A 54637-nucleotide genomic window follows, 5' to 3' on the forward strand; every position below is an offset into this window, starting at 1 on the left:
GCGCCAACCAGAAGTGTTTTGTGACGACGCGCCAAATCTCCCCCCTTGAGGGGGAGTTGTCGCCGCTGGCGACTGAGGGGGTCGCCGATCCACGCGAGACGACCCCCTCTGGCCTGCCGGCCATCTCCCCCTCAAGGGGGGAGATCAGCCAATCGCCTCTCTCCAACCGCTTCATCCTGACCGCCAATATCGAGGCCAAGGATGGCGGCAAGGAGATCGCCCACGGCAACGGCAAGGTGGTGCGCGCGCGCCTGTCCGACGCACTCTATTTCTGGAAAACCGACCAGGGCGACCTGCCGGATCTTGACCAGCTGCAGGCATCGGCGGAAAAGTTCGGACTCGACCTGAGCAAGCCACTCGACCAGCGCATGGCCCGCCTCGACCACCTCGGCGTCACCTTCCACGCCAAGCTCGGCACGCAAGGCGAGCGGGTGGAGCGGATTGCCAGGTTGGCCGAAGAACTGGCACCAATCGTGGCGCAGTCGATCTCCCCCCTTGAGGGGGAGATGGCCGGTAGGCCAGTGGGGGTCGCCTCGGCTGCCGCGACGCGACCTGACGTTTCGAAGCAAGAGGAAGTTGGCGCTCCACGCGAGACGACCTCCTCTGTCGCCTTCGGCGACATCTCCCCCTCAAGGGGGGAGATTCCCGCGCTCGCACGCCGCGCTGCCGTGCTCGCCAAGGCCGACCTCACCACCGAAGTGGTTGGCGAATTCCCGGAACTGCAAGGCGCCATGGGCCGCAAATACGCGCTGCTGCAGGGCGAGCATCCTTCCGTCGCCGCCGCGATCGAGGAACACTACAAGCCGCAGGGACCGTCAGATCGTGTTCCCACCGATCCGGTTTCGATCGCAGTAGCGCTCGCCGACAAGCTGGATACGCTGGTTGGATTCTGGGCGATTGATGAAAAGCCGACGGGATCGAAAGATCCGTATGCGCTGCGGAGAGCTGCGCTGGGTATGGTGCGACTGGTGTTGGAGAATGGGTTAACTCTCCGCCTTTTCGATCTGATCGACACTGCGGCACAAAGCTACGCCGAACACGAGACAATGCTTGCACGCGAAATTGCGCGACGCGATTTGTCCCCTAGCGAACTTCGTGAATGGCTTGAGCACAAAGGCGAAATTTGGCCGCGCGTTATGAACTCTGAAACGGGAATTACGGTGCAAATAGCGGGGATATTAGTACCTTTCCCCTTTTCAACATTCTCGCGATCGCTGTGCCAACAGCTATTTGAAACCGGTGCATTCGAAAATGAGAAGCCTAGCCGCGACGCAGATCGCGACCTCCTGTCCTTCTTCCACGACCGCCTGAAGGTCTATCTCCGCGATCAAGGCGCTCGCCACGATCTCATCGATGCCGTTCTGGCGAGTGGCGGAAGCGCGCCAATCTCCCCCCTTGAGGGGGAGATGTCGGCGCAGCCGACAGAGGGGGGCGCTGTCCCGCCGACCTCTCGGCGCGAGGCACCCCCCTCTGCCCTGCCGGGCATCTCCCCCTCAAGGGGGGAGATTGGCCAATCACAAAACGACGATCTCTTGCAAATCGTACGCCGCGTCGAAGCGCTCGGCTCATTCCTTGATACCGAGGACGGCAGGAACCTGCTTGCCGGTACCAAGCGCGCGGCCAACATTCTCACCGCCGAGGAAAAGAAGAAAACGACGATCGCCGACCATGTTGAGCCGGCTCTGTTCCGGGAGAACGCAGAAAAAATACTGTTTGCCGCGGTGAATCAGGCCGAGAGGCAAGCCGGCGAAGCAATTCAAAACGAAGACTTTTCCGCCGCCATGCTGGCGCTTAGCGTGTTGCGCGAGCCGGTTGATTCATTCTTTGAGAAAGTCCTCGTAAACGATGAGGACCAGGCGGTGCGCGCCAATCGCCTGGCATTGCTCGCCCGCATCCGCGCGGCGACCGACCGGGTCGCGGACTTCTCGAAGATAGCCGGCTGACATCCGCGAAAAAATCATCGCTTACCGGCCATTCGAGCCGGCTTACAGTCATATGCCGATGATCTCAGCGTGGCAAAAGAGACGTGTTTCCAACCCACGGAGGCTTCCCATGAATGCCGCTCACGACATCGAAGTGACAGAAGAGACCGAGACGCCTGAACCCACCTCCGAAACGACGCTCGACGAGGCCGCTGCCGCCGCCATCGAGGCTGCCGATCTGTCGGATGACGAGGACGGCGACGATGAAGACACCGACAAGGAAGCTACTGAAGACGATAAGTCGGCTACCCTCTCGGACGACGACGACGATGAAGACGAAGAGGAAGACGACGAGGACAGCGTGAAGGCCGAAAGCGCCGCCGGCGAAAAAGACGCTGACGACGACGAATCGGACGACGCCGACGATACGGACGAAGAAGAAGCGGCCTGAGACTTCACGCCGCTTCAGTCAGTAAACCAGGGCGGCGCTTTCGCGCGGCCCTGGTTTCCGGCGCTGCTCAGGCGCTATTTCGGCTGGTCGGGAGTTGCTAGCGGCGCTGGCTGCGGCGCTGCGGGCTCGGGGGTTTTGCTGGCGACCTTTGGGTCGGCTTTGCTATCCGCGGCGGGCGCGGCAGCGGTGGCCGGCGCGGCTTTGGGTGCGGGCGTTGCAAAGGCATCGCCGACGATACCGCCGCGAATGATCATCGGGCTTCCGGTGAAGCCATGACTCGGCTGGCTCGGGATTGCCGCGACCTTTTCATCGGTGACGTTTTCATTGACGTCAGGCAGCTTCTCGCCGAGCGCGACGATCGACGGTGTTTTCGCCCGCTCGAGCGCGCTGGCACTTACCACCGACGGCGTCGCCGTCGTCTGCCCGAGAATAACGAGCGACGAGGCCTGTGCCGTGCCGGCCATAAACGCCAGACCAAGCGCTCCAAGGATACGCATCGAAAGCATGACAATTCCCCTTGCCCAACAAGACGGCACCCTAGCCGAGGGCAATTGATGCCGGCTTGCGGGGAAACATAGCATTTTAACGATTTGCGATTCGCCAACGCCGGGCTTGCTCGCCCGGCGTCACCGTATTAGGCAGCCGCATCCGTGAGGTGACGACAGTGGCTGAAATTCGTGCCGTCGGCGAGGCGATGGAAAGGGCGTTGGCGCTGCTCGAGAGCGGCGATGTCGTCGCCATCCCGACCGAGACCGTCTATGGGCTGGCCGGCGACGCGACCAATGGCGTTGCCGTGGCTCGTATCTTCGAAGCCAAGGGCCGACCTCGCTTCAACCCGCTGATCGCCCATATAGCCGATCCGGCGATGGCCGAGCGTATCGCGCTGTTTGATCCGCTATCGAAAAAATTGGCGCAGGTATTCTGGCCCGGGCCGCTGACCTTGGTGCTGCCGCAACGGCCCGGCAACGGCATTCATCCGCTGGTCACCGCCGGCCTGGACACCATCGCGCTGCGCATGCCGAAAGGCTTTGGCGGCGAGCTGATCGCCAGGTTCGGCCGCGCGCTTGCGGCGCCCAGCGCCAATTCCTCGGGCAGGATCAGCGCCACGACGGCCGAAGCCGTGGCCGCCGACCTCGGTCCCAGGATCAAGCTTGTGGTCGATGGCGGCGCGACGCCGGTCGGGCTGGAATCGACCATCCTCAAGGTCGAAGCCGGAAAGCTGCGGCTGCTGCGGCCGGGCGGCATTGCCGCCGAAGAGATCGAAGCGGTCGCCGGGGTGAAGTTGCTGCGCGGCGCCACGCGCATCGAGGCCCCCGGCATGCTCGCCGCGCACTATGCACCAGGTGCGGCGGTGCGGCTCAATGCTGCGGAGGTCGCACCGGGCGAAGCCTTGCTGGCCTTCGGCCGCAGCCGTGCCGAAGGCTGGCGCGATGCAGCCGCGCTGCGCAATTTGTCGGAGAGCGGCGACCTGCGCGAGGCAGCAAGCAATCTCTTCGCTCATCTGCAGGATCTCGATCGCAGCGGCGCCAAAACCATCGCCGTCGAGCCGATCCCGTTCGAAGGGCTGGGCGAGGCGATCAACGACCGGCTTTCGCGCGCCGCCGCGCCGCGTGACAAGATCGCCCCTCGTGACAAGATGGATTGGGCACCATAGTTTCCACCCATGAACGACATTTCCCCCGACCTCGACCCCGCCGTCGTCGCGCGCTTTGCGGCAATCGTCGGTGACAAATATGCGCTGCGCGATCAGCAGGACATCGCGCCTTACCTCGCTGAGCGGCGCGGACTTTGGCACGGCAGGACGGCTCTGGTGCTGAGGCCGGGGACCGTCGAGGAGGTCAGCAGCATCATGCGGCTGGCGAGCGAAACGGGCACGCCGATTGTGCCGCAAAGCGGCAACACCGGGCTGGTCGGCGCCCAGGTGCCGGACGCGTCCGGCCGCGAGATCGTGCTGTCGCTGTCGCGGCTAAACCGCATCCGCGAGATCGACACACTGTCCAACACGGTGACGGTCGAAACCGGCGTCATCCTGCAGACGCTGCAGGAAGCGGCCGATGCCGCCGACCGGCTGTTTCCGCTGTCGCTTGCCGCGCAAGGCTCCTGCCAGATCGGCGGCAATCTCTCTTCCAACGCCGGCGGCACCGGCGTGCTTGCTTACGGCAATGCGCGCGAGCTGTGCCTCGGCGTCGAAGTGGTGCTGCCGACCGGCGAAGTGTTCGACGATCTGCGCAAGCTGAAAAAGGACAATACCGGCTATGATCTGAAGCACCTGTTCGTCGGCGCGGAAGGCACGCTCGGCATCATCACCGCCGCCGTGCTCAAGCTTTTCCCCAAGCCCAAGGGGCGCGAGGTGGCGTTTGCAGGCCTGTCATCGCCGGAGGCGGCACTGTCGCTGTTCAGTCTGGCGATGGACCGTGCCGGGGCAGCGCTCACCGCCTTCGAGCTGATCGGCCAGAGGCCCTACGACTTCACGCTACGCCACGCACAAGGCGTAGTGCGGCCGCTGGCCGGCGATTGGCCGTGGTATGTGCTGATGCAGATCTCGTCGGGCCGCTCGGCCGACGATGCACGGGCGCTGATCGAGGAGGTGCTGGAGGCAGGCCTCGAGCAAGGGATCGTCAGCGATGCGGTGATCGCGTCAAGCATCGCCCAGGGCGATGCGTTCTGGAATTTCCGCGAAGTGCTGCCCGAGGCGCAGAAACCCGAAGGTGCCTCGATCAAGCACGACATCTCGGTGCCGGTGGCGTCGATCCCGCCATTCATCGAAAAGGCCGCCGGCGCCGTGCAATCGGTCAGTCCCGGCGCACGCGTCGTCTGCTTCGGCCACATGGGCGACGGCAATCTGCACTACAACATCTCCCGGCCGGTCGACGGCGACGACGAGGTGTTTCTCGGCCTTTACCACGTCATGAACAAGGCCGTGCACGACGTCGTGCGCTCGTTTCATGGCTCGATCTCCGCCGAGCACGGCATCGGCCAGTTGAAGCGAGACGAATTGATCGCGACGGCGCCGCCGACGGCGATCGAGCTGATGCGCAGGGTGAAGGCCGCCTTCGACCCGGCCGGCATCATGAATCCCGGTAAGGTTATCTGATCCTTTCGCCGGCCTGCGCCGGTTCGCATTCCGATAACCATCCGCCCCGGATCAGCAAAATTTAACCGACTTTCTTAAGCGCGAGGATAAGAAGCTCGCGCTAATGTTTCTCCACAACGAGGCTGGGAAAACCGGCCCGGAGAACCGGAAACACCGGCTCTCAGGAGAAACAGGAAAGGCACGATATGAACACTGGACTGAAGCCAGTCTGGGCCGGGCGCAATATGCGTCTCGACCCATTCCGCCTGCCGCAGGTGGTGAGCTACGCCACGCGCGACGACTATGGCGACGTCACCTTCACCATCGACCAGCGCGGCGCGGTTATCCGCCGCACGCTGGAGATGAGCGGCGTGCCGGCGATCATCGCTCTGCCCGCCAACGCGTTTCGCGGCGTCGCCGCCCGCGCAATGGAGGATCCGGATGGCAATGTCACAGTGACGCTCGAGCTTCTGCACAACGACCCGATGCTGTCGGTGCCGCTGCTGGTCGCCGACGATCTCGACGACGTCGCCGCCGACTGGCGCGCCTGGGCCGACGCCTACCGCCTGCCGATGCTGCTGATCGAGGCCGACGGCATTGCCCGCACGCTGGAAGAATCGCTCGGCGCCGCCATCAAGGCGCTGCCGGCGCAGGACCGCCGCAAGGGCCGCGTCTCGACCATGCGCCGCCCGTGCTTCCTCGCCCGCCGCCGCGCCGGCGACCTCGGCCTCAGGCTGGTCATCGGCGGCGAGGAGCTCATTTCGCGGGAGTAGGTTGAAATCTGCTTGCAAGGTTGGCGCTGCCCCTCATCCGGCTGCCGCCACCTTCTCCCCGTAAGTGACGGGGAGAAGGGACACTGGCCGCAATTTCGGCGCCCTTTCTGCAACGTGGAAATTGGCGAAATCCTTTGTGAAGGCCCCTTCTCCCCGTCACTATACGGGGAGAAGTGCCCGGCAGGGCGATGAGGGGCAGCGCGAAGCATCGAAAAAAGGCGGCTTCTACTGACTGCCCCCACAATGACTTCCGCTAAACCAGCGGCTTCAGCGCCACCCAAGCCGCGCCGCCGATCAGGCCGAGGAAGATCAGCCAGCCGACCTGGTTGTTCGATCTGAACAGCCTTAGGCACTGGTCCGGATCGTCGATGTCGAGCACCCCGATCTGCCGTGCCATATGCGCGCCGGCGGCGATCAGCCCGGCCAGTGCAGGAACCGGTGCCTGCGCCGAAGCAACGGCGATGGCGAAGCAGACCAGCGCTCCGCCATAAAGCCCGGCCAGCCAGGCCTTGGTATTGTCGCCGAACAGGCGCGCCGTCGAGCGCACGCCGACGATGGCGTCGTCTTCCTTGTCCTGATGCGCATAGATCGTGTCGTAGCCGATCACCCACAGGATCGAGCCGATATAGAGCATGATTGCCGGTCCATCGAGATCGCCGAACTCGACCGCCCATCCCATCAGAGCTCCCCAGGAAAAGGCAAGGCCAAGAACGAGTTGCGGCCAATTGGTGTACCGCTTCATGAATGGGTAGACGGCGACGATGACCAGCGAGCCGATGCCGAGCGAGATGGCGAAGCTGTTGAACTGCAAAAGCACGGCAAGGCCGACCAGTGCCTGTACGACAACAAACATCCAGGCCTGCCGGCGCGTGACCTTGCCGGCCGGCAGCGGCCGCGAGCGCGTGCGTTCCACCTGGTTGTCGATGTCCTCGTCGACCAAATCATTGTAGGTGCAGCCGGCACCGCGCATGGCGAACGCACCGAGAAAAAACAGCAGCAGGTACCTCGGCGACGGCAGCAGCGAGAACAGCGGATCCGTCGGACGCGGATAGGCGCTCGCGGCAAGTGCAGCCGACCACCAGCATGGCCACAGCAGCAATTGCCAGCCGATCGGCCGGTCCCACCGGGCAAGCTGCGCATAAGGCCACAATCGCCGCGGCAGCGCGCGATAGACCCAGTGGCCGCTCGGCGCATCGGCGACGCGGCCCTGGGCCGCTTTCGACTGGACGGTTTCCATTTTGCTGGAGTGGCAGCAGCGGCGAATGCCGTCAAGCGTCAAGCAGGGCCGGACCCGCTCGCGGCGCGCAATCGCCGCTTCGGCAGCCAAATGCCTTGACCCGTCGCGCGCGGCGCAATAGCGCAGTCCTGGTCGTGGAATGGCAAGGAATCTGGGCATGCGTGTTTTGCTGATCGGCTCCGGCGGACGAGAACATGCGCTGGCCTGGAAGATCGCGGCGTCGCCGCTGCTGACCAAACTCTACGCGGCGCCCGGCAATCCGGGCATCGGCCGCGAAGCCGAGCTGGTGAGGCTCGATATTGCGGATCACGCAGCGGTGGTCCGGTTTTGCCGCGGGAAAGAAATAGATCTTGTCGTGGTCGGGCCGGAAGGGCCGCTGGTCGCCGGCATTGCCGACGACCTGCGCGCCCAAGGCATCCGCGTCTTCGGCCCGTCAAAGGCAGCGGCGCGGCTGGAAGGCTCGAAGGGTTTTACCAAAGACCTCTGCGCCAGATACGGCATCCCGACCGCCGCCTATGGCCGCTTCGGCGATCTGGCTTCGGCCAGGGCCTATGTCGAGAAGACGGGCGCGCCGATCGTCATCAAGGCCGACGGCCTCGCCGCCGGCAAGGGCGTCACCGTCGCCATGACGCTTGACCAGGCGCTGGCCGCGCTCGAGGCCTGTTTCGACGGCTCCTTCGGCCAGGCCGGGGCGGAAGTGGTGGTCGAGGAGTTTCTCGTCGGCGAAGAAGCAAGTTTCTTTTGTCTCTGCGACGGCACCACCGCGCTGCCCTTCGGCACCGCGCAGGACCATAAGCGCCTCAGTGACGGCGACACCGGCCCGAACACCGGCGGCATGGGCGCCTATTCGCCGGCCCCGGTGATGACGCCGGAGATGATCGACCGAACCATGCGCGAGATCGTCGAGCCGACCATGCGCGGCATGGCCGAAACAGGCGCGCCGTTTTCCGGCGTGCTGTTCGCCGGGCTGATGATCACTGACAACGGGCCGAAGCTGATCGAATACAACACCCGTTTCGGTGATCCGGAATGCCAGGTGCTGATGATGCGGCTGAAGGACGATCTGCTCGTCCTGCTCAACGCCGCCGCCGACGGCCAGTTGGCGCATACTTCGGTGCGCTGGCACGACGAGGCGGCGCTCACCGTGGTGATGGCAGCCAGGGGCTATCCCGGCACGCCGGAAAAGGGCTCGGTCATCCGCGGCGTCGAGGCGGCGGCAGGTGAGGGCGTCGAGATATTTCATGCCGGCACCGCCATCAACGGCGGCGCACTCGTCGCCAATGGCGGTCGCGTGCTCAACGTCACGGCGACCGGCCGCACCGTCGGCGAGGCGCAGAAGAAGGCTTACGCAGCGCTCGACCGGATCGACTGGCCGCAAGGCTTTTGCCGCCGCGACATTGGCTGGCTGGCCGTGGCGCGCGAGCAGGCGAACTGACGCTTCAGGCGGCCCTCGACCTCAGCGCAGGCCGCGGTCGAATCCGGTCGAGACGCTGCTGACCGCATCGGCGGTGGGGGCAATTCCAGACATCGATGCCAGGCGCTCTTCGTTTCGCGTCCAGGCAACATATTCGGCAATCCCGCGCGGAAGGCTCGGCGCCGCCTTCGCCGCAGGCATTTGAAAGCCGCTGCTGAACCTGGCCAAGCGCGTCCTAAATACCGCGACCAGTTGCTCGAGGCTCGCGGGTGCTGCCACGGTGGCGTAGGTCATGGCAGTGCCGGCGAGCCCGGCCTCGCGTGAGAGCGGCACCGGTATCGAGGCGAGGTAATCCGGCTGCACGTCGATCAGGCCGCCGAACGGCCACTGCGCGCGCAATTCCGTCGCGTTCATCGGCGCGACGCTGACGTCGATATCGTTGGGTGTGCCCGCGACCCGGTAAGGACAGCGGAACCGGCCGCAATTGGCTCGCGCCGAAAACTGCCAGAGCGCATAGCCCTGCCAGTTGCCCATCGGAAAATGCACATCGATGTCTGGCTTGTAGCGCGCATACCACAGCGGCAGCCGGGACAGGAGCGGGTATTTATACTTGTTGCCGGCGATATGCCGGGCTGTCGTGCCGTTGGTGTAGAGCACCGGAAAGCGGCCAACCCGACGATGCACATGGCGCACGAATTCCTCGGCATCCTCGAGCGACATCCATTGGGTGGGATCATCGTCCTCGATGTCGAGGGCAAGCAGGTCATCCGGCCCGGGTTTCACGAAATTGATGAAATTATTGGCCTGCCCCACGGGGTTGCCGGGGCGGGCGAGATGATAGGCGCCCCATTTCAGGCCCAGCGCCTTAGCCACCACCTTGCGCGTCTGGAACAGTTCCTGTGCCATCGCATGGCGCTTCCAAAGCGTCTTGCACAGCCGCATCTCGGTCTCGTCGCCGAAACAGAAATAGGGTGGCGGCATTCCGTCGGATGCCTTGTTGATGAAGCCGACAAGTCGCTTGTCGGCGGCTAGCCGGGTCCAGTCGATGGAATTGTATTCGTAGGCGTCGACGACCAGCGCCCGGTCCGCATCCTTCCACGGTTCGGAGAAATCCGAGGCCTTTGCCGGCGTCAGCACCAGGGTCATCGCGGCGACAAGGAGAAGCGCTGAGCGGATAAGAGGGTGCGCCGGCGTTTTCAAACAGCAGGTCCTTGCTGGCCAAAGTCCAATCCTGAGCCGCCATGGTTAAGGAAATGCTTCGGCTGCCGAGGGGGCGAGTTGGAGCGCAGGCGAAGCGACCCTTGGTGCTCCTCTAGAGGAAAGCGAAGGTTGCGATTGTCAGGCAAATAGTTTCAACGCTGTTGCTATGGGCAGGAACAGTGATAGCGGGCGGCTCTGAAATGAGGTGAAGCCATGTTTGCGATAAAACGCGACCGCCTGGTCATCCTTTGCATCGACAATCAACGCGAAGGCTGCCGGGGCAGCGCCAACGCTGCGTCGTAGCGCATCCACGATCAGCGCCGACCCGATCCGCCGCCCCTGGTATCGGGCATCGACGGCCAGCCTGCCGACCAATATCGCAGGCAGGACCGGGTAGCGTGGTAGATGTCTTGTCTGTTCGTCAGGCAAGGACGCGATTGGTATGCTCGACGCCGCCAAACTGTAATATCCGGCGATCGCGCCGCCATCGCGATCCACGGCAACGAAGCAATTGCCGACTCGGCGTTTGACATCTTGGCTGGCTTGCTCCCGGATGTAGCGGTCGAGCGCCGGTACCCCGCAGCTGAAAGCCTTGCGATCATGCGATCCGCCGAGCGGTTCGATGATGACGGCGAAAGTCACCGGGTTTCGACGACCAGCCGTTTGTGGGCGTCGGCAGCTTTGCGCAGTGCTTCATTGGGCTCGGGCGGATTGAGAATCGCCTCCATCATGGCGCGCTGATCCTCGACGGAAATACGCATGATGGTGGTGTTCTCGATGGTACGCTGAGCCGCCTCCTGAGCGGCAGCGACCACGAAGTCGCTGACGCTACGGCCCTGGATTTCGGCGGCGCGTTTCACCACGTCCAGCATGTCCGGCGAAATACGAGCTTCGAGACGAGCGGTACGGGTCTGTTGGTTTGGCATTATCGTCATCCTTGATGCTGAGCTTGTACGGGAATTAGCCGTACAGATCAAGTGCGTGGTCCGACTTTGCGTAATTTTACAGGCGAGGCAGCAACTGCAAAATCCCCGTGACAAAGGTTGACGTTTACGTAAAAAGATGATGGGCAGGGAATTCCAAAAGCAGATGGTTTTGCATCGGCACGGGTCTTAAGTTGACCCGCTGGACTGAGGAGGAGCGAGCGCCATGTATCGGGCACCGGTCGAGGAAATCGCCTTCACCCTGAAGCATGTCGCCGGCTTGAAGCCGGCGCTCGATGCCGGCGCCTTTGGCGAACTCGGCGAGGACCTCGTCGACGCCATTCTGGCCGAGGCCGGCCGCTTCGCCAGCGAGGAGGTGGCGCCGCTCTACACAGTCGGCGACCAGCACGGCGCGGTGCTCAACGGCGCTGCCGTCACTACCCCGCCCGGCTGGAAGGAACTTTATCGCCGCTGGATCGGCGGCGGCTGGAATGCGCTGTCCGCGCCGGAAGCGTATGGCGGCCAGGCGTTGCCGGCCATGCTCGGCGTCACCGCGCTCGAAATGTGGAACTCCGCCTCGATGGCGTTCGGCATCGCCCCGACGCTGACGATGGCCGCGGTCGAAGCACTCGACAAGCATGGCTCGCAGGCACTCAAGGCCAGATATCTGGAAAAACTGGTCTCCGGCGAATGGATGGGCACCATGAACCTGACCGAGCCGCAGGCAGGCTCGGACCTGAATGCCTTGCGAACGCGCGCCGACCCGGCCGGCTACGGCACCTACCGCATCTTCGGGCAAAAGATATTCATCACCTATGGCGAGCACGATTTCACCGACAACATCATCCATCTGGTGCTGGCGCGGCTGCCGGACGCGCCGGCCGGCACGCGCGGCCTGTCGCTGTTCCTGGTGCCGAAATTCCTCGTCGGCGACGATGGCGCGCTGGGCGCACGCAACGACGTCTTCTGCTCCGGGCTGGAGCACAAATTGGGCATCCACGCTTCGCCGACCTGCACCATGATCTATGGCGATGGCTTCGAAGGCAGCACGCCCGGCGCGATCGGCTGGCTGGTCGGCGAGGAGAACAAGGGCCTCGCCTGCATGTTCACCATGATGAACAATGCGCGCCTTGCCGTCGGCATACAGGGCGTCGCGGTCGCCGAGGCGGCGACGCAGAAGGCGCTCGCCTATGCAAACGACCGCCGGCAGGGCAAGGCGGCGAGCTATCGCGGTGCCGGCATGGCGCCGATCGTGCATCACCCCGACATCCAGCGCAGTCTTCTGACCATGAAGGCGCTGACCCAGATTGCCCGTGCCATCTGCTATTCCTGCGCCCACGCCATCGATCTCGCGTCGCAGAGCGAGGATGCAAAGCACTGGCAGGAGCGCGCCAATCTTTTGACGCCGCTGGCCAAGGCATTTTCCACCGATGTCGGCGTCGAGGTCGCCTCGCTCGGGCTGCAGGTGCATGGCGGCATGGGGTTCATCGAGGAGACAGGGGCCGCAGCACTTTATCGCGACGCGCGCATCGCGCCCATTTACGAAGGCACCAATGGCATCCAGGCGATCGATCTGGTGACGCGCAAGCTGCCGCTCGGCGGCGGCCGGCATGTGCATGGCTATATCGCCGAACTCAAGGCCGTCGCCGATGCGGTGCGAGCGTCGAACCTTGAGGGCTTCGGCCGCACCGCCGATCACCTCGACCAGGCGCTCGACGACCTGTCACAGGCGAGCCGTTTCCTGCAAGACCTGCAAGCAGAAGGCCGTTCGGACGATGCGCTGGCCGGCGCCACACCCTATCTCAGGCTGATCTCGCTTGCCGCTGGTGGGACCTATCTGGCACGCGGCGCGCTTGCCGACCAAAGCCGCATCGCGCTGTGCCGTTTCTTCGCCGAGAACCTGCTTGGCGAAGTGGGCGCGCTGAAGGAGCGCGTCATCGGCGGCGCCGACAGCCTTGCCGTTGCCGCCAAGGCGCTGATTTCAGCCTGACGTTCGCAACGCCCGAAATTCACAAAGGCTCGAAATTCGCAAAGGACCAATCCGTGACAGACCAAATCCTCGTCGAACGCCAGGGCGCCATCCAGATCATCCGTATCAACCGTCCGGACAAGAAGAACGCCCTGACCCGCGCCATGTACGCGACGATGTCCGCGGCTCTTGCCGGCGGCGACGCCGATCCGGCGGTCCGCGTCCATGTCTTTCTCGGCGTGCCCGGCGCCTTCTCGTCCGGCAACGACCTTGCCGATTTCATGGTCGTCGCCTCCGGCGGCGAAGGCGGTACCGAGGTCTGGGATTTCCTGATGGCCTTGGCCAAGGTGGAAAAGCCGATGGTTTCCGGCGTCGACGGCATTGCGGTCGGCATCGGCACCACGCTCAACCTGCATTGCGACCTGACCTTCGCCACGCCGCGCACAATATTCCGGACGCCCTTCGTCGATCTCGGCCTTGTGCCGGAGGCCGGTTCGAGCCTGCTCGCGCCGCAGATCCTCGGCCGCCAAGGCGCCTTCGCGCTGCTTGGCCTCGGCGAGGGCTTTTCGGCCGGGCGGGCGAAGGCCGCCGGGCTGATCTACGAGGTGGTCGAGGAGGGGGAACTCGAAGCATCGGTATTGGCGGCGGCGGGCCAGATCGCCGCCAAGCCGCCGCAAGCGCTGAAGATCGCGCGCGACCTGATGCGCGGCTCGCGCGACGCCCTTGTCGAGCGCATCGGCCAGGAAAGCGAGCATTTCCGCGAGCGGCTCAAATCCGACGAGGCCCGCGCAGCCTTGACGGCCTTCATGACCAGGAAGAAGGCCTAGACCCTCTGGCCTTGCCTCGCATCGTGGACCCGCCGGCAGCAACCGGCGGGTTTCTTGCCATGATCTCTTTGTCACATCGCCATTTTTTTACATTCGGCCTGGGCCTTTGCCGAAGACGTGTCGATCATGAATGTCTTGCCTTTGGCGTCGGTCATCAACATCATGCAATGCTTGATCGGTTTCGCCATTTTCATCATTTCGGCGCTCATCTTCGCGTCGGGCATCATGGTGCCCATATGCCCATCGGGCATGATCGCCATGACCTCCCCACCCTTCATCACCGTCATTGTTCCCATCGCGTCCTCCGCAAAGGCTTGCGAAGCGAAAAGGCCGGCAAGACCGGCTATCGTGACCAACTTGAGTGAATGCATTGCGTCCTCCTGAATTTGCGCCAGCGGCGCGTTGAGCCCTTTCCTGGTTCGTTGCGGCAAGCTGGAACGTTTCACGCACACGAGATCGTGATAGTGGGAAGCACAAGGTCTCTGTAGCCCGGGAGTTCTGGCGGGGTCGGCGCAGGCGGTATGGCCTGACCTGGGTGCCAAGCGACTTACAAGGCCCGGGGCCACCGCTGGGCGGCGTGCATGACGGTGAGGATTTCGACAATCTCGCCGTCGACGCGATAAGGGATGATATACCTACGGATAAAGCCTCACCTTGTCCCAGCCGCCCTCGGCGTTGCGCGAAAAGACGACACGGTCGTGCAGCCGGAACGGACGGTCGTGCCAGAACTCGATGGTCTGCGGCACGATGCGGAAGCCCGACCAGTGTTTTGGCCGCGGAATGTCGCCGATCGCGTGGCGCGCCGTATATTCGGCAACAGCCTTTTCCAGCGCGAAGCGGCTTTCCAGCGGCCGCGACTGTTTGGAGGCCCAGGCGCCGATGCGGCTGCCGCGCGGGCGGGTCGCGTAATAGGCATCGGCTTCGGCGTCTGTGACGATCTCCACCGGGCCGCGCGCCCGCACCTGCCGGCGCAGAGATTTCCAGTGGAAGCACATCGCTGCTTTCATGCTGCCAAGAATCTCACGACCCTTGGCGCTCTCGAAATTCGTGTAGAAGACGAAGCCGCCCTCATCGAACCCCTTGAGCAGCACCATGCGCACGTTCGGCATGCCCTCGGCATCGACCGTCGCCAGCGCCACGCTGTTGGGGTCGTTGATCTCGCTCTTCGTCGCGTCGTCGAGCCACGCCGCAAAAAGCCGGAACGGCTCCGCCGCTTCGGTAAAGTCACTGCTTGTTAACCCGGTTTCGCTCATAGTTTTCCCAAATTTGTCGCCGGCTGGGGAGATTGCCGATTGTCGCGTATCGCGCAAGCTTTTGACAGTGGGCAATGGAGCGTTATCGCTTCGGCCAGCGCCAAAGCCATGATCGTGATAGTCATCCTGCCGCTTGCCGCCTGTGGCGGTGGCGGCTTCAGCCTGGAACAGGCGGAGGTCGACCGCTCGGTTCTGACCTCGAGCACGCCGGCCTCGGTCACGCCGCTCGATCAGGACCGCGCCTCCGACCAGGCCACGATCCGCAACGCCGTGTCCTCCGCCGACGTCGAGCAACTGGCCGGGCAGGCCGTTCCCTGGGCGAATGCTGACACCGGCTCACGCGGCTCCATCACCGAGCTCGCGGAATTCAGGGCTAACGGCGAGACATGCCGTCGCTTCACAGCGTCGCGCGAAAGCTTCGACGGCGTCGTGCTGTTCAAGGGCGAAGTATGCCTGGCCGGCGGCAGCGCCTGGCGAATGCAGGACTTCAAGGCGCTCTGATTTTCCGCCGGTGATATAGTGGTAACCCACTGGAATTTCTTCCTATGCAAGCGCATATAGGAGGCGATCATGGTTTCACTCCTTCTCCAGGGCAGTAAGTATGCGCGACCCCTATGAGGTGCTGGGCGTTGCCAAGAACGCATCGGCCAAGGACATAAAATCGGCGTACCGGAAGCTCGCCAAGAAGTATCATCCGGACCAGAACCCGGATCCCAAGGCAAAGGAGCGTTTTGCCACCGCCAACCAGGCTTACGAGATCGTCGGCGACGAGAAGAACCGGGCGGCTTTCGATCGCGGTGAGATCGACGCCGAAGGCAAACCGCGGTTCCAGGGGTTCGAAGGCGCGACTGGCGGCGCCGATCCTTTCGCCGGTTTCCGCCGGCAGCAAGGGCCGGGCGGCGCGCATTTCGAATTCCGCACGGGCCGTCCCGGCGGTGATCCGTTCGACGGCAACAGCGACATCTTCAGCCAGATCTTCGGCGATGCTTTCACCCAGCAGCGCGGCGCCGGCACGGGCGGCCGCCGTCAGGCCACGACCGCCGCCGATCTGAACGTGGCGCTGGACGTCACCATCGAGGAAGCCGCCACCGCGGAGAAGGTGACGGCGATGTTCCCCGACGGCCGCAAGATGGCGGTCAAGTTGCCGGCCTATGTCGAGGACGGCCAGACCATCCGCCTGAAAGGCCAGGGTGAGCAAGGGCCGGGGCAGCCGGGCGATGCATTGGTCAAGATCCGCTTTCGCCGGCACCCTCGCTACCGCGTCGAGGGCCGCGACCTGCATGTCGACCTGCCGGTGGAACTGGCCGATGCGGTGCATGGCGCCAAGGTGGCGGTCGAAACCCCGACCGGCAGGATTGCGGTCAATGTTCCCCCTTGGTCGAGCTCGGACAAGGTTCTGCGGCTGAAGGGCAGGGGCCTGCCGGAAAAAGCCGGCGGTCACGGCGATCTCTACGCGCATGTGCGACTGATGCTGCCGGAAGGCGGTGACACCGAGCTCGAGGCGCTGATGCGCCGGCGAAAGAGCTGACAGTCGAAAAGGCCGGCGCTTGATACCATGTGTGAAAAGCGGGCATGAGTGGGTGGGCATGCCCGCGACCATACGGATCACAGTGGAAAGGGAACCTCGTGGATGGCCTGGGAAACTGATGGCCTCAAACCTAGGCGCATAGGAACATCATAGAGCCTGCCGCCGCCCAACCGGGGCTTGGTAGGACGAAGTCCAGGTACAAACACTCGTGCAACAGGCGATTCGGCGTTGTGCGCCAGGTTGACCGCAAAGATCTCAAGTTCCTGCTCGCGGCAGATGTCGAGGCAATAGTTCCAATCCAGTCGCAACTCGGCTGACGAGGCCTGAACTGCTGAATTGCCGGACAGGTGAGGACGGCGGTGAATGTTCTCGTCCATGTGCCACCGATAGAGGTGCAGCGCGCCGGGGGTGAAGGCCGCCGTGCCGGACATATCGGCGTTCCGTTTGAGCAGGGTAAGGTTCGCCTCACATTCTGCAAGTTCCCCCACCGCGCGCCGGGTCGCCTCCGACATGGATCGTCCGGCCGCGAATCCGAACGCAATCGCGCCACCCCCGACGTGATGAGAAATTGCAGCGACAATGGGGATGGGCAGGTCAAGCGTCAGGAGCAGAAGCCGCAATTCGCGGTTCTGCGTCAGCAGCCAATCGGCGTACTGGGACGCCAGTCCATCCGACAGCGAAGTCAGGTCTATCCGAGGCAGAACCAGCTGATTGTACCACCATATGGCTGTTGCATCGCGCTCCACGACTTCGCAGAAGCCGCGCACGACCGCGTCCTCTATGCTCGATCCCCTCGCAAGACCATTGGAGTCCGCCGGGGGCAGACCTGATGACTCATTGTTGGGATACCCGAGAAAGCACAATCCCGCAGGCACCCAGGCCTCGCTCGTGCTGAAGCGCGGATCACTCCGGATCCAGTCCAGCGGCTGCGACCTGCGCCAGCGGATCGGGACCGCGCGGCTATCATCGACGTTTTTGTTCCAATGCAGCCGCTCGCAATACTGCGCATCACTGAAAAGTGTGAGTGCAGGCGGCTCGATCACGCGCCCGCGCAATTCGCCGGCGCGGGCGCGTGAGAGTCGCTCATGAGGGATCATCTGGGCGAAATAGGTTTCATCGGCCTCATACCCGCAGGCGGTTGCCGCCTCCTGGGTGGTGTTGCCCCACCCTGACACAAAACGAGAAGGTCTGGCCCCTCGTACGGGACCGACCGCGACCGTGATCGGGCATCCGAGCGTGGGATCGGTGATCACGATGGGGCCGTAAACCAAGCTTGACCCGCCGGCCCCTGCCTCGGACGCCTGCCGCTCCGACACTATGGACCCTTCACCCAAGCACGGCCCTCACTGTTCAATCCTCTACACCAATTGCTCATTCGCACGCTGACACGCACTGGAGTATGATGCAAACTCCTGCGAGACGCTTTGATATCGTCAAGCCAATTTCGAACATAATATAACCCGCCGAGGGAGAGAATGAACGCGGGCGACAGCAATCTTCAGCGACGTCTGACGGCTATCCTGGCTGCTGACATGGTCGGTTACTCGTCGCTGATGGCCCGGGACGAGGAGCGCACCTTCGCGCTCGTCAAGCATCTCATGCAGGACGACATAGAGCCTAGGATCACGCAGCACCGGGGACGGGTCGTGAGAACGACCGGAGACGGGATGCTGGCCGAGTTCCCAAGCGCTTTCGAAGCCGTGCAGTCGGCAGTGGAAGTCCAGGAACTGCTTGTTGGCCAGTCTTCGGGGAAGGCCAGCCAGGAAATTTTTCTCCGGATTGGGCTCAACTTCGGTGATATCATTGTCGATACCGATGGCGATGTGTTTGGAGATACCGTCAACATAGCCGCGCGTCTGGAACAGTTCGCCAGCCCGGGCGGTATCTGCCTTTCCGGAAAGGTGCACGACGAAGTTCGCGACAAAATTAATCTTCCGTTTGAATATTGCGGCGAACAGCATCTCAAGAACATTCCACGCCCGATTCCCGTATACTCGTTGTTCCAAAAGCCCAAAGGGCTGCCACCTGCATCGACTGCGCAGGTGGCTGGTCCGAGCAAGCCCTCCATTCTCGTTCGCCCGTTCAAGAGCGCGGGCGACGTCCAACCCTATTTCAGTGGCGGCTTCACCGAAGACATCGTCACGGAACTGACGCGCTTTACTCAGCTTACGGTTGCGTCCCATTATACGTCGACGCGGCTCAAGGATGTGGACCTGGTCGCGGATAACGGCGTGGATTTCGTCATTGAAGGCGGGATCCGCCGCATGGGCCGGCGAATGCGCATTACATGCGAGCTGGTCGACGCAATCTCGGGTGAGTGCTTGTGGGCCGAGCGCTACGACGGGGACGAGCAGGACATCTTCGATGTCCAGGACGAACTGATCGGAAAGATCGTCGGGACCGTTATCGGCCGTCTTACGGCCGCAGGCGCCGAGAAGGCGCGGCGTAAACCACCTGCCAATCTCGCGGCCTATGAGTGCGTGCTGCGGGGCAATGCCCTGCCCCTGGGCGACATCGCGGCCGAAATGGAGGCTCGACAGTGGTATCAGCGGGCGATCGAGCTCGATCCATCCTACGGGCGCGCGTACGCCAAGCTCGCCCACTACAAACAGCTTGAATGGTTTCGCGACATGGGGCCGTCGGATGCGGTGCTTGCCGAGGCTTATGACATCGCCAAAAAAGCGGTGGCGCTTTCCCCCAACGATCCAGTCTGCCTGAACATACTGGGCTGGGTGCTCCTCCACCGTCGTGATTTCGACGTCGCATCTCAGCTTTACACACGCGCGCTCGAACTCAATCCGCACGATCCCGAGCAGGTCTCCTATCAAGGGACTTATCAAACATTTGCCGGCGAGCCCCAAAGTGCCTTGGACTGGTTCGAACGGGCGCGAGTGCTCGATCCCCTGTACGAGCCTTCATGGTATTGGCCGTTCCGCGGTCTTGCCCATTTCATAGCCCACCGTCCGGATAAGGCAGTTGTCGATCTGGGCCGCTCGTCCACCATGCCGACCTGGGTTAAGGTCTATCTGGCTGCAGCGAACGCCCTGCTTGGCCGAAGCCAAGAGGCGAAGAGCTACACGTTGCTGGTTCTGCGTGGCGCACCGGAGTTCTCCCGGCGGCGGTTCGCCACCAAGGAACCTTACAAGCTGGACGGAGACCGCAACACGCTGCTCAACGGCATGCGGGAAGCGGGATTGCCCGAGTAGGGACTGGCGACTATCTGCAGCCGAAGAGCACGGCCGTGGCTAGCTCGTCATGGTAGTGCCTGCCCTGGGCATATTTGTGATAGTCGTGGAGATAATCGATCAGATCGCCGCGGGTCAGGACCCCCCTCGGCACCTGGGGCACCACCACATTGATCAAGTTCGGTTCGTCCACGTGAACTTCGACAGACACTCCCGTTTCCACGATGTCTTCCAGCACGATCTTGAGATCACGCTTCAGGTCCGCATAGGCGACAGCATCCGGGATCGCGTCGCCCCCGTCGAGAGGGTCATCCTCGTATTTTATGGGCTGCCCATTTAGATCTTCTATCGTCAGTGTCTGCGAATGTGGCGCTGTTCCGGCGGCGGCGGTCCGGATCCTGATGTTGCCGATGGCACGGCCTGCTTCCGGCCGAAGTCTGATAGTATCACCGACGGCGAAAATCTGCCGATCAATGGTAATTGTTAGGGGATCTGTTGAATCCATGGACAAGATACGTGATGAGGCCGGCAAAAGCTTGAGCCAGGCCCCTACGATCGCTGCGCCGATCTCTTGGACTTGCCGACCTGGCTTCAATTCTGCCCTGGGCATCGCCGAGGCTCCCCTCCGAGGTCAATGCAAATAGCCTAAACGCATTTTGCATCTGTCGCAAGCAATGCGCAGGCGGCATGCTCCCATCGACTCGATGTTTTCATGGACAGAAAGCCGTATTGGGAGCATTCTGATCCTCGCGGTATCAGTAACGACAGCCGGAGGGTGTACGAATGATACTTGCTCAACTTCGTGTGCTGTTGCTCGGCTGTCTCCTCGCCGTTGTCGGAACAGTGAGACCGGAAGCGTCAAGCGAGGAGGGCCTAACCGACAGCGGTGACATCGAAAGGACTTTCATCGTCGACATCGCCAGGGCGGCGGAGTTACGCAAGGATATCGGCGCGCTGAACAAGTTCATCGCAGGCAAGGGCAAGCTGGAAGCGGTGGATATGCCGGATATCGGTATCAGCATCGTGACGGGGACCTTTTCCGAGAGCGAGATCGAAGAGCTGCGCTCCAGGGGATATGAGGAGCCGGATCCTTTCGTGGTGAACCTGTTCGATGGTGCCAGCTGCGAGGGGCCGGAACTCCTGGGCATCTCGCCGACTGCGGACGTTGTCCCTCCCAGCGTCTGCAGGGTCGTCGGGTCACCACAGCCGGTGGCTTCAGGATCGCCCACCGTATGGATCATCGACAGCGGAGTGGATTGGAACGTTGTCACCGCCGGGCTCCTCAAGGTTCAGGAAGCCATCGATTGCACGAGCAGCCCATGCCAGACCGTGTCGAGCCTCGACGACACGGTAGGGCACGGGACGATGGTGGCAGCAGTTATCGGCGGAAAGCGTGTCAAGCAGGGCGACCAGTATATAGGTCTGGTTGGTGTCAGCCCCGACGCCCCGCTCAAGATCGTAAAGGCCTTCAGTAAGCTGAAGACCGAAATTTTCGGCCCGCCTCTTCTCGCGCTTCGCTATGTTCGGGACAACGCGGTCGCCGGGGATATTCTGAACGTGAGTTGGGGTGCATTATATCTGGAGAGCACCAGACGCGGAAGCACGTTGCAAGATCTTAAGTTTCTCGACGCCCTTCTTTATCAGATCGCCGACCGTCAGGTGCGCGTTGTGATAGCTGCGGGCAACCCCCGGGAAGACGAAGAGGGTCCTTGGGTACAGTCTTATTTCCCGGCCAATGCGGCGACTTATTTTTCGCCTGTGACGACAGGAAACAAGGTGGGAGCGATATACAGCGCGTCGGCTTCCAACAGCGAATATATTCAGGTGGCAACTCCTGGGAAATGCCAAGGCATCAGCAACGCCTGGTGCGACACGCTATGGCGCAGGGGGGCATTCGGCGCGTCCTATGCTGAACCGGGCGTCAATGTCCTGTCACTGTGGAAGAGCCGAAAGAGCGGCAAGCTCCGGAGGAACATCTGTTCGGGCACATCTTTCGCAGCCCCGGCACTTGCCGGCCTTTTGGTTCGCAATGCGCAGCCGACTAACAAGGCTCTGACAACGGGAAGTCTTATCCCGAATACGGATCTGCTAGGGTATATGACCGCGGGTACGCCGGTGAACCCAAGTTCGGACGAGCCTAAATGCAACTGACCCGAAGGGCAGCGCTGCAAGGTTTGGCCTTGGCGTCCGCGTTCGGTAGCGTGCGTCTCGCCAGTGCCTCGCTTGTGGACGAAGATCCTCGCCTTCTGCTCGTCCACGTGCGTGGCGGACTAGATGCATTAGCTGCCGTGCCGCCCTACGGCGATCCGCATTTTGCCTCGGCGCGCGGGCCCCTCGTGCCTTTCCCGAACTCCGGCGTCGCCGAGATGCTCAAGCTCGACGGGCTCTTCGCGCTTCATCCGGCGCTCAGGCCCCTCCTGCCGCACTACTCGTGCGGCGAGTTGCTCATCGTGCCCGCGACCGCCATTCCAGATGCGGGCCGGTCCCACGCGGCCGCCCAGGCGGCGCTGTTCGACGGCGATATCGACGGCGACAGCGCCGGATGGCTCGACCGGGCTTCGTCTGTACTGTCGCGCCGGCAGAAGGCGGTGTGGCGGGCCAGACCGGCCGATCGATCGATGGACATGCTGGCTGATCTTGCGCTGGCCAATCCTCGGCTCGACCTCGTCCGCCTCTGCGCCGAGGGCACTTGGCCGTCCGGCGGAAACGGCAGCGAAAGCCTGCTGGAACAACATGCCGCATGCGACGCGGTTCGCTTCGGCGACGCGGCCAGGAGCGCGGCGCTTGCCCTCTCAGCTACCGGCGGACCGCGGATCGCGATGCTCGAGGTGGCCGGCTTCGACACGCATGTGGCGCAGGGAGCGGACTTCGGAAGGCTGGCGCGGAGTTTGAATGGGCTGGCGCGAGGTCTCATTGCATTTGCCCAAGCGTCCGGGCCTGCCTGGAACAGGACGGCGGTGCTGGTGGTCACGGAGTTCGGCCGTTCCGTGGTGCCCAACACCGACGGCGGCACTGATCACGGCGTCGCGAGTGTCACCTTGCTAATGGGTGGCGCCGTTGCCGGCGGGCGAGTAGGCAATCGCTGGCCCGGTCTTGCTCGAAATACGCTTCATGGCGGAACAGACTTGGCTGCTACGACGGACGTACGATCGATCATAAAGGGCGTGCTGACGGAACACCTGCGTCTTCCTGACCGAGCAATGGCTAAAATATTCCCAGGCGCTGCCGGGATACCGGCGGTGCGTGGACTGTTTGTCGGGAGCCGTTGTCCAGGCGGAGGTTCGACTGGCTTCGATGTGATCTCCAGCGCGGTTTAGCTTCTTATCCGCGTTTTCGTCGGCCACGGGACGCATCGAACTGCAATAGGCGACTCCTAATCTTAAGTGGCCGCTTCTAAGAAGCTTCCGGAATGACGGCTATTTGTGAAGGGTTTCGAATGCCGGCCCCCAGCGCATCTTCCGCCATTCCACACCGACGCCAAGTTCGAATTCTTCCACTGGGCCCACGACCGCATGGTCGAAGCGCTACAGCGTCCTTTGCGCGTCCAAAGCATGCGCGGCTCTGTAGACCAACGGCTTTGTCCCCCGAACTGTCCGCTTTGAACGCTTGAAGGGGCACTGTGGCTGTGCGATAGGCACTCCACAAAGTAGAGAACCTTGCGGAGAGCGCTGACATGGCGGGTGGACGGGGCCTTATGGCCGGCAAGCGCGGCCTTATCCTTGGCATCGCCAACAATCGCTCGATCGCTTACGGCATCGCCAAGGCCTGTGTCGATCACGGCGCCGAGATCGCGCTGACCTATCAGGGCGAGGCGTTCAAGAAACGCGTCGAGCCGCTTGCGGCGGAACTGGGCGCGCATGTCGCGGGCCATTGTGATGTGACCGACCCGGCCAGCCTCGATGCGGTGTTCGCCGACATCGCCAGCCATTGGGGCAAGCTCGATTTCCTCGTGCACGCCATCGCCTTTTCCGACAAGGACGAGCTGACCGGCCGCTATGTCGAGACGACGCGCGACAATTTCCTGCGCACCATGGATATTTCGGTCTATTCCTTCACCACCATCGCCAAACGCGCCGAGGCGCTGATGACCGATGGCGGCTCGCTGCTGACGCTGACCTATTACGGTGCGGAAAAGGTGATGCCGCACTACAACGTCATGGGTGTTGCCAAGGCGGCACTCGAGGCCAGCGTGCGCTATCTGGCCGTCGATCTCGGCGCCAAGAAGATCCGCGTCAACGCCATCTCCGCCGGCCCGATCAAAACGCTTGCCGCATCCGGCATCGGCGATTTCCGCTATATCCTGAAGTGGAACGAATACAATTCACCTCTGAAGCAGACGGTCACGCAGGAGGAGGTCGGCGATTCCGGCGTCTATTTCCTGTCCGACCTTTCGCGCGGCGTCACCGGCGAGATCCATCACGTCGATTCCGGCTATCATGTCGTCGGCATGAAGGCGGTCGACGCGCCGGATATTTCGACCGTCAAAGACTGACGCCACCGCCTGACCTCTTCCGGAAGACCTGATGTACCCGCTCGTCTATATCGTGCGCCACGGCCAGACGGCGTGGAACGCCGAGGCCCGGCTGCAGGGGCAGGCCGATACCGACCTCAACGAGCTTGGCCGCGAGCAGGCGACCCGCAACGGGCACCGGCTGGCCGAATTCGTCCACAACCCCCAGGATTTCGACTTTGTCGCCAGCCCGATGCGGCGCACGCGCGAGACTATGGAGCGTCTGCGCGCGGCGATGAAGCTCGATCCGCACGCCTATCGTACCGAGCCGCTACTCGTAGAATTGAGCTTTGGCGACTGGCAGGGTTTCACCTTTGCCGAACTCGAGGCGAACAATCCCGGTTCGACCAGGCGACGCCGCCTCGATAAATGGAATTTCCAGCCGCCCGGCGAGGGCGCCGAAAGCTACCAGATGCTGCTCGAACGGGTGAAGCCGTGGTTCGACGCGCTCGATCGCCAGACGGTCTGCGTGACCCATGGTGGCGTCATGCGCGCGCTGTTCCGCTTGGTGGTGGGGATGTCCGAACAAGATGCGGTCAGCATGGAAGTGCCGCAGGATCGCGTGCTCAGGCTGGACGGCCGGCGCCTGGAGTGGCTTTGAAACCGATGACGTAGCGTATGTTGAGATCAGATCAGGCCGGCATCAGCTGAATATCGACGTGCCCTATTCGGTCGATCCGGTGTCCGGCAGTTCCATGTCGGTGACGACGTTCTCGCCATTCGTCACGTCGTAGGCGAGGACGATGTCCATGCCTGGCTTCAGTGCATCGAGGTCGGTTTCGGCGTTCAGCTTGTAGGACTTGCCGTCGTCAAGCGTCAGCGTCAGCGCATCCTTGTCGACCTTCTTGATCAGGCCTTCGGTCTGGCCGGCGAAGGCGGCGGTGGAAATCAACAGCGTGGCGGCAACAGCGCCAATCAGGATACGCATCATCGTCCTCTTTAATCATTGCCGGTACGGCGGCTCGGTCCAACGGAACGGAACTGAGCAGAAACCAATCGAATGTGTCAAAACTAAATCCGCCGGATCACAGTTTGACCACTGTGGAAAACGCCAATAGAAGGCAAGCTACAGCGCCGCGCGTCCCCCTGGACGCGCAAAGGACGCTATAGCACTTTTGATTTTGTGCATGATCGTTTCCGAAAATCGCTCCGATTTTCGAGGTCATGCGCTAGGCCGGCTCCGCCGCCGGCAGGGCTGGTTCCATGTCGCACAACACGTTCGGCCATCTTTTCCGCGTCACCACCTGGGGCGAAAGCCACGGGCCGGCGCTGGGCTGCGTCGTCGACGGCTGTCCGCCAGGCATCCGCTTCACTCGCGACGAGATACAGGCCGAGCTGGACAAGCGCCGCCCCGGCCAGTCACGTTTTGTGACGCAGCGTCGCGAACCGGATGAGGTCAAGGTCCTGTCCGGCTTCATTCTCCATGAGGACGGCGAGACGATGATCACCACCGGCACGCCGGTGTCGATGCTGATCGAGAATGTCGACCAGCGCTCCAAGGACTATGGCGACATCGCCCGCCAGTTCCGGCCGGGCCATGCCGACTACACTTACGAGGTCAAATACGGACTGCGCGATTACCGCGGCGGCGGTCGCTCCTCGGCGCGTGAGACTGCGGCGCGGGTGGCGGCCGGGGCGCTTGCCCGCAAGGTCGTGCCAGGCGTGGTGGTGCGCGGCGCGCTGGTGTCGATGGGCGAAAAATCGATCGATCGCGCCAATTGGAACTGGAATTTTGTCGGCGACGCCGAAAACCCGTTCTTCACTCCCGATCCGGCGTCGGTCGCCGTTTTCACCAAATATCTGGACGGCATCCGCAAGGCGGGCTCCTCGGTCGGTGCGGTCATCGAGATCGTCGCCGACGGCGTTCCGGCGGGGCTTGGCGCGCCGATCTATGCCAAGCTCGACCAGGACATCGCCGCCGGCCTGATGTCGATCAACGCCGTCAAGGGCGTCGAGATCGGCAACGGTTTCGAGGCCGCCCGCATCACCGGCGAGGAGAATGCGGATGAGATGCGCATGGGCAATGACGGCAAGCCGGTCTTCCTGTCCAACAATGCCGGCGGCATCCTCGGCGGCATCTCGACCGGCCAAGCGATCGTCGCGCGTTTCGCCGTCAAGCCGACCTCGTCGATCTTGACGCCGCGAAAGTCGATCGACAAGGACGGCAACGATGTTGAGATCATGACCAAGGGCCGGCACGATCCATGCGTCGGCATCCGCGCCGTGCCGATCGGCGAGGCGATGGTTGCCTGCGCCATTGCCGATCATTATCTGCGGCATCGGGGACAGACAGGTAGGGCAGTAGGGCAGTAGGGCAGTATGTTGGTGCACGCCAAGCAGCCAATTTTTTCCTTTCCCCTACTGCCGTACTGCCCTACTCCCCTATTCCCTGCGAGCGAAGCGAGCACTTATGCCTTACGACCAGAAGAAGATCGTTGAAGCCCTGCGCGCCTTCGAGCGCGGCGAGATCGTCGTCGTCATGGACGATGACGGGCGCGAGAACGAGGGTGACCTGATCGTCGCCGCCGTCCATTGCACGCCGGAAAAGATGGCGTTCATCGTGCGCAACACGTCAGGCATCGTCTGCACGCCGATGCCGCGCGAGGAAGCCAAGCGGCTCAACCTGTCGCCGATGGTGGCCGACAATGATTCTGCCCACACCACTGCCTTTACCGTCAGCGTCGACTTCAAGCACGGCACCACGACCGGCATTTCGGCGGATGACCGCACGCTGACGGTGCGCAATCTCGCCAACGGCAATGTCGGCGCGTCCGATTTCGTGCGCCCCGGCCACATCTTTCCGCTGATCGCGCGCGAAGGCGGCGTGCTTATGCGTTCGGGCCATACCGAAGCCGCGGTCGACCTCTGCAAGCTCGCCGGCCTGCCGCCGGTCGGCGTCATTTCCGAGCTGGTCAATGATGACGGCACTGTCATGCGCGGCCCGCAGGTGCAGGCCTTCGCCGAAAAGCACGGGTTGAAGCAGATCTCGGTTGCCGACCTCATCGCCTACCGGCAACGCAAAGAAACGCTGGTCGAACGTGTCGCCTGTTCCGACATCGAGACGCCCGGCGGCAAGGCACAGGTCTTCACCTACACGCTGCCTTGGGATTCCATGCATCACGTGGCGGTCGTCTTCGGCGACATCCGCGACGGCGTCGAGGTGCCGGTGCGCCTTCATTCCGAGGACGTGGTCAGTGACGTCTTCGGCACCAGCCACAGGCTGGACGCCATCATGAAGGCGATGGGCGAGCGCCAGCGCGGCGTCATCGTCTATCTGCGCGAAGGCTCGGTCGGCGTCGCCCATCAGGAGCGCAAGCGGCCGGCTGCCGGCGACCGCGAAGATCATGAAGAGGCGCGCCGCCGCGAAAACGAATGGCGCGAGATCGGCCTCGGCGCGCAAATTCTCAAGGATCTCGGCATTTCCTCGATCAATCTTATCGCCTCGCGCGAGCGCCATTATGTCGGCCTCGAAGGTTTTGGCATCCACATCGCCAAGACCGAGATTCTTTAGCCTACTGGAGGCAATTGAGATGAGCTTCGAGGCATATCTCGGCTGTTTTAAGGATGGGGAGCAGAGCTATTTCCCCACATCGATCGTAGACGACGCCTTCGCGCCGTTCATCACCAGGCGTGAGCCTGAATTCTCATGCTGGGTCGTCACCTACGAGGTCTCGCCGACCCTTGCTCAAGCCGACCTCTATCTCAACCTTGATCCTGATGATGCGTCGCGCTGTTCCGGCTTCACCGTCGCGCGGCCGCCAAATGATCCGCGTCTCTACAAAGTGTTGTGGGAGATTCTGCGTGTCACCAATTCTGCCGTTTATTGCGCTGGAGAGTGCCCGCCAATGGTTGGGCGCGCTGAAACCATACCCCATCTGAACCCGGATATGGTCGAGGCATTGGGGACTCCTATTGTCGTTCTTGACGGGGACGAGATTCGCAACCGGCTTGAACAGTCCTAAAAAGCCGGGCTTCTTCAAAGAGAACTGCGTCCGGTCCGTGAGCTGGACCGGACGCGTGTGCGGCTATTCCGCGGGAACGGCGGCTGCGTTGCATCCGTCCAGCTCGCATGTGTGGATGGCCAGACTGCGCTGGCCGGCGAGCACGATGACCAGCGCGATTGTGCCCGATGCCACCGATACCCAGAACCCGTTCTGCGCGCCGAAAGCGTCCACCACCCAGCCGGCGGCGAACGAGCCGAGCGCCATGCCGATGCCGATGCCGGTCATCACCCAGGTCACGCCTTCGGTCAGCATCGCCTCGGGCACGCGCCGCTCGATCAGGCCGAATGCCGTGATGAAGGTCGGCGAGATCGCCACGCCGCTGACGAAGACGGCCAGTGCCAGCAGCGGCACAGTGTCGGCGACGAGCAGCGGCAGCGTGGTAAGCGCAATGATGGCGATTGCGATGGCAAGCTGGACTTGCAGCGGCATTTTCAGGTTCAGGGCGCCGACGATGATGCCGACCACGAACGATCCGAGCGCGTAGACGCCGATGACGAAGCTGGCGGCGCCCGGCTGGCCAAGCTCCTTGGTGATCGCCACGGTGCTCACCTCGGTGGTGGCGAAGGTCGCGCCGATGAAGATCAGGGCCAAGGTGATGATCTGGACCGGCCGCAGGCGGATTGCCGAGCCGCCCGAACCGTGTTCCACCGGTCGGGCTCGCGGCTCGGTCGAGCGCTGCAGGATGAAGGCCGTCGAACCGAAGGCGAGGAACAATGTGCTCGCGAGCACTCCCGCCTCCGGGAAAAGCGCGACACTCAGTCCGACCGACAGCGATGCGCCGGCGATGTAGACCAGCTCGTCCGCCGCCGATTCGAAGGCGAACGCCGTGTTCAGTTCGGGGCGGTTGCGAAAAATCTCCGTCCAGCGTGCGCGCACCATTGCCGGGATACTGGGCATGACGGCGGCGAGCAGCGCCGAGACGAATAGCGTCCATATCGGCCAATGCTGATTGGCCGCCGCAATCAGGATCGCGAAAGCGAGCGTGGAAATCACGGTAGTCGGCACCACAATCCGCGTCTGGCCGAGACGATCCACCAGTCGCGATACCTGCGGGGCGACGAAAGCGTTGGCAAGCGCATACGTTGCGGAGACGGCGCCGGCCAGCCAGTATTCGCCATCGGTCTGCGACAGCATCGCGACGATCCCGATCGGAGCCATGGCGATCGGCAGCCGGGCAACGAAGCCGGCTGCGGCAAAGCCTTTGGCGCCGGGCGCGCGAAAGATCTGGGAATAGGGATTTTGCATCGTCTGGCTCCTCGACAACGGACGGTTCGGCGATTACATACGTAACGTATGAGTTTAGATAAATCATACGCCGCGTATGTCAATTGGCATACGAGGCGTATGTTAATAGGGCCAGAGCATGCATAGACCACGCAAGGAGATGATTGCCGAAACCCGCGCCAAGCTGATCGGGGCGGCGCGCCAGGCCTTCGGCACGCTCGGCTACGCCGAAGCCTCGATGGATGATTTCACGGCATCGGCCGGGCTGACGCGCGGTGCGCTCTATCATCACTTCGGCGACAAGAAGGGCCTTCTCCAGGCGGTCATCGCCGAGATCGACGCCGAAATGTCAGCCCGGCTGAAGGTCGTTTCGGCCAAGCCGGACAATCTCTGGCAGGGCTTTGTCGACGAATGCACCGCCTATATCGAGATGGCGCTGGAGCCGGAGATCCAGCGTATCGTGCTTCGCGACGGGCCGGCGGTGCTTGGCGATCCATCGCAATGGCCAAGCCAGAGCACATGCATCCGTTCGATGACAGAGAGCCTGCAAAGACTGAGCGACGAGGGGACAATTCGCGCCGTCGATCCCGAAGCCGCGGCAAGGCTGGCCAGCGGCGCCTCGCTGCATGCGGCGCAGTGGATCGCAAATTCGAACGATCCCGAAGCGACATCGAAGAAGGCAGTGAAGGCGTTCAAGGTTCTTCTGGAAGGGCTGCTCAATCGCACCGGCAAGCTGCCTCAGCCTGACCGACCGTCCGCGATGCAGCCCGAGGTTGACCGATCACCGGCCTGAGGTCATTCTTTCGCCGATCCTAGGCGGCTCGCGCTGGGCTCAGCCGACGCCGGTTGCCTAAACCCTGTTGAACATCGCGTCACCAGCGCGCGAAAACATGGCCAAAGCGGACAGGCGCGCCTATATCGGGGCATGGCTACGAGACTTTACACCCACCCGATTTTCCTCGAGCACATAACCCCGCCCAGTCATCCGGAGCGGCCGGACCGTTTGCGCGCCATAGAGCGTGTGCTTGACGATGAGGCTTTCGCGACGCTCGATCGCGTCCAGGCGCCGGAAGGCGACGAGGCAACCATCCTCTACGCACATCCGCCCGAATTCGTCGAACGGGTCCGCGCAGCGATACCGGACACCGGCATCGCCCGTATCGACGCCGATACCACCGCCAGCCCAAAGAGCTGGAAGGCTGCCGTGACTGCGATCGGGGCTGCCAACGCCGCTGTCGACGACGTCTTCACCGGCCGTGCCGACAACGTCTTCGTCGCCGCGCGGCCGCCCGGCCATCATGCCGAAAAGACCACCTCCATGGGTTTTTGCCTGTTCAACACCGCGGCGATCGCCGCACGCTACGCGCAGAAGAACCATGGCGCCGACCGCGTCGCCGTCGTCGACTGGGATGTGCATCACGGCAACGGCACGCAGGACATCTTCTGGGACGATCCGTCGGTGCTCTATTGCTCGACACACCAGATGCCGCTCTACCCGGGAACCGGGGCCGTGAGCGAGACCGGCGCCGGCAACATCGTCAACGCGCCGCTGGCGCCGCAGAGCGGCAGCGACAGTTTCCGCGACGCCTTTCTCTCACGTGTCCTGCCGGCGCTCGACAATTTTGCGCCCGACCTCATCATCATCTCCGCCGGCTTCGACGCCCACCACCGCGATCCGCTGGCCGAGATCAACCTGACCGAGGATGATTTCGACTGGGCAACCGGCCAGTTGCTCGAACGCGCCGGACGCCATAGCGGCAACCGGCTCGTCAGTCTGCTCGAGGGCGGCTACGATCTGCAGGGATTGGCATTTTCAGTCGCCGCCCATGTCGGGCGGCTGATGAAGGGATAGATGATGGCTGGTGAGACCAACGAGGACGTCAAGGCGATGAGCTTCGAGCAGGCACTCGAGGCGCTGGAGAGGATCGTCGACGATCTGGAGCGCGGCGACGTGCCGCTCGACCAGTCGATCCGCATTTATGAGCGCGGCGAGGCGCTGAAGGCGCATTGCGACCGGCTGCTGAAAGCGGCCGAGGACAAGGTCGAGAAAATCAGGCTGTCGCGCGACGGCAAGCCGGTGGGGACAGAGCCGCTGGACGCGGATTGAGGCGCGGCCTCGAACAACAATTGTGCTTTCCGGCTTTGGACATCATGATTGAGGATAAAACTCATCCCGTTTGAAACGGCTCCAGGACGAGAGGAGATTGCGAACGATGTGCAGAAACATCAAAACCCTGTTCAATTTCGATCCGCCGGCAACCAATGACGAGGTCCGCGATGCCGCACTTCAGTTTGTCCGCAAGCTGAGCGGAACGACGCGGCCGTCGAAACAGAACCAGCATGCGTTCGACCATGCCGTCGAGGCCATTGCCGCCTCGGCGCGCGAATTGCTCGACAGCCTCGGGACGACGCAGCATCCACGCAATCGCGAAGAGGTGGCGGCCAAGGCGAAGGCCAAATCTGCACTTCGCTTCGCCTGAGGGGACCGCGTGAGCTTCTTTCCCGGAAACGATCCGCAGATGGGCGATGCCTTCGCCAGCGATCAGATCGAGCTGATGGTCATTCCGAACGCCAAGGATATTGGCGGATTTCAGGTTCGCCGCGCCTTGCCCACGGCCAGGCGCCGGCTGGTCGGACCCTTCATCTTCTTCGACCGCATGGGTCCAGCCGTTCTGCGGGCCGGCCAGGCGCTCGACGTGCGCCCGCATCCGCATATCGGCCTGTCGACGGTGACTTACCTGTTCGACGGCAAGATCAGGCACCGCGATTCACTCGGCACCGAGATGGTGATCCAGCCTGGCGACGTGAATTTGATGACGGCCGGCCGCGGCATCGTCCATTCAGAGCGCACACCGGAAGAACTGCGCGGCGCGCCGATGTCGGTTTCCGGCCTGCAGACATGGCTGGCGCTGCCGGACGGCAAGGAGGAGGTCGCGCCGGTCTTCGAAAACACGGCGGCTCTGCGCCTGCCCGAAATCGATGCAGAGGGTGTCAGCGGGCGTATCGTCATCGGTGCGTTTTCCGGGCTGCGCTCCCCGGTCGCCACCGCTTCGGACACGCTTTATGTCGATCTCAGGCTGGCGCCGGGTGCCAGCGTGAAAATCCCGGCCGAAGCCGAGGAGCGCGCCATCTATACGCTGGAAGGCGCGGTTTCGATATCCGGTGACCGCTTTCCGGCCGAGCGGCTGCTGGTTTTCCGGCCCGGCGATGAGATCGTTGTCTCATCGGAGGGCGGCGCCCATTTCATGCTGTTTGGCGGCGCTTCGCTCGGTTCGAAACGTTATATCTGGTGGAATTTCGTATCGTCCTCAAAGGAACGCATCGAGCAGGCGAAAGAAGAATGGAAGACGGGCCGCTTCGATATCGTTCCCGGAGACGAGCAAGAGTTCATCCCGCTGCCCGAAAGCTGATGCGCGTTACCGCCACATTTACATTCGCCGGCCAGCGGCATATTTCACGATGAACAGAAAATCTGACCAGGCTCGCAAACAGTGAACGCAAAGCCCGATACGCCGCTTCTCGACAAGGTCCGCGTCCCAGCCGATTTGCGCACGCTTGCCGAAGGCGACCTGCCGCAGCTGGCGTCCGAGCTTCGCGCCGAGCTGATCGACGTCGTCTCGCACACCGGCGGGCATCTCGGCGCCGGCCTTGGCGTCGTTGAACTGACCGTCGCGCTGCACTACGTCTTCAACACGCCCGACGACCGGCTGATCTGGGACGTCGGCCACCAGGCCTATCCGCACAAGATCCTGACCGGCCGCCGCGACCGCATCCGCACGCTGCGGCAGGAGGGCGGCCTGTCCGGCTTCACCCGTCGCGTCGAGAGCGAATACGATCCGTTCGGCGCAGCCCACTCCTCGACCTCGATTTCAGCCGGCCTCGGCATGGCGATGGCGCGCGATCTGTCCGATGGCTGCAACAATGTCATTGCCGTCATCGGCGACGGCGCCATGTCGGCCGGCATGGCCTATGAGGCGATGAACAATGCCGGCTCACTCGATGCCCGGCTAATCGTCATCTTGAACGACAACGATATGTCGATCGCTCCGCCGACCGGTGCGATGAGCGCCTATCTGGCGCGGCTCGCCTCAGGCAAGACCTATCTTGGGTTGCGCGATTTCGGCAAGAAGCTGACGTCCTATCTCGGCGAGCGCGCCGATCGCGCCATCAAGCGCGCGGTCGAGCATGCGCGCGGTTACGTCACCGGTGGCACGCTGTTCGAGGAAATGGGGTTCTACCACATCGGCCCGATCGACGGTCACAACCTCGAGCACCTGATCCCGGTGCTGAAGAACGTCCGCGACAATGCCGACGGCCCGGTGCTGATCCACGTCGTGACCCAGAAGGGCAAGGGCTATGCCCCGGCCGAGGCGGCCGCCGACAAATATCACGGCGTCAACAAATTCGACGTCATTACCGGCGCCCAGGCCAAGGCGCCCGCCAATGCGCCGAGCTACACCAAGGTGTTTGCCGAAAGCCTGATCCAGGAGGCGCGAGAGGACGACCGCATCGTCGCCATCACCGCCGCCATGCCGAACGGCACCGGGCTTGACCTCTTCGGCGAAGCGTTTCCGGCGAGGACCTTCGATGTCGGCATTGCCGAGCAGCATGCGGTGACCTTCGCCGCCGGTCTTGCCACGGAAGGCTTCAAGCCTTTCGCGGCGATCTACTCGACCTTCCTGCAGCGCGCCTACGACCAGGTCGTTCACGACGTGGCGATCCAGAAATTGCCGGTGCGCTTTCCGATCGACCGCGCCGGCTTCGTCGGCGCCGATGGTGCCACCCATTGCGGCGCCTTCGACACGACCTTCCTGGCGACGCTGCCCGGTTTCGTCGTCATGGCCGCGGCCGATGAGGCCGAACTGCGCCACATGGTACGCACCGCTGCAAGCTACGATGACGGCCCGATCGCCTTCCGCTACCCGCGCGGTAACGGCGTTGGTGTCGAGATGCCGCAACGCGGCTCGGTGTTGGAGATCGGCAAGGGCCGGATCGTCAGGGAGGGCACCAAGGTTGCGCTGCTTTCCTTCGGCACCAGGCTGCAGGATTGCCTGGCCGCGGCCGAGGAGCTTGGCGCGGCAGGGCTTTCGACCACGGTCGCCGATGCCCGTTTTGCCAAGCCGCTCGACGAGGATCTGATCCGGCGGCTGGCCCGTTCGCACGAGATACTGGTGACGGTGGAAGAGGGCGCGGTCGGCGGCTTCGCCAGCCATGTGCTGCAGTTCCTGGCCCATGAAGGGCTGCTGGAGAGCGGCTTGAAGGTGCGCCCACTGGTGCTGCCCGACGCTTTCGTCGACCATGCCAAGCCGGAAAAGATGTATGCCGATGCCGGGCTGGACAGCGCCGGCATCGTGCGCACCGTGTTCGTGGCGCTGGGGCATACCGCGCAGGCCCAGCGCGCCTAGCTTTTAGACGCATTTCCCGCGACGCCAAAGCGATCAACTTGGCTGCAAGATGCTAGTCTGAATCAAATTCTCAACTGCTTAATCAAATTGCCGGTGAACAGTCGTAACATGCTGTTTACGCTGCCGTTTGGCGATTTGCTTACCGTGTCCTTTGGCCGTTTTTCAACACCGCCCTGCTAGCAGGCAACCCAGGCAGGGGAAAGAAGACCAATGAGATCGCTTTTGGGCGGCATCGCGCTAGCGGCCACCTTCGCCGCGTCGGCCGCGGCCGAAACGCGCTACGACCGCAAACTCGAAGAGGCGGTGATGGGCATCGTCGCCGGCAAGATCGGCGAAATCGTGGCGGCTTTACCGACAAACAGGCGCCGCAATTCGTCGTGCGCGATATCTTGCCGAAGGCGCCCATTTCCGTTGACCGGCCGCGCCCGCAGGTGTCCGGCGACAGCAACGAAGGTCTGACGCCGGCCGTCGAACGGCGGGCTTCGCGGACCATCTTCTAAATGATGATCCCGATAAGGCTCTAGAAACTAGAACCACATATCCCGCACACAGCGACCATCTCTCGGCAAATCCTCGAATGTATCGAGACCATCGAAATGGTCGATCGGGAGATCGGCGACCGCCTCGGGCGGCGCAAGCCTCACATTGACGGCGATGCGGTAGCGCCCAGCCGCATCGGGATGCAAACCGCGCCAGGCGAGGACGCAAGCGCACGTTGGACAGAAGAGAATCTCAAGCGAAGGATGAGCCCTTCCGATGCGCGTATAGGCGCTCACAGGCCCCGCAAGGCGGATGCGTTCGTCGACATAGTCGTAAGCCCAGAGCGTGCCGTAACGACGGCAAAGTGTGCAATTGCAGGCAGTGATCGAACCGGGATCGCCCTCCAGGGTCCAGTGGGCTGCGCCGCAGTGGCAGGTTCCCGTCAGCATGTTCCTCCTCCACGTTTCGACGGCTAAACGGCATCTCTTTCTTAGCATTGCGTCGGGTCTCGTGCGAGGTTCGACAAACAGCGCAGCGGCTGATGAGTTCACCCGCTTTTCCAACTATGCCTTGTCTCATCGCCAATATCCTTGCCATCATCGTTGGCATTCGCCATGAAGGCCGATGACTTCCCTTCCGCCAGCCAGCATACGCCAGCGGCTCGACGAATTGCTCGTCCAGCGCGGCCTGTTTGCCAGCCGCTCGCGTGCCCGCGACGCGGTCGAGCGCGGTACCGTGACGGTCGATGGCGTCGTCGCCCACAAGCCAGGCCAAACCGTTCTGCCTGAGTGCAACATCGTCGTTGACGATCCGGCGCAAGGTTACGTCTCGCGCGCCGCACTGAAGCTGAAGGCTGGTCTCGACCATTTCGGCCTCGACCCCACCGGTAGCGAAGCCCTCGATGTCGGTGCCTCGACCGGCGGCTTCACGCAGGTGCTGCTCGAACGCGGCGCGGCGCATGTCACGGCGATCGATGTCGGGCACGGCCAGATGCACTCCGACATTGCCGGCGATCCGCGCGTGACGGTGATCGAAGGCCTGAATGCGCGCGAACTGACTACCGCCCATCTCGGCGGCCGTGTGCCGGATTTCATCGTCTCGGATGTCAGCTTCATATCGCTGAAACTGGCGCTGCCGCCGGCGCTTGCCTTGGCCAGGAACGGCGCAAAAGCCGTGTTTCTGGTCAAGCCGCAATTCGAGGCCGGCCGCGAGGCGATCGGCAAGGGCGGCCTGCTGAAGGACCCCTATGATGCGGCGCGCATTGCCGGCCTGATGCAGGACTGGCTCGATGCCATTCCCGGCTGGCGCTCGCTTGGGCTGCATCTGTCGCCGATAGAGGGCGGCGACGGCAACCGCGAGTTCCTGCTCGGCGGCATCAAGGACGTCGAGACCCAGAAGCGATGAGCACCCGTTTCACGATCGCAAGGTTGGGCTCGCAGGGCGACGGCATCGCCGAGACGGAAACCGGCGAGGTTTTCATTGCATTCGCGCTGCCGGGAGAGGTCGTCACCGCCGCGCGGGAAAAAGACCGCGCCACTTTGATATCCGTGCTTGAGGCTTCGCCGCTGCGGGTCGATCCGCCGTGCCGGCATTTCGGCGCGTGCGGCGGCTGCGCCGTCCAGCATCTCGAGACTGAAGCCTATCACCAGTGGAAGCGCGAAAAGGTCGTGCATGCGCTGAAGAGCAAGGGCATCGCTTGCGAAGTCGGCGCGCTGGTGCCGTGCGCGCCGCACACGCGCCGCCGCGTCGTCTTCACCGCCCGGCGGAGCGAGGCGGGAATGCAGTTCGGCTTCGTCCGCGCGCTGTCATCCGAGATCATCTCGATCGAGGAATGCCCGATCTCGCTGCCGCAGATCGTCGCTGCGCTCGACCGTTTGAGGATGCTTGCTGGGCTGATCTGCACCACGACCAAATCGTTCCACATGGCGGTGACGGTGACCGGTTCCGGCCTCGATGTCGCGGTTCACGATTCCGGCAAGCTCGGCGAGAACCAGCGCCGCGTCGCCTCCAACTTCGTCATCGCCGAGGGGCTAGCCAGGCTGTCGGTCGACGGCGAGATCATTATCGAACCAAAGAAACCGGTCATCCTGTTTGGTGGCGTCGCCGTCGCAGTGCCTCCGGGCGCTTTCCTGCAGGCGACCGAGGCTGCCGAACAAGCGATGGCCAACATTGTCGGCCAGCATCTCGCGCGTGCCAAAAAGGTCGCCGATCTCTTCGCCGGCTGCGGCAGCTTCGCGCTGCGCCTGGCCGCAAGATCGGAGGTTCATGCGGTGGAAGGCGATGCGGCAGCACTCTCGGCGCTTGACCGGGCCTTCCGTTTCGCCAGCGGCCTGAAGCGGGTGACCGGCGAACGTCGCGACCTGTTCCGGCGGCCGCTCACATTCAAGGAGTTGAATGCCTTTGACGGCGTTGTCTTCGACCCGCCTCGCGCCGGCGCCGAGGACCAGTCGAAGCAGATCGCGCGCTCCGACGTGCCGCTCGTCGCCGCAGTGTCCTGCAATCCGGTAACGCTGGCGCGGGATCTTCGCATCCTCCTCGATGGCGGCTACGCCCTGAAAGGCGTTACGCCGATCGACCAGTTCCTGTGGTCGCCGCATGTCGAGGCCGTGGCGCTGTTGGAGAAGCCGAGACGAAGGCGATAGCAGCATTTATGGGGCGCGAAAATGCGCACCAACAAAGCGCATTTGAACGTGCGTTGTTCAAAATGTGCTAGGAAATTGCAATGAGCACCAAAGCCTTTGAGATTTCGGCATCGCGCTTCGGCGAGGAGCGGGCGCCGTTTCTCTCGCCAAGGCGGGTCGCTGAACTGCTGGGGATCAATATGACAGAACTGGCGGGCCTGACCGGTCTCGCGCGCAACACGCTTGCCGCCAAGACCGGCGCGCGCAAGGTGGACGCCGCATTGAGTCCCATAGTCCGCATCTTGGCGATGGCCGGCGAGATGGCCGGCGATGAACAGCGTGCGGCGATATGGTTCAAGCATCAGCCGATCCCCGGTCGGGCTGGAAAGACCGCCTACGATCTCGTTCGCGAAGGCAAGACGGACAAGGTGCTTGCCTATCTGGAGGCAGTCCGCTCCGGCATATATGCCTGAAACCAGGCTGACCCTATGGCACGCTTTTGTGCCGCGCTGGGCACATCTGCCGCTTTCTGGTGAAGGCGCGGAACGCTTCGGCGGCCGCTGGAATCCGATTGGCGCGCCGGCGATCTACGCTGCCCGGGAACTGTCCACGGCTCGGGCCGAGTACAATCAGGGTTTGTCCAGCACCCGGCGCCGATTGCACAATTGAAACTGTCAGGCGCCCGGCTGGCCGACCTGACAGACGCCGATACGCTGGCGCAGCTTGATGTAGCGGCGGGCATTCACCGATGCGAATGGCGTGACATCGTGGATAGAGGTTTTGTGCCCGAGACGCACCAGCTGAGAGTCCGCTTGCTTACCGACGGGCGGCACGGCGTGATCTACCCGTCCTTCATGTCGCCCGCGGCACATGCATCGCGCTGTGGCGCTGGAACGAAAACGATGCTCCGGGTCTCGAAATCATCGATCCCGACCATCGCCTGCCGAAAACACCGGGTTCATGGCTTTAGGCAGTTCGAGCTGCGGCGAGCACACCCGCCTCCATCTCTTCCAACGTCTTCGGCCTGCCTTTGTGGGGCAGGGATCCAAACACGTCCTCGGGCCGTGTCTCGGCGAAGACCCGCGCTGGTTTCAGCAGCACGCCCTCCGGAGTATCTTCGACCAGCAGACATGTGCCGGTGGCCCATTGCTTCTGCTCTCGGATCGCGCTGGGCAGCACGATGCTTCCGTCTGCCGAGACTGTGGTCGTGAGCCCTTTCATGGTAGGCATCGCGGCGCATCCTTTTAGCGAACGCAAGACATAAACCAGGTGACAGCCGCCATCAAACCCTGGTGCCGCCGACCGTCATCTGGTTCATCCTGAGATGCGGCTGGCCGACACCGACCGGCACACCCTGTCCGGCCTTGCCGCACATGCCGATGCCGGTGTCGAGCTTCATGTCGTTGCCGATCATCGAAACACGATGCATGGCATCCGGCCCGTTGCCGATCAGCATGGCGCCCTTGATCGGTTGCGTCACCTTGCCGTTCTCGATCATGTAAGCTTCGGTGCAGCCGAACACGAACTTGCCCGAAGTGATGTCGACCTGGCCGCCACCGAACGACACGGCATAGATGCCGTTCTTGACGGAGGCGATGATCTCGTCCGGCTCCATGTCGCCTGCTGTCATGTAGGTGTTGGTCATGCGCGGCATAGGCTCGTGCGCGTAACCTTGGCGTCGCCCGTTGCCGGTGGCCTTCATGCCCATCAGCCGGGCATTCTGGCGGTCCTGCATGTAGCCGACCAGCTTGCCATCGTCGATCAGCACGTTATGAGCCGAAGGCGTGCCTTCGTCGTCGACGGTCAGCGAACCTCGCCGCTCGGGTATGGTGCCGTCGTCAACGACGGTGACGCCTTTCGCCGCCACCTGCTGACCAAGCAGGCCGGCAAAGGCCGACGTCTTCTTGCGGTTGAAATCGCCTTCCAGCCCGTGGCCGACGGCCTCGTGCAACATGACGCCCGGCCAGCCGCTCGACAGCACGATGTCGAAAGTGCCGGCAGGTGCTGGAACCGCTTCGAGATTGACCAGCGCTTGCCGCAGTGCCTCCCTGGCCGCGTGCCGCCAGCTATCCTCGACCAGGAATTCGCCAAAATCCTTGCGGCCTCCCATGCCGTAGGAGCCGCTCTCCTGGCGGTCGCCGTCGCCGACCACCACAGATACGTTGATCCTGACCAGCGGGCGGATGTCGCGCACCATCTGGCCGTCGGCGCGCACGATCTCGACATGCTGCCAGGAGGCGGCGAGCGACGCCGTCACCTGCCTGACGCGCGGATCCTCGGACCGCAGCCATGCATCGATTTCCTGGAGCAGCTTGGCCTTGGTCTCGAAGGAAGGCGAGGGGATAGGGTTTCCGTCGCCGTAGAGATGGCGGTTGGTGCGGGCAGGCGCTGCGGCAAGCGTGCCGGAATAGCCGCTCTTCACCGTCGAAACGGCATCGGCGGCGCGCAGCAGCGAGGCCTCGGAGAGATCGCTGGAGTGGGCGTAGCCGCTGGCTTCGCCGGCGACGGCGCGCAGGCCGAAACCCTGGTCGGTGTTGAAATTCGCGGTCTTCAGCTTGCCATTGTCGAACATCAGCGATTCGCTCTCGCTGTATTCGAGAAACAGTTCACCGTCGTCGGCGCCGTTAATAGTCTCGGCAACGATCTGCTTGATGCGATCGTCGGAAATGTCGAATTGGCCGATCAGGCTGTTCATGGCAGATCCATTCGCAGGAGGATTGTTTCCCACGATGTAGGCGCGAAGGCCCGCACAGACAATCTGAAATGAGATTTTGCCGTGACCGCGGCCGGTCAACATCACTGGATCGTGCTACAACACCGCGTTCAGGGCAGGGCGGCGAAGCCGTCGGCGAAACCCTTGAGGTCGACGGGAATGCCGATGCCTTCTTCCGGCGTCTGGAAGACGATGAAGGTCGCCGACGTTCCGGTCTTCAGCGTGTCGAGCAGCGGCTTTTCCAGGATGACCTCGGCATAGCAGCCGTCCTGGAAACAGCGCACGAAGTAGGCGCGGCCGATGTCCTTGCCGTCGACATTGAGGCCGAGGCCGTTGGGCAACAGCACGCCGAGCGGCGCCAGCACACGCAGGATTTCGGCCTTGTTGTCGGCTGTGCGCAGCACGACGACGGAAAGACCCATTTCCGGACGGTCCTCGGCGACGACGTTCTGCATCATCACGCATTGTTCGGACGTAGCACCGGCCGGCGTATCGCAGATGATCGACCAAGCGCCATGCGTCGACTTCACCGTGCCGCTTGGCTGCGCGGCATTGGCCAGGCCGGCGCAGGGCAAGGCTATTGCGGCGGCAACAAGGATGACCTTCGCCAAGGTTCTCGAAAGCCAAGGGTTCATGACGGCTCCATTGCGAATCACGGCACTTTAAGCCGCACTAAACCCAAGTAAAGGACGAGACCCCGGCGATCTGCCCCGACACAGGCGACAATGCGCTTTTCAGTGCGAATTTCGCCCTAATTGCGACGGCTCCGCGCGCCGCGCGGCTCATTCCACCCGGATGCCGGTTCGGTGATTCGCGGCGAGCGGTCACCGCACGAAGCCGGAGCCGCGCTTGCGCGCAAAAATGCCGCACGGGTTCCGGCGCTCCTTTCTTGCGGAGGCAAATAGAGTATGGTTTGAACCAGCCTTGAATTGTCCGGGATTCCCGTCCCGGCATTGTTCGACATTCTTGCGGTCCGGTCGCGAGGAACTGGGAGATGACGAGGGCGATGAGAAAATTCCTGGCAACCGCCAAAATCGTAGCTAGTGCCGCCGCCACGTTGTTTGCCGCTGCATCCGCTCATGCAGCCCAGCCCCAACCTTGGGAAACCAGTTTTCAGCCTCCGGCGACCGACATTATGAGGCAGATCGAGTGGTTCGGGAACTACTCGTTCGCGTTCATCATTGTGATCACCGCCTTGGTGCTTTTTCTGATCGCCTACTGCATTTTGAGATTCCGGGCGAGCGTCAACCCGACCCCGTCGCGCACCAGCCACAATACGCTGATCGAGGTCATCTGGACTGTCGGTCCCGTCGTCATCCTGCTCTGTCTGGCCATTCCCTCGTTCCAGCTGCTGACCGCGCAGTACACGCCACCGGAAGAAGCCAAGCTGACCGTCAAGGCGACCGGCAATCAGTGGAACTGGGACTACGAATACCAGGTCGACAACACGCTTTCCTTCAATTCCGCGATCCTTCAGGATGGCGACAGGGCTGCTGCCGGCAAGGAAGATCGCGCCGCGTATCCGCGCCTGCTCGCCGTCGACAATGAGATGGTGGTGCCGGTCAGCACCATGACCCGCGTGCTGGTGACGGCGACCGACGTCATTCACGCCTTTGCCATGCCGTCCTTCGGCATCAAGACCGACGCGGTTCCGGGCCGCATCAACGAGGTTTGGTTCAAGGCCGACAAGGAAGGCCTCTATTACGGCCAGTGCTCGGAACTCTGCGGCAAGGACCACGCCTTTATGCCGATCGCCATTCGCGTCGTCTCCGATGCGCAATACAAGACCTGGCTGGCGGCAGCCAAGACCGACCTTCCCGGCGCCAACAAGGCGCTGATGGCCGAGGTCGATGGCACGAACAAGGTAGCGGCCGCCGGCAACTGATGCCGCGACCAGAAAAGATCCAGGGAACGGAGCCGACCATGGCAGACGCTGCAGCTCACGACGACCACGACCACAAGCCGTATCATGGCTGGGTCCGTTGGGTGTATTCGACCAACCACAAGGACATCGGTACGCTTTATCTGATCTTCGCGATCATGGCGGGCTGCATCGGTGCCGCCTTGTCGGTCGTCATGCGCATGGAATTGCAGGAGCCGGGCATCCAGATCTTCACTGGCCTGGCGCAGATGGTCTACGGCATGAACGGCGACGCCGCCATCGACGGCGGCAAGAGCATGTACAATGCTTTCACCACCGCGCATGCGCTGATCATGATCTTCTTCATGGTGATGCCGGCGCTGATCGGCGGCTTTGCCAACTGGATGGTGCCGATCATGATCGGCGCGCCGGACATGGCCTTCCCGCGCATGAACAACGTGTCGTTCTGGCTGCTGCCGCCGGCTTTCATCCTGCTGATTTTCTCGGCCTTCGTCCCGAGTGCGCCCGGCGCCTACGGCGTCGGCGGCGGCTGGACGCTTTATCCGCCGCTATCGACATCGGGCCAGCCTGGACCGGCCATGGATCTGGCGATCCTGTCGATCCACATCGCCGGCGCTTCCTCGATTCTTGGCGCCATCAACTTCATCACCACCATCTTCAACATGCGCGCGCCCGGCATGACCATGCACAAGATGCCGCTGTTCGCCTGGTCGGTGCTGATCACCGCCTTCCTGCTGCTTCTGTCGCTTCCGGTGCTGGCCGGCGGCATCACCATGCTTTTGACCGACCGCAACTTCGGCACCACCTTCTTCGCTCCGGACGGCGGCGGCGATCCGATCCTGTTCCAGCACCTGTTCTGGTTCTTCGGCCATCCGGAGGTCTACATTCTGATCCTGCCGGGTTTCGGCATCATCAGCCATATCATCTCGACCTTTTCGAGGAAGCCGATATTCGGCTATCTCGGCATGGCCTATGCGATGGTTGCCATCGGCGCGGTGGGCTTCATCGTCTGGGCCCACCACATGTACACGACGGGCCTGTCGCTCGACACTCAGCGCTATTTCGTCTTTGCCACCATGGTCATCGCGGTGCCGACGGGTGTGAAGATCTTCTCGTGGATCGCCACTATGTGGGGCGGGTCGATTTCGCTCAAGACCCCAATGCTGTGGGCGATCGGCTTCATCTTCCTGTTCACTGTCGGCGGCGTCACCGGCGTGCAGCTGGCCAATGCCGGCCTCGACCGCCCGCTGCACGACACCTATTTCGTGGTCGCTCACTTCCACTACGTGCTGTCGCTGGGCGCGGTCTTCGCCATCTTCGCCGGCTGGTACTACTGGTTCCCGAAAATGACCGGCTACATGTACTCGCCGGTGATCGCGAACACCCACTTCTGGGTCACTTTCGTCGGCGTCAACCTGGTGTTTTTCCCGCAGCACTTCCTCGGCCTTTCCGGAATGCCGCGTCGTTATATCGACTATCCCGATGCCTTCGCCGGCTGGAATATGGTGTCGTCCTACGGTTCGTACATCTCGGCTGTCGGCGTCGTCATCTTCCTGTTCGGCGTCTTCGAGGCGTTCCAGAAGAAGCGGGTCGCCGGCGCCAATCCCTGGGGCGAGGGTGCGACCACGCTGGAATGGCAGCTGCCTTCGCCGCCGCCGTTCCACCAGTGGGAACAGTTGCCGAAGATCAAGTAGGTGGTTGCCTCCTTTAATACGGAACCGCCGGCCCGCCGGCGGTTTTGGCCAACGGAATGATGGACTTTAAGTACGCATGGCCCTTGCCGAAGACAGACTGATTGACGAGCCGGGCTTCCGCATGTCGGAAGCGACGGCGGGCGATTTCTTCGCCCTGCTGAAGCCGCGCGTCATGTCGCTGGTAGTGTTCACCGCGTTTGTCGGCATGGTCGCCGCCCCGGTGACCATCAATCCGCTGCTGGCGGTGATCGCGATCCTGGCTATTGCCATTGGTGCTGGCGCGTCCGGTGCGCTCAACATGTGGTACGACGCAGACATCGATGCGGTGATGACGCGCACCGCCGGCCGTCCCGTGCCGGCCGGCCGCATCCGGCCAGGCGAGGCATTGAGTTTCGGGTTGGTGCTGTCGGTTCTGTCGGTGATGACGCTCGGCGTGCTGGTCAACTGGTTGGCCGCATCGCTTCTGGCCTTCACCATCTTTTTCTATGCCGTCATCTACACGATGTGGCTGAAGCGCTGGACGCCGCAGAACATCGTCATCGGCGGCGCTGCCGGTGCCATTCCGCCGGTCATCGGCTGGGCGGCGGTAACCGGATCGGCCAGCCTCGAAAGCTTGGTGCTGTTCCTGATCATTTTCCTGTGGACGCCGCCGCATTTCTGGGCGCTCGCGCTGTTCAAGTCGGAGGACTATGCGAAGGCAGGCATTCCGATGATGCCGAATGTCGCCGGCCAGGCCTCGACCAGGCGCCAGATCTTTGCCTATGCGCTGGTCCTCGCACCGGTTGGCGTGCTGCCATGGATTCTCGGCTTCACCACGCCAGCCTATGGCGTCGTTGCGTTGCTGCTCGGCGCCGGCTTTGTCTGGTATGCGTGGAAGGTGCTGCAAATGGCCGATGACGACCGGGCGATGAAGCCGGCCAAGGCCTTGTTCGGCTATTCGCTGCTCTATCTCTTCGCCATCTTTGCCGCCTACCTTGGCGATTGCGTCGTCGCGCGCGCGCTGACTATCGGTGGAGCATGAGCATGACCGAAAAAAAGCTTGAACTGGTCACGCTGACCGAACGTCAGCAGAAGGCCCGCCGCAATCGCTCGGCCGCAATCGGTTTCGCGCTGGCGGCGCTGGTCGTCATATTCTACGTCGCGACCATCGTGAAATTTGGTCACAGTTTCCCCGGCTCGATGTGAGCTGACGATGACCAGGCAAACAGTCACCGATCCTACGAAGAAAAATACGAACCGCGTCGTCGCTGGCGTCTGCATCGCGTTCTTCGGCGGCATGATCGGCATGGCCTACGCCGCGGTGCCGCTCTATGCGATGTTCTGCCAGGCGACAGGCTACGGCGGCACCGTCAAACGAGCGACCCAGCAATATGCCGATCGGGTACTCGACCGCGACATCACCATCCGCTTCGATGCCAACACCGTCGGCGTTCCCTGGCAATTCCAGCCGGTCGCCCGCTCGATCACCATCAAGATCGGCGAGACCGCCGAGGCGCATTTCAGCGCGACCAACAAATTCAGCCGGCCCATCACCGGACGCGCCACCTTCAACGTGCAGCCTGAACTGGCCGGACCTTACTTCAACAAGGTCGAGTGTTTCTGCTTCACCGACACGACGCTGAAGCCGGGCGAGACACTGGACATGCCGGTCGTCTTCTATGTCGATCCCGACATCGTCAACGCGCCGGAGTTGAAGGATTTGAGGACGATTACCCTGTCCTACACGATGTTCCCGGTCGACAAGACCAAGCCGGTCGCATCATCGGTGCCGGCCGACGGCCGCCGCAACAAGATTTCAGATACCGAAGCAAGCCTCGGGGGTTGATATGGCAGACGCACACGCAAAACCACAACATGACTACCACCTCGTCGACCCGAGCCCGTGGCCTTTCCTGGGCTCCGTCGGGGCGCTGGTAACCGCGCTCGGCGGCGTCTGTTACATGCAATATCTCAAGGGCGGCGATTTCCCGATCTTCGGTTTCAACATCGCCAACCCATGGCTGTTCTTCATCGGCCTGCTGATCGTCATCTACACGATGTTCGCCTGGTGGTCGGATACGATCAAGGAAGCGCATGAGGGACACCACACCCGTGTCGTGTCGCTGCATCTGCGCTACGGCATGATCATGTTCATCGCCTCAGAGGTGATGTTCTTCGTCGCCTGGTTCTGGGCCTTCTTCGACGCCAGCCTGTTTCCGGGCGAGGTCCATCAATACGCCCGTACCGCCTTCACCGGCGGCGTCTGGCCACCCAAGGGCCTCGAAGTTCTCGACCCCTTCCATCTGCCGCTCTACAACACCGTCATCCTGCTTCTGTCGGGCACCACGGTGACCTGGGCGCACCACTCGCTCATCCACGGCGACCGCAAGGGCCTGATCAACGGCTTGGTGCTGACCGTCGGCCTCGGCATGCTGTTCACCATGGTGCAGGCCTACGAGTACATGCACGCGCCGTTCGGCTTCAGGGATTCAATCTACGGCGCCACCTTCTTCATGGCGACCGGCTTCCATGGTTTCCATGTCATCATCGGCACGATCTTCCTGCTGGTCTGCCTGATCCGCGCCATGAAGGGCGACTTCACGCCCAAGCAGCATTTCGGCTTTGAGGCCGCCGCCTGGTACTGGCACTTCGTCGACGTGGTGTGGCTGTTCCTGTTTGCCTCGATCTACGTCTGGGCATCGAACGGCGCGATGATCGAACCGCACTGAGATCGACCTGAGGAAATCGACAAGGCGGCTGCGGCGACGTGGCCGCCTTATCTTTTGCGGCAAATGCTCCTAGGATGACCTCATGAGCGACGACAAGGCGATCTGGCCACCAATCGATCCGATCTCGGCCGGCCTGCATGGCCGCTGCCCCCGCTGTGGCGAGGGCAGACTGTTCTCTGGGTTCCTCACGGTCGGCAATCGCTGCACCAATTGCGGCCTCGATTATTCCTTCGCCGATGCCGGCGACGGGCCGGCGGTGTTCGTTATCCTGATCATCGGCTTCATCGTCGTCGGCCTGGCGCTGTGGATGGAGGTGACGCTCAATCCGCCGCTCTGGCTGCATCTGCTGCTGTGGATTCCGCTGACGCTGGTGCTTTGCCTGGCGGCGCTCCGGCTGATCAAGGGCGTGCTGCTGACGCTGCAATACCGCAACAAGGCGGCCGAGGGCCGGCTGGACCGCGGCGAATGAGCGAGGCATCAGGTTTGGTGGCCGGCCGGTCGCGGCCGAAGCGCGCATTGGCGCTCGGCCTGGGTATCGTCGTGTTTTTGATACTGCTGGCGCTCGGCACCTGGCAGGTTCAGCGCCTGCACTGGAAAGAGGGCCTTCTCCAGACGATAGACCAGCGGACGCATTCGGCGCCTGTGCCATTGGCCGAGGTCGAAAAGCGGTTTGCTGCCACCGGCGACGTGGACTACACGCCGGCAACGGTGACCGGCACTTTCCTGCATCAAGGCGAGCGGCATTTCCTCGCCACCTGGGAAGGCCAGTCCGGTTTCGATGTCTTCACGCCGCTGCAGCTCGACGATGGCCGTTTCGTACTGATCAACCGCGGCTTCGTGCCTTACGATTTCAAGGACCCAGCCAAGCGGCCGCAGGGGCAGGTAACGGGCGAAGTGACAGTGACGGGGCTCGCCCGCAACCCACTGCCGGCCAAGCCCTCGACGATGCTTCCCGACAATGATCCGCAGAAGAACATCTTCTACTGGAAAGATCGTGACGCGATGGCCTCGAGCGCCGGCTTGCCGGCAGGAGCTGCGCTGGTGCCGATCTTCATCGATGCGAACGCCACGGCCAACCCCGGCGGGCTGCCGGTTGGCGGTGTCACCGTCATCGACCTGCCGAACAGCCATCTGCAATATGCGATAACCTGGTACGGCCTTGCCGCCGCCCTTGCCGGCGTCCTGATCTCCTGGCTCCGCCGCCCGGCGAAAGACCAATGATCGCCGCCACTACCCTTGACAGGGCAGGGCCGCACACCTCATTTCGCGCCTTGAGCTCTGAAGTCATAGTCCGATCAACCGGCCTACAATCAGCGTAAGATGCAATCATGCTTCATACAAAGCCACCGCTGACCATCCGGCTCTGCCAGCCGCGCGGTTTCTGTGCGGGCGTTGACCGTGCCATCCAGATCGTCGTCCTGGCGCTGAAGAAATACGGCGCGCCGGTTTATGTCCGCCACGAGATCGTGCACAACCGCTACGTCGTCGAAGGGCTGCAAAGCCTCGGCGCGGTGTTCATCGAGGAGCTCTCCGAGATCCCGCCCGAGCATCGCCAGAGCCCGGTCGTCTTTTCGGCGCATGGCGTTCCGAAATCGGTACCGGCCGACGCCCGGTCCCGCAACCTATTCTATCTCGACGCGACTTGCCCGCTGGTCTCGAAAGTCCACAAGCAGGCAATGCGCCATCAGCGGCTTGGCCGCCACGTGCTTTTGATCGGCCATGCCGGGCATCCGGAGGTGATCGGCACAATGGGCCAGTTGCCGGACGGCGCGGTCACTCTGATCGAGACCGAAGCCGACGCCGCAAGCTTCGTGCCTGCAGACCCGCAAGCGCTCGGCTTCGTGACCCAGACGACGCTGTCAGTCGAGGACACCGCCGGTATCATCCGCGCGCTGCAGCAACGTTTTCCCGAGCTGCACGCGCCGGCGGCGGAATCGATCTGTTATGCCACCACCAATCGCCAGGAAGCAGTCAAGGAAACAGCGGCCGGCGCCGATCTCTTCCTGGTTGTCGGCGCACCTAACTCCTCCAACTCGCGACGCCTGGTCGAAGTGGCCGAGCGCGCCGGCGCCTCGATGTCGCTTCTCGTGCAGCGCGCCTCCGAAATTCCGTGGAATGACATTGCCGGCATCTCGACGCTCGGCCTGTCGGCGGGCGCCTCGGCGCCGGAGATCATCGTCGACGAGATCGTCGATGCGTTCAGGCAGCGCTTCGACGTGACCATCGAGCTGGCCGTGACGGCGACGGAGACGGAGGACTTTCCGGTGATGCGGGTGTTGCGCGATGTCGAACTGACGGCAGCCGACATGGCCTTCGTAAACGGGGCTGCGTAGCAACGATGGCGGTCTACACCGACGTCAATGAGGGCGAGCTCGGCGCGTTCCTCAGCAACTATCCGGTCGGCGATCTCTTGTCCTACAAGGGCATCGCCGAAGGCACCGAAAACTCGAATTTTTTACTGCACACCAGCAGCGGCTCCTACATCCTGACGCTTTACGAGAAGCGCGTCGACAAGGCTGACCTGCCGTTCTTTCTCGGCCTCATGGCCCACCTCGCCAGAAAGGGCATTTCGTGCCCGCTCCCGGTCACCGCACATGATGGCGGTGTGATCGGAACACTTGCCGGCCGGCCGGCGGTCATCATCACCTTTCTCGAAGGCCTGTCGCTGCGGCGGCCGACGGCTGCGCATTGCGGCGAGGTCGGCAAGGCGCTGGCGGCACTGCATCTCGCCGGCGCGGATTTTCCGATGACCCGCCCCAACGCCCTTGCCATCGATGGCTGGCGCAAGCTGTGGAATGCCGCCCGCGCCCGCGCCGATGAGGTCGAGCCGGGACTGGCGGCCGAGGTCGATGCCGATTTCGCCGATTTCGAGCGAAACTGGCCGAACGGTCTGCCGCAGGGCATCATCCATGCCGATCTTTTCCCGGACAATGTGTTCTTCCTCGGCGAGAAGCTGTCCGGGCTGATCGACTTCTATTTCGCCTGCAACGACCTCTACGCCTATGACGTTGCCACGTGCCTCAACGCCTGGTGCTTCGAGAAGGATTTTTCCTTCAATCTGACCAAGGGCACGGCGCTGCTTGCCGGCTACCAGAGCGTGCGGCCGTTGAGCAGTGACGAGAAAGCTGCGCTGCCGATGCTGGCGCGCGGCTCGGCGCTGCGCTTCATGCTGACCCGACTCTACGACTGGCTGACGGTTCCGGACGGCGGGCTGGTGATGAAACGCGACCCGACCGAGTATATCCGCCGGATGCGCTTCCACCGGGCGATCAACTCTCCATCTGAATATGGACTGACATGACCAAGCGCGTTGAAATCTTCACCGATGGTGCTTGTTCGGGCAATCCCGGGCCTGGCGGCTGGGGCGCAATCCTGCGCTTCAACGGCGCCATCAAGGAGCTCCATGGTGGCGAGGCTCTGACCACCAACAACCGCATGGAGTTGTTGGCCGCCATCTCGGCGCTTAATGCGCTCAAGGAGCCCTGTGCCGTCGATCTTTATACCGACAGCAACTATGTCAAGGACGGCATTTTCAGCTGGATCGACGGCTGGAAGCGCAACGGCTGGAAGACGGCGGCCAGGCAGCCGGTGAAGAATGCCGAGCTGTGGCAGCAGCTCGACGCCGCGCGTAACCGCCATCAGGTCACCTGGCATTGGGTCAAGGGCCATGCCGGCCATCCCGAGAACGAGCGCGCCGACGAATTGGCGCGGCTCGGCATGGCGCCATTCAAGACGAAGTCGGCGAAACCCGTGCTCGCGTCCGTGCTGCCGAAGGAAGGCACCCAATCCAAGCAATCAGCGGCCAAGAAGGTTCGGCGCTCGACCCAGAGTTATTGAATTCGGTCGAACTGGCGTGTCAGCGGATCAGCAGGGCGGTGCCGAACAGTCCGATTGCGAACACCGTGTGCGACACAAGATTGAGGGCGCGGACCTGCATCGGATTGGGGCGCTTCGAAGCGGCCCAGCCGGCACCCATGCCGGGCGCCAGCAGGAACCAACCGGCGCCGACGGTGACCATGCCGAGGATAAAGGCCGGCAGGAAGGTCGGCGCGGTGAGCCAGGCCGTTCCGGCCAGCACGACCAGAATGATGCCGTAGACGATGCCGACAGCGTAATGAAAGGCCCAGCCAAGCGCCGATTCATGCGCGTAGGGCGAGGCCTCGCCAATGTCGTCATGGAAGACCTTGCCTTCCCTGAGATGCCAGACCCAGCGGCCGACCAGCCCCCAGTTCGGTCGCGGTTGGGCAAAGGCCTTGTTCAGGAAAATCGCCCACACATCCATAAGCGCGGTTGCGCCGATACCGATCGCGACGCTGCGCCAGACGATGTCAGACATAATCGAGGTCCCCAAAAGCAAGCAGTTCCGAAGCGCCGACGCATGGCCCCGAAAACCGGGTCGGCTTTCGCAAGGATCATGCGCCGATGCAAAAGTCAGCGTCCTTTGGACGCTGAGCGCTCGAAGGCGCCCTTTGCCGTCCCTGGCCTAGGCTGTCGCCAAGACGGAAAGCTGTCCGAGAATGTGAGCCGCACCGGATTCGTCGACGCCGGGCTTTGTCTCGACATTGAGCGCGGTGACCTTGCCGTCGTCGACGATCATCGAAAAACGCTTCGAGCGCAGCCCCATGCCGCCGCTGGAGAGGTCGGCGTCGAGGCCGACCGATTTGGCGAAATCGCCATTGCCATCGGCAAGATAAAGGATTTTGCCTTCACCGCCGCTGAAGCGGGCCCAAGCCCCCATGACGTGAACATCGTTGACCGAGACAACGGCGATAGTGTCGACGCCGCGCGCCAGGATGGCGTCGTAATTATCCAGATAGCCGGGCAGATGATTGTTGCTGCAGGTCGGCGTGAAAGCGCCTGGAACCCCAAACAGCACGACCGTCTTTCCTGAGAATATCTCGCCCGTCGTGATCGGCTTTGCACCGTCGGCGGTCATTGTCTTGAAGGTCGCATCGGGCAGTTTGTCGCCAACGGAGATCGTCATGATGGTCCTCGCTTGAGAATGGAAAGGGAGTGTCCTTGCGATAGCGAACTAAGGCGCGCCCGGCAACCGTCCAGACGTTGGCATCACGGAAAAGGCAGCAGGCCTTCGACCGCGCCAGCGGCACTTGTCAGTGTATAGTGCAGGCCGCCGTCGGTTGGCGTTGTCGACGGCCTGTCGAGGATCGGCACAGTAAAGATCAGCTTGCCATCCTTTTCGCTGCGCGCCGGGGCACCGAACATGTAGTCGCGTTCGCCGGCAACGAAGAAGTCGGCGCCCTCGAGGCTGCCCGGAAAGCTCGCTTCGACAATCAGCGTTTCGTGGTCGCCCGGCAGTACGTTTATGCCGAAATCGGGCGTTGCCGTGGCGGGCAGGGTGGCAAGGCCTGCCTTGACCAGTGCCGCGTCCTCGGCGTTGTCCGGATCGGCGCCGGGATCGACGGTCAGCCTCGTCTGCACCGGGATGCAGATGGTTTCGCAAATGCCGAGGAAGATATCCGCATCGATGACGGCCGGCTGGCCGGGTGCGGCAAGCGTGAACGTCACCGGCAACGAAACCGGGTGGTCGTAGCCGGCCCATTTGCCATAGCCGTCGTCATGGCGCTGCGGCGGCGGAAACGAAAGCGTCGCGTCGGCAATGTTGGTGCTGGCCGAGACGTCGATCTGTGGCGGCACGCCCGCATCGCCCGGATCGCGCCAATAGGTTTTCCAGCCGGGCTTCAGCGCAATGTCGAGGACGCCCTGGAGACGTCCGGCCTCGTCGGCTTTGCCGCTTGTTACCAGCCGCACCCTGCCGCCTTCGCTGTTGTACCAGGCCGATGAGGAGGCTGAGGCGGGGAGGCCGGTCGCCGATCCAATGGCAACACTAAGCAGCAGGATTTTCAAGCTTTGCATGACGGTGATTTGATCGTCCGTTGATGGCCGCACAATGATTTCATGACGCGGCCGGCATCATATTTGCGTGACCTTCGATTTACGAGCCTGATCAAATCGGGCGCCGCCCATCTTTTCGACGCTTCGGAAACGCGTTACGCTGTGGCCATGGATTTGTTGCGCCATAAAAGGACGGCCGCAGGACCCGGCTTTCTCGACGACCAGTTCCTGATTGCCATGCCCGGCATGAAGGACGACCGCTTCACGCGCTCTGTCATCTATATTTGCGCGCACAGCGACGAAGGCGCGATGGGGCTGATCATCAACCAGACGCAGCAGATGCTGTTTCCGGACCTGCTCGTACAACTTGGCATCATGAATGAGATGGAGGCGATCCGCCTGCCACCGCCGGCGCGCGACTTCGTCGTGCGCAATGGCGGACCGGTGGATCGCAGCCGCGGCTTCGTCCTGCATTCGGGCGACTACCGGGTGGAATCCTCGCTCGCCGTGTCCGACGACGTCTGCCTGACCGCGACCGTCGACATATTGCGCGCCATCTCCTCCGGCCGCGGACCCCGGCGGGCGCTGATGGCGCTCGGTTATGCCGGCTGGGGTGCGGGCCAGCTTGAAAACGAGATCGTCGAGAATGGCTGGCTGACTTGCCCGGCAAGTGCCGAGCTTCTGTTCGACGCCGACATCGACCGCAAATACGACCGGATTCTTGCCTCGATCGGCATCGATCTCGCGCATCTCAGCTTGGCTGCCGGTCACGCCTGAGCCTCATCACGTCCCGAAAGTTGTCACGCTTGAGTGAGCGGGTACTGTTCCTTCAGCGTCTTCAGCACCTGGTCGCCCGGCATCGGCGCGCCGAACATGAAGCTCTGCACGTATTCGCAGCCCATCTGCCGCAACTCCAGCGCATCGCTCTCGTCCGAAATGCCTTCGGCGACAACCGACAGGCCGAGTTCATGCGCCATGTTGACCATGGATTTGAGCAGCACCGCGCGTTTCGGCGTCGCGTCGTCGACGAAGCTCTTGTCGATCTTGATGGTGTCGAACGGAAAGCGCGTCAGATAGGCCAGCGATGAATAGCCGGTGCCGAAATCGTCCAGCGACAGGCCGATGCCAAGCTGCTTTAGCTTGGTCAGCACATGAGCGGTCTGCTCCGGATTGTCCATCACCAGCGATTCGGTGAGTTCGAGCCTGAAGCAGCGCGGTTTCAGATTGGCCCGCGCGATCACCGAGCGGACGTCGCTGACCAGGTCGCGGCGGATGAGCTGGCGGCTGGACAGATTGACCGAGACCGACAGCGGCGCATCGCCGATCTGCTTTTGCCATCCCGCCAGGTCTTCGGCAGCCTGCTGCATGGCGAACAGCCCAAGCTGCACGATCAGGCCGCAGTTTTCGGCAACCGGAATGAAATCCGCCGGCGGGATCATGCCGCGCCGCGGATGGTCCCAGCGCAGCAAGGCTTCGAAGCCGGCAACGCTGCCGTCCTCCAGCCGCACGATCGGCTGATAGGCAAGCGTGAATTCGCGTCGCTCGATGGCGCGGCGCAGGTCGGACTCGAACTGCAGCCGGTCGGTGCCGACCGTGCGGAAGGCGGGCCGGAAAGGCTCGATCCTGTCGCCGCCGAAGCGCTTGGCTTGATGCATGGCAAGCTCGGCATCCTTGACCATGTCCTCGGCCGAGGTCTGCGTTGACGTCCAGGTGATCAGCCCGATCGAGGCGGTCAGCACGATCTCGCGCTTGGCGAAGGTGATCGGGTTGTTGATTGCGTGCTTGATG

Annotated in this window: 59 protein-coding genes and 1 pseudogene (1 of these 60 cut by a window edge); 41 read left to right on the forward strand and 19 right to left on the reverse strand. The window is 62.8% G+C overall.

The window, feature by feature from the left end; all coding sequences use genetic code 11:
• The coding region (locus NKJ40_RS00005; protein ID WP_352463854.1) for a glycine--tRNA ligase subunit beta at nt 1–1943 on the forward strand (1943 nt) is incomplete at its 5' end.
• Between the two features lie 109 nt (nt 1944–2052).
• A complete protein-coding gene (locus NKJ40_RS00010) occupies nt 2053–2373 on the forward strand; it encodes an ATPase (protein WP_352463855.1) in 321 nt (106 codons plus the stop codon).
• A 74-nt stretch (nt 2374–2447) separates the two neighbouring features.
• Here NKJ40_RS00010 and NKJ40_RS00015 read toward each other — a convergent pair whose 3' ends face one another.
• A complete protein-coding gene (locus NKJ40_RS00015) occupies nt 2448–2837 on the reverse strand; it encodes a hypothetical protein (protein ID WP_352463856.1) in 390 nt (129 codons plus the stop codon).
• A 200-nt stretch (nt 2838–3037) separates the two neighbouring features.
• Between NKJ40_RS00015 and NKJ40_RS00020 the strand changes: the two genes are divergently transcribed.
• The 3 genes from NKJ40_RS00020 to NKJ40_RS00030 all read left to right on the forward strand — a co-directional run bounded on the left by NKJ40_RS00020 (nt 3038) and on the right by NKJ40_RS00030 (nt 6219).
• Nucleotides 3038–4027, forward strand: coding sequence for an L-threonylcarbamoyladenylate synthase (locus tag NKJ40_RS00020; protein WP_352463857.1), 990 nt, complete (start codon nt 3038–3040; stop codon nt 4025–4027).
• A 9-nt stretch (nt 4028–4036) separates the two neighbouring features.
• Nucleotides 4037–5467 carry an FAD-binding oxidoreductase gene (locus NKJ40_RS00025; RefSeq protein ID WP_352463858.1) on the forward strand — a complete coding sequence of 477 codons (1431 nt, stop codon included), beginning with the start codon at nt 4037–4039 and terminating at the stop codon, nt 5465–5467.
• A 185-nt stretch (nt 5468–5652) separates the two neighbouring features.
• A complete protein-coding gene (locus NKJ40_RS00030; RefSeq protein ID WP_352463859.1) occupies nt 5653–6219 on the forward strand; it encodes a DUF6101 family protein in 567 nt (188 codons plus the stop codon).
• Between the two features lie 253 nt (nt 6220–6472).
• Here NKJ40_RS00030 and ubiA read toward each other — a convergent pair whose 3' ends face one another.
• On the reverse strand, nt 6473–7456 hold the full coding sequence (ubiA, locus tag NKJ40_RS00035; protein ID WP_352464244.1) for a 4-hydroxybenzoate octaprenyltransferase: 984 nt from the start codon (nt 7454–7456) through the stop codon (nt 6473–6475).
• A gap of 157 nt (nt 7457–7613) precedes the next feature.
• Between ubiA and purD the strand changes: the two genes are divergently transcribed.
• A complete protein-coding gene (gene purD, locus NKJ40_RS00040) occupies nt 7614–8891 on the forward strand; it encodes a phosphoribosylamine--glycine ligase (protein ID WP_352463860.1) in 1278 nt (425 codons plus the stop codon).
• A gap of 21 nt (nt 8892–8912) precedes the next feature.
• On the opposite strand, the gene NKJ40_RS00045 is transcribed toward purD, so the two are convergent.
• The 3 genes from NKJ40_RS00045 to NKJ40_RS00055 all read right to left on the reverse strand — a co-directional run bounded on the left by NKJ40_RS00045 (nt 8913) and on the right by NKJ40_RS00055 (nt 10996).
• Nucleotides 8913–10070, reverse strand: a complete 1158-nt coding sequence (locus NKJ40_RS00045; protein WP_502903669.1) for a glycoside hydrolase family 25 protein — start codon at nt 10068–10070, stop codon at nt 8913–8915.
• 138 nt (nt 10071–10208) lie between these two features.
• Entirely contained in the window at nt 10209–10712 is a 504-nt protein-coding gene (locus NKJ40_RS00050; protein ID WP_352463861.1) for a GNAT family N-acetyltransferase, read from the reverse strand.
• Nucleotides 10709–10996 (reverse strand): type II toxin-antitoxin system TacA family antitoxin, encoded by a 288-nt coding sequence (locus NKJ40_RS00055; RefSeq protein ID WP_352463862.1) that lies wholly within the window; start codon nt 10994–10996, stop codon nt 10709–10711. Before NKJ40_RS00055 ends, NKJ40_RS00050 begins: the two co-directional genes overlap by 4 nt.
• A gap of 223 nt (nt 10997–11219) precedes the next feature.
• Here NKJ40_RS00055 and NKJ40_RS00060 point away from each other — a divergent pair, with 223 nt between their 5' ends.
• Nucleotides 11220–12983, forward strand: coding sequence for an acyl-CoA dehydrogenase family protein (locus tag NKJ40_RS00060; RefSeq protein ID WP_352463863.1), 1764 nt, complete (start codon nt 11220–11222; stop codon nt 12981–12983).
• Between the two features lie 53 nt (nt 12984–13036).
• On the forward strand, nt 13037–13789 hold the full coding sequence (locus tag NKJ40_RS00065) for a crotonase/enoyl-CoA hydratase family protein (protein ID WP_352463864.1): 753 nt from the start codon (nt 13037–13039) through the stop codon (nt 13787–13789).
• A gap of 71 nt (nt 13790–13860) precedes the next feature.
• Here the strand turns inward: NKJ40_RS00065 and NKJ40_RS00070 are convergent, their stop codons facing one another.
• Both NKJ40_RS00070 and pdxH read right to left on the reverse strand, forming a co-directional pair.
• On the reverse strand, nt 13861–14160 hold the full coding sequence (locus NKJ40_RS00070; protein WP_352463865.1) for a hypothetical protein: 300 nt from the start codon (nt 14158–14160) through the stop codon (nt 13861–13863).
• A 264-nt stretch (nt 14161–14424) separates the two neighbouring features.
• On the reverse strand, nt 14425–15042 hold the full coding sequence (gene pdxH / locus NKJ40_RS00075) for a pyridoxamine 5'-phosphate oxidase (protein ID WP_352463866.1): 618 nt from the start codon (nt 15040–15042) through the stop codon (nt 14425–14427).
• Between the two features lie 39 nt (nt 15043–15081).
• Between pdxH and NKJ40_RS00080 the strand changes: the two genes are divergently transcribed.
• Entirely contained in the window at nt 15082–15543 is a 462-nt protein-coding gene (locus tag NKJ40_RS00080; RefSeq protein ID WP_352463867.1) for an RT0821/Lpp0805 family surface protein, read from the forward strand.
• A gap of 100 nt (nt 15544–15643) precedes the next feature.
• Entirely contained in the window at nt 15644–16570 is a 927-nt protein-coding gene (locus tag NKJ40_RS00085) for a DnaJ C-terminal domain-containing protein (protein ID WP_352463868.1), read from the forward strand.
• A 77-nt stretch (nt 16571–16647) separates the two neighbouring features.
• Here NKJ40_RS00085 and NKJ40_RS00090 read toward each other — a convergent pair whose 3' ends face one another.
• On the reverse strand, nt 16648–17841 hold the full coding sequence (locus NKJ40_RS00090) for a YcaO-like family protein (protein ID WP_352463869.1): 1194 nt from the start codon (nt 17839–17841) through the stop codon (nt 16648–16650).
• A gap of 204 nt (nt 17842–18045) precedes the next feature.
• Between NKJ40_RS00090 and NKJ40_RS00095 the strand changes: the two genes are divergently transcribed.
• Nucleotides 18046–19776, forward strand: a complete 1731-nt coding sequence (locus NKJ40_RS00095) for an adenylate/guanylate cyclase domain-containing protein (RefSeq protein ID WP_352463870.1) — start codon at nt 18046–18048, stop codon at nt 19774–19776.
• Nucleotides 19777–19786: 10 nt separating this feature from the next.
• On the opposite strand, the gene NKJ40_RS00100 is transcribed toward NKJ40_RS00095, so the two are convergent.
• Nucleotides 19787–20365 carry a hypothetical protein gene (locus NKJ40_RS00100; RefSeq protein WP_352463871.1) on the reverse strand — a complete coding sequence of 193 codons (579 nt, stop codon included), beginning with the start codon at nt 20363–20365 and terminating at the stop codon, nt 19787–19789.
• A 173-nt stretch (nt 20366–20538) separates the two neighbouring features.
• On the opposite strand from NKJ40_RS00100, the gene NKJ40_RS00105 reads away from it, so the two are divergent.
• From NKJ40_RS00105 to NKJ40_RS00120, 4 genes are all read left to right on the forward strand, one after another.
• Nucleotides 20539–21906 (forward strand): S8 family serine peptidase, encoded by a 1368-nt coding sequence (locus NKJ40_RS00105; protein WP_352463872.1) that lies wholly within the window; start codon nt 20539–20541, stop codon nt 21904–21906.
• The gene (locus tag NKJ40_RS00110) at nt 21897–23072 is read left to right on the forward strand and encodes a DUF1501 domain-containing protein (RefSeq protein ID WP_352463873.1); all 1176 of its coding nucleotides are present in this window, start codon (nt 21897–21899) and stop codon (nt 23070–23072) included. Before NKJ40_RS00105 ends, NKJ40_RS00110 begins: the two co-directional genes overlap by 10 nt.
• Nucleotides 23073–23428: 356 nt before the next feature.
• A complete protein-coding gene (gene fabI / locus NKJ40_RS00115; protein WP_031211054.1) occupies nt 23429–24247 on the forward strand; it encodes an enoyl-ACP reductase FabI in 819 nt (272 codons plus the stop codon).
• 31 nt (nt 24248–24278) lie between these two features.
• Entirely contained in the window at nt 24279–24866 is a 588-nt protein-coding gene (locus NKJ40_RS00120; RefSeq protein WP_352463874.1) for a histidine phosphatase family protein, read from the forward strand.
• Between the two features lie 63 nt (nt 24867–24929).
• Here NKJ40_RS00120 and NKJ40_RS00125 read toward each other — a convergent pair whose 3' ends face one another.
• Nucleotides 24930–25193, reverse strand: coding sequence for a DUF1344 domain-containing protein (locus NKJ40_RS00125; protein ID WP_023716902.1), 264 nt, complete (start codon nt 25191–25193; stop codon nt 24930–24932).
• A gap of 275 nt (nt 25194–25468) precedes the next feature.
• Here NKJ40_RS00125 and aroC point away from each other — a divergent pair, with 275 nt between their 5' ends.
• The 3 genes from aroC to NKJ40_RS00140 all read left to right on the forward strand — a co-directional run bounded on the left by aroC (nt 25469) and on the right by NKJ40_RS00140 (nt 28227).
• On the forward strand, nt 25469–26578 hold the full coding sequence (aroC, locus tag NKJ40_RS00130; RefSeq protein WP_352463875.1) for a chorismate synthase: 1110 nt from the start codon (nt 25469–25471) through the stop codon (nt 26576–26578).
• Between the two features lie 97 nt (nt 26579–26675).
• Nucleotides 26676–27776 (forward strand): 3,4-dihydroxy-2-butanone-4-phosphate synthase, encoded by a 1101-nt coding sequence (gene ribB / locus NKJ40_RS00135; RefSeq protein ID WP_023674113.1) that lies wholly within the window; start codon nt 26676–26678, stop codon nt 27774–27776.
• A gap of 19 nt (nt 27777–27795) precedes the next feature.
• Complete coding sequence (locus NKJ40_RS00140; RefSeq protein ID WP_352463876.1) at nt 27796–28227, forward strand: hypothetical protein; 432 nt, start codon at nt 27796–27798, stop codon at nt 28225–28227.
• A 63-nt stretch (nt 28228–28290) separates the two neighbouring features.
• Here NKJ40_RS00140 and NKJ40_RS00145 read toward each other — a convergent pair whose 3' ends face one another.
• A complete protein-coding gene (locus NKJ40_RS00145; RefSeq protein ID WP_352463877.1) occupies nt 28291–29514 on the reverse strand; it encodes an MFS transporter in 1224 nt (407 codons plus the stop codon).
• A 118-nt stretch (nt 29515–29632) separates the two neighbouring features.
• On the opposite strand from NKJ40_RS00145, the gene NKJ40_RS00150 reads away from it, so the two are divergent.
• The 7 genes from NKJ40_RS00150 (at nt 29633) to NKJ40_RS00180 (ending at nt 35357) form a co-directional block, all read left to right on the forward strand.
• The gene (locus tag NKJ40_RS00150; protein WP_352463878.1) at nt 29633–30286 is read left to right on the forward strand and encodes a TetR/AcrR family transcriptional regulator; all 654 of its coding nucleotides are present in this window, start codon (nt 29633–29635) and stop codon (nt 30284–30286) included.
• Between the two features lie 132 nt (nt 30287–30418).
• Nucleotides 30419–31345 carry a histone deacetylase family protein gene (locus tag NKJ40_RS00155; RefSeq protein ID WP_352463879.1) on the forward strand — a complete coding sequence of 309 codons (927 nt, stop codon included), beginning with the start codon at nt 30419–30421 and terminating at the stop codon, nt 31343–31345.
• A 3-nt stretch (nt 31346–31348) separates the two neighbouring features.
• Entirely contained in the window at nt 31349–31600 is a 252-nt protein-coding gene (locus tag NKJ40_RS00160) for an exodeoxyribonuclease VII small subunit (protein ID WP_031211056.1), read from the forward strand.
• Between the two features lie 106 nt (nt 31601–31706).
• Nucleotides 31707–31973 (forward strand): DUF2277 domain-containing protein, encoded by a 267-nt coding sequence (locus tag NKJ40_RS00165; RefSeq protein ID WP_352463880.1) that lies wholly within the window; start codon nt 31707–31709, stop codon nt 31971–31973.
• A gap of 9 nt (nt 31974–31982) precedes the next feature.
• Complete coding sequence (locus NKJ40_RS00170; RefSeq protein WP_352463881.1) at nt 31983–32903, forward strand: pirin family protein; 921 nt, start codon at nt 31983–31985, stop codon at nt 32901–32903.
• A gap of 81 nt (nt 32904–32984) precedes the next feature.
• Entirely contained in the window at nt 32985–34898 is a 1914-nt protein-coding gene (gene dxs / locus NKJ40_RS00175; RefSeq protein WP_352463882.1) for a 1-deoxy-D-xylulose-5-phosphate synthase, read from the forward strand.
• A gap of 222 nt (nt 34899–35120) precedes the next feature.
• Nucleotides 35121–35357, forward strand: coding sequence for a hypothetical protein (locus NKJ40_RS00180; protein ID WP_352463883.1), 237 nt, complete (start codon nt 35121–35123; stop codon nt 35355–35357).
• A gap of 68 nt (nt 35358–35425) precedes the next feature.
• On the opposite strand, the gene NKJ40_RS00185 is transcribed toward NKJ40_RS00180, so the two are convergent.
• Nucleotides 35426–35827, reverse strand: coding sequence for a GFA family protein (locus NKJ40_RS00185; protein ID WP_352463884.1), 402 nt, complete (start codon nt 35825–35827; stop codon nt 35426–35428).
• Between the two features lie 175 nt (nt 35828–36002).
• Between NKJ40_RS00185 and NKJ40_RS00190 the strand changes: the two genes are divergently transcribed.
• From NKJ40_RS00190 to NKJ40_RS00205, 4 genes and pseudogenes are all read left to right on the forward strand, one after another.
• Nucleotides 36003–36782, forward strand: a complete 780-nt coding sequence (locus NKJ40_RS00190; RefSeq protein WP_352463885.1) for a TlyA family RNA methyltransferase — start codon at nt 36003–36005, stop codon at nt 36780–36782.
• The gene (locus NKJ40_RS00195) at nt 36779–38020 is read left to right on the forward strand and encodes a class I SAM-dependent RNA methyltransferase (RefSeq protein WP_352463886.1); all 1242 of its coding nucleotides are present in this window, start codon (nt 36779–36781) and stop codon (nt 38018–38020) included. Before NKJ40_RS00190 ends, NKJ40_RS00195 begins: the two co-directional genes overlap by 4 nt.
• 80 nt (nt 38021–38100) lie before the next feature.
• Nucleotides 38101–38472, forward strand: coding sequence for an antitoxin Xre/MbcA/ParS toxin-binding domain-containing protein (locus NKJ40_RS00200; protein WP_352463887.1), 372 nt, complete (start codon nt 38101–38103; stop codon nt 38470–38472).
• Nucleotides 38465–38969, forward strand: a pseudogene (locus NKJ40_RS00205) (RES family NAD+ phosphorylase). Before NKJ40_RS00200 ends, NKJ40_RS00205 begins: the two are co-directional and overlap by 8 nt.
• On the opposite strand, the gene NKJ40_RS00210 reads toward NKJ40_RS00205, so the two are convergent.
• The 3 genes from NKJ40_RS00210 to NKJ40_RS00220 form a co-directional block, all read right to left on the reverse strand.
• Nucleotides 38966–39229, reverse strand: a complete 264-nt coding sequence (locus NKJ40_RS00210; RefSeq protein ID WP_352463888.1) for an AbrB/MazE/SpoVT family DNA-binding domain-containing protein — start codon at nt 39227–39229, stop codon at nt 38966–38968. The pseudogene NKJ40_RS00205 and the gene NKJ40_RS00210 sit on opposite strands and share 4 nt — an antisense overlap.
• A gap of 52 nt (nt 39230–39281) precedes the next feature.
• The gene (gene tldD, locus NKJ40_RS00215; protein ID WP_352463889.1) at nt 39282–40694 is read right to left on the reverse strand and encodes a metalloprotease TldD; all 1413 of its coding nucleotides are present in this window, start codon (nt 40692–40694) and stop codon (nt 39282–39284) included.
• A 128-nt stretch (nt 40695–40822) separates the two neighbouring features.
• Entirely contained in the window at nt 40823–41347 is a 525-nt protein-coding gene (locus tag NKJ40_RS00220) for an invasion associated locus B family protein (protein ID WP_352463890.1), read from the reverse strand.
• Between the two features lie 371 nt (nt 41348–41718).
• Between NKJ40_RS00220 and coxB the strand changes: the two genes are divergently transcribed.
• From coxB to rnhA, 11 genes are all read left to right on the forward strand, one after another.
• Nucleotides 41719–42597, forward strand: coding sequence for a cytochrome c oxidase subunit II (gene coxB, locus NKJ40_RS00225; RefSeq protein ID WP_352463891.1), 879 nt, complete (start codon nt 41719–41721; stop codon nt 42595–42597).
• Between the two features lie 38 nt (nt 42598–42635).
• Complete coding sequence (gene ctaD, locus NKJ40_RS00230; protein ID WP_352463892.1) at nt 42636–44288, forward strand: cytochrome c oxidase subunit I; 1653 nt, start codon at nt 42636–42638, stop codon at nt 44286–44288.
• A gap of 76 nt (nt 44289–44364) precedes the next feature.
• Nucleotides 44365–45309 carry a heme o synthase gene (locus tag NKJ40_RS00235; RefSeq protein ID WP_352463893.1) on the forward strand — a complete coding sequence of 315 codons (945 nt, stop codon included), beginning with the start codon at nt 44365–44367 and terminating at the stop codon, nt 45307–45309.
• On the forward strand, nt 45306–45473 hold the full coding sequence (locus NKJ40_RS00240; protein WP_502903670.1) for a cytochrome c oxidase system small membrane protein: 168 nt from the start codon (nt 45306–45308) through the stop codon (nt 45471–45473). The genes NKJ40_RS00235 and NKJ40_RS00240 overlap by 4 nt, the downstream gene beginning before the upstream one ends.
• A 7-nt stretch (nt 45474–45480) precedes the next feature.
• Nucleotides 45481–46113, forward strand: a complete 633-nt coding sequence (locus NKJ40_RS00245; RefSeq protein ID WP_292657471.1) for a cytochrome c oxidase assembly protein — start codon at nt 45481–45483, stop codon at nt 46111–46113.
• Nucleotide 46114: 1 nt separating this feature from the next.
• The gene (locus tag NKJ40_RS00250) at nt 46115–46996 is read left to right on the forward strand and encodes a cytochrome c oxidase subunit 3 (protein ID WP_292657474.1); all 882 of its coding nucleotides are present in this window, start codon (nt 46115–46117) and stop codon (nt 46994–46996) included.
• An 82-nt stretch (nt 46997–47078) separates the two neighbouring features.
• A complete protein-coding gene (locus NKJ40_RS00255) occupies nt 47079–47465 on the forward strand; it encodes a DUF983 domain-containing protein (RefSeq protein ID WP_352463894.1) in 387 nt (128 codons plus the stop codon).
• Nucleotides 47462–48217, forward strand: coding sequence for an SURF1 family protein (locus NKJ40_RS00260; protein ID WP_352463895.1), 756 nt, complete (start codon nt 47462–47464; stop codon nt 48215–48217). The genes NKJ40_RS00255 and NKJ40_RS00260 overlap by 4 nt, the downstream gene beginning before the upstream one ends.
• 107 nt (nt 48218–48324) lie before the next feature.
• Nucleotides 48325–49329, forward strand: a complete 1005-nt coding sequence (gene ispH / locus NKJ40_RS00265; protein WP_352463896.1) for a 4-hydroxy-3-methylbut-2-enyl diphosphate reductase — start codon at nt 48325–48327, stop codon at nt 49327–49329.
• 5 nt (nt 49330–49334) lie between these two features.
• On the forward strand, nt 49335–50297 hold the full coding sequence (locus NKJ40_RS00270) for a homoserine kinase (protein WP_352463897.1): 963 nt from the start codon (nt 49335–49337) through the stop codon (nt 50295–50297).
• Nucleotides 50294–50833: a ribonuclease HI gene (rnhA, locus tag NKJ40_RS00275; protein ID WP_352463898.1), complete on the forward strand. Its 540-nt coding sequence runs from the start codon at nt 50294–50296 to the stop codon at nt 50831–50833. Before NKJ40_RS00270 ends, rnhA begins: the two co-directional genes overlap by 4 nt.
• A 19-nt stretch (nt 50834–50852) precedes the next feature.
• Here rnhA and NKJ40_RS00280 read toward each other — a convergent pair whose 3' ends face one another.
• From NKJ40_RS00280 to NKJ40_RS00290, 3 genes are all read right to left on the reverse strand, one after another.
• On the reverse strand, nt 50853–51332 hold the full coding sequence (locus tag NKJ40_RS00280; RefSeq protein ID WP_352463899.1) for a DUF2938 domain-containing protein: 480 nt from the start codon (nt 51330–51332) through the stop codon (nt 50853–50855).
• A gap of 147 nt (nt 51333–51479) precedes the next feature.
• Entirely contained in the window at nt 51480–51980 is a 501-nt protein-coding gene (locus NKJ40_RS00285; RefSeq protein ID WP_292657494.1) for a peroxiredoxin, read from the reverse strand.
• Between the two features lie 83 nt (nt 51981–52063).
• Nucleotides 52064–52870 (reverse strand): protein-disulfide reductase DsbD domain-containing protein, encoded by an 807-nt coding sequence (locus tag NKJ40_RS00290; RefSeq protein WP_352463900.1) that lies wholly within the window; start codon nt 52868–52870, stop codon nt 52064–52066.
• A gap of 147 nt (nt 52871–53017) precedes the next feature.
• On the opposite strand from NKJ40_RS00290, the gene NKJ40_RS00295 reads away from it, so the two are divergent.
• On the forward strand, nt 53018–53626 hold the full coding sequence (locus NKJ40_RS00295; protein WP_292657500.1) for a YqgE/AlgH family protein: 609 nt from the start codon (nt 53018–53020) through the stop codon (nt 53624–53626).
• A gap of 23 nt (nt 53627–53649) precedes the next feature.
• Here NKJ40_RS00295 and NKJ40_RS00300 read toward each other — a convergent pair whose 3' ends face one another.
• Nucleotides 53650–54637, reverse strand: partial view of an EAL domain-containing protein gene (locus NKJ40_RS00300; protein ID WP_352463901.1) — the 3' portion only. Its footprint extends 1901 nt past the window's final position; only the last 988 of its 2889 coding nucleotides appear in the window; the start codon falls outside the window, past its right edge; it ends in the stop codon at nt 53650–53652.

The organism is Mesorhizobium sp. M0119 (assembly GCF_040322615.1).
Classification (GTDB): Bacteria; Pseudomonadota; Alphaproteobacteria; order Rhizobiales; family Rhizobiaceae; genus Mesorhizobium.

What these genes read in the sequence shown, in the direction of transcription:
- NKJ40_RS00235 (WP_352463893.1), top strand. Translation starts at nt 44,365, where the DNA reads ATGGCCCTTGCCGAAGACAGACTGATTGACGAGCCGGGCTTCCGCATG.
- NKJ40_RS00010 (WP_352463855.1), top strand. Translation starts at nt 2,053, where the DNA reads ATGAATGCCGCTCACGACATCGAAGTGACAGAAGAGACCGAGACGCCT.
- NKJ40_RS00105 (WP_352463872.1), top strand. Translation starts at nt 20,539, where the DNA reads ATGATACTTGCTCAACTTCGTGTGCTGTTGCTCGGCTGTCTCCTCGCC.
- NKJ40_RS00060 (WP_352463863.1), top strand. Translation starts at nt 11,220, where the DNA reads ATGTATCGGGCACCGGTCGAGGAAATCGCCTTCACCCTGAAGCATGTC.
- NKJ40_RS00155 (WP_352463879.1), top strand. Translation starts at nt 30,419, where the DNA reads ATGGCTACGAGACTTTACACCCACCCGATTTTCCTCGAGCACATAACC.
- NKJ40_RS00100 (WP_352463871.1), bottom strand. Translation starts at nt 20,365, where the DNA reads ATGCCCAGGGCAGAATTGAAGCCAGGTCGGCAAGTCCAAGAGATCGGC.
- NKJ40_RS00240 (WP_502903670.1), top strand. Translation starts at nt 45,306, where the DNA reads ATGAGCATGACCGAAAAAAAGCTTGAACTGGTCACGCTGACCGAACGT.
- fabI (WP_031211054.1), top strand. Translation starts at nt 23,429, where the DNA reads ATGGCGGGTGGACGGGGCCTTATGGCCGGCAAGCGCGGCCTTATCCTT.
- NKJ40_RS00030 (WP_352463859.1), top strand. Translation starts at nt 5,653, where the DNA reads ATGAACACTGGACTGAAGCCAGTCTGGGCCGGGCGCAATATGCGTCTC.
- NKJ40_RS00145 (WP_352463877.1), bottom strand. Translation starts at nt 29,514, where the DNA reads ATGCAAAATCCCTATTCCCAGATCTTTCGCGCGCCCGGCGCCAAAGGC.
- ribB (WP_023674113.1), top strand. Translation starts at nt 26,676, where the DNA reads ATGCCTTACGACCAGAAGAAGATCGTTGAAGCCCTGCGCGCCTTCGAG.
- NKJ40_RS00085 (WP_352463868.1), top strand. Translation starts at nt 15,644, where the DNA reads ATGCGCGACCCCTATGAGGTGCTGGGCGTTGCCAAGAACGCATCGGCC.
- purD (WP_352463860.1), top strand. Translation starts at nt 7,614, where the DNA reads ATGCGTGTTTTGCTGATCGGCTCCGGCGGACGAGAACATGCGCTGGCC.
- NKJ40_RS00120 (WP_352463874.1), top strand. Translation starts at nt 24,279, where the DNA reads ATGTACCCGCTCGTCTATATCGTGCGCCACGGCCAGACGGCGTGGAAC.
- NKJ40_RS00190 (WP_352463885.1), top strand. Translation starts at nt 36,003, where the DNA reads ATGACTTCCCTTCCGCCAGCCAGCATACGCCAGCGGCTCGACGAATTG.
- NKJ40_RS00260 (WP_352463895.1), top strand. Translation starts at nt 47,462, where the DNA reads ATGAGCGAGGCATCAGGTTTGGTGGCCGGCCGGTCGCGGCCGAAGCGC.
- NKJ40_RS00110 (WP_352463873.1), top strand. Translation starts at nt 21,897, where the DNA reads ATGCAACTGACCCGAAGGGCAGCGCTGCAAGGTTTGGCCTTGGCGTCC.
- ubiA (WP_352464244.1), bottom strand. Translation starts at nt 7,456, where the DNA reads ATGGAAACCGTCCAGTCGAAAGCGGCCCAGGGCCGCGTCGCCGATGCG.
- ispH (WP_352463896.1), top strand. Translation starts at nt 48,325, where the DNA reads ATGCTTCATACAAAGCCACCGCTGACCATCCGGCTCTGCCAGCCGCGC.
- rnhA (WP_352463898.1), top strand. Translation starts at nt 50,294, where the DNA reads ATGACCAAGCGCGTTGAAATCTTCACCGATGGTGCTTGTTCGGGCAAT.
- NKJ40_RS00285 (WP_292657494.1), bottom strand. Translation starts at nt 51,980, where the DNA reads ATGACGATCTCCGTTGGCGACAAACTGCCCGATGCGACCTTCAAGACA.
- NKJ40_RS00290 (WP_352463900.1), bottom strand. Translation starts at nt 52,870, where the DNA reads ATGCAAAGCTTGAAAATCCTGCTGCTTAGTGTTGCCATTGGATCGGCG.
- NKJ40_RS00185 (WP_352463884.1), bottom strand. Translation starts at nt 35,827, where the DNA reads ATGCTGACGGGAACCTGCCACTGCGGCGCAGCCCACTGGACCCTGGAG.
- ctaD (WP_352463892.1), top strand. Translation starts at nt 42,636, where the DNA reads ATGGCAGACGCTGCAGCTCACGACGACCACGACCACAAGCCGTATCAT.
- NKJ40_RS00210 (WP_352463888.1), bottom strand. Translation starts at nt 39,229, where the DNA reads ATGCCTACCATGAAAGGGCTCACGACCACAGTCTCGGCAGACGGAAGC.
- NKJ40_RS00280 (WP_352463899.1), bottom strand. Translation starts at nt 51,332, where the DNA reads ATGTCTGACATCGTCTGGCGCAGCGTCGCGATCGGTATCGGCGCAACC.
- NKJ40_RS00270 (WP_352463897.1), top strand. Translation starts at nt 49,335, where the DNA reads ATGGCGGTCTACACCGACGTCAATGAGGGCGAGCTCGGCGCGTTCCTC.
- NKJ40_RS00025 (WP_352463858.1), top strand. Translation starts at nt 4,037, where the DNA reads ATGAACGACATTTCCCCCGACCTCGACCCCGCCGTCGTCGCGCGCTTT.
- tldD (WP_352463889.1), bottom strand. Translation starts at nt 40,694, where the DNA reads ATGAACAGCCTGATCGGCCAATTCGACATTTCCGACGATCGCATCAAG.
- NKJ40_RS00250 (WP_292657474.1), top strand. Translation starts at nt 46,115, where the DNA reads ATGGCAGACGCACACGCAAAACCACAACATGACTACCACCTCGTCGAC.
- NKJ40_RS00200 (WP_352463887.1), top strand. Translation starts at nt 38,101, where the DNA reads ATGAGCACCAAAGCCTTTGAGATTTCGGCATCGCGCTTCGGCGAGGAG.
- coxB (WP_352463891.1), top strand. Translation starts at nt 41,719, where the DNA reads ATGAGAAAATTCCTGGCAACCGCCAAAATCGTAGCTAGTGCCGCCGCC.
- NKJ40_RS00165 (WP_352463880.1), top strand. Translation starts at nt 31,707, where the DNA reads ATGTGCAGAAACATCAAAACCCTGTTCAATTTCGATCCGCCGGCAACC.
- NKJ40_RS00220 (WP_352463890.1), bottom strand. Translation starts at nt 41,347, where the DNA reads ATGAACCCTTGGCTTTCGAGAACCTTGGCGAAGGTCATCCTTGTTGCC.
- pdxH (WP_352463866.1), bottom strand. Translation starts at nt 15,042, where the DNA reads ATGAGCGAAACCGGGTTAACAAGCAGTGACTTTACCGAAGCGGCGGAG.
- NKJ40_RS00295 (WP_292657500.1), top strand. Translation starts at nt 53,018, where the DNA reads ATGGATTTGTTGCGCCATAAAAGGACGGCCGCAGGACCCGGCTTTCTC.
- aroC (WP_352463875.1), top strand. Translation starts at nt 25,469, where the DNA reads ATGTCGCACAACACGTTCGGCCATCTTTTCCGCGTCACCACCTGGGGC.
- NKJ40_RS00195 (WP_352463886.1), top strand. Translation starts at nt 36,779, where the DNA reads ATGAGCACCCGTTTCACGATCGCAAGGTTGGGCTCGCAGGGCGACGGC.
- NKJ40_RS00245 (WP_292657471.1), top strand. Translation starts at nt 45,481, where the DNA reads ATGACCAGGCAAACAGTCACCGATCCTACGAAGAAAAATACGAACCGC.
- NKJ40_RS00095 (WP_352463870.1), top strand. Translation starts at nt 18,046, where the DNA reads ATGAACGCGGGCGACAGCAATCTTCAGCGACGTCTGACGGCTATCCTG.
- NKJ40_RS00150 (WP_352463878.1), top strand. Translation starts at nt 29,633, where the DNA reads ATGCATAGACCACGCAAGGAGATGATTGCCGAAACCCGCGCCAAGCTG.
- NKJ40_RS00255 (WP_352463894.1), top strand. Translation starts at nt 47,079, where the DNA reads ATGAGCGACGACAAGGCGATCTGGCCACCAATCGATCCGATCTCGGCC.
- NKJ40_RS00160 (WP_031211056.1), top strand. Translation starts at nt 31,349, where the DNA reads ATGGCTGGTGAGACCAACGAGGACGTCAAGGCGATGAGCTTCGAGCAG.
- NKJ40_RS00070 (WP_352463865.1), bottom strand. Translation starts at nt 14,160, where the DNA reads ATGCATTCACTCAAGTTGGTCACGATAGCCGGTCTTGCCGGCCTTTTC.
- NKJ40_RS00055 (WP_352463862.1), bottom strand. Translation starts at nt 10,996, where the DNA reads ATGCCAAACCAACAGACCCGTACCGCTCGTCTCGAAGCTCGTATTTCG.
- NKJ40_RS00015 (WP_352463856.1), bottom strand. Translation starts at nt 2,837, where the DNA reads ATGGCCGGCACGGCACAGGCCTCGTCGCTCGTTATTCTCGGGCAGACG.
- NKJ40_RS00140 (WP_352463876.1), top strand. Translation starts at nt 27,796, where the DNA reads ATGAGCTTCGAGGCATATCTCGGCTGTTTTAAGGATGGGGAGCAGAGC.
- NKJ40_RS00125 (WP_023716902.1), bottom strand. Translation starts at nt 25,193, where the DNA reads ATGCGTATCCTGATTGGCGCTGTTGCCGCCACGCTGTTGATTTCCACC.